A 56,673-nucleotide genomic window follows, 5' to 3' on the forward strand; every position below is an offset into this window, starting at 1 on the left:
GTCGACTCGTCGCGGATGGCGGTGATCTGCACGTCGGGATCCTACTCGCGGCGTCCATGCGGCGCCCCTCGGGCGCCGAGGGGCGCCGGTGGAGGCGGGAGCGGGGCGGGCGCGCCGCCGGGGATACGATCCGGGGAGCGGCCGACGCCGGCCGCGCCTCCCCAGCCCCCTCCCCGAGGAGCAGCATGCCCTGGCGCCGCCGCGACGCATCCGACCTCTCCGCCACCGACCTCGTCCTGCCCGAGGAGCGCCTCGGCTGGGGCCGCACGATCGGGCTCGGCATGCAGCACGTCGTCGCCATGTTCGGCGCCACGTTCCTCGTGCCGATCATCACGGGCTTCCCGCCCTCGACGACGCTGCTGTTCTCAGGGCTCGGCACGATCCTGTTCCTGCTCGTCACCGGCAACCGGCTGCCCAGCTACCTCGGCTCGTCGTTCGCGTTCCTGGCGCCCGTCGGCGCCGCCACCGCGATGGGCGGCCAGGGCTTCGCGCTCGCGGGCATCGTGCTCGTGGGCGCGCTGCTCGCGATCGTCGGCCTCGTCGTGCACCTCGCCGGCACCCGCTGGATCACGGCGCTCATGCCGCCCGTGGTCTCCGGCACGATCGTCGCGCTCATCGGCTTCAACCTCGCGCCGGCCGCGAAGACGAACTTCGAGGCCGACCCGCTGCTCTCGGTCATCACGCTCGGCGCGATCGTCCTCACCGCCGTGCTCTTCCGCGGCCTCCTCGGCCGCCTCGCGATCCTCGTGGGCGTCGTCGTCGGCTACGTCGTCGCCGCCTTCCAGCAGAAGATCGACTGGGATGCGATCTGGTCGCAGCCGCTCGTGGGCCTGCCCGACTTCCAGACGCCCTCGTTCGACCCGGCGCTGCTGCCCTCGCTGCTGCTGTTCGTGCCGGTCGTGCTGCCGCTCATCGCCGAGAACCTCGGCCACGTGAAGGGCGTCGGCCAGCTCATCGACCGCGACCTCGACCCGCTCGCCGGCCGCGCGCTCATGGCCGACGGCGGCGCCACCGTGCTCGCCGGCCTCTTCGGCGGCTCCGCGACCACCACGTACGGCGAGAACATCGGCGTCATGAGCGCCACGCGCGTCTTCTCGACCGCCGCCTACTGGGTGGCCGCGATCACCGCGATCCTGCTGGGCCTCAGCCCCGTCGTCGGCGCGCTCATCTTCGCGGTGCCCGCGGGCGTGCTCGGCGGCGTCACGACCGCGCTCTACGGCCTCATCGGCATCATCGGCGTGCGCATCTGGATCGAGAACCGCGTCGACTTCTCGGTGCCGAAGCACCAGTTCGCGGCGGGCGTCGGCCTCATCGTCGCGATCGCGAACTACACGCTGACGGCGGGCGAGCTCGTCTTCGAGGGCATCGTGCTCGGCACCGTCGCGACGCTCGTGATCTACCACCTCATGGGCGCGCTCGAGCGGCTGCGCGGCGGCCGCGACGGCGCGGTGCGCGAGGACCACGCGCCGCCCGCGGCGGTCTAGGCAGGGTTCATCGGTCGAGGAGGCCGCGTCCGCCAGGGCGCTGCCGTCACGAGACCCCCTCGCCGACCGGGTCTCGTGACGCGAGCGGCTGCGCCGCGCGCTCCTCGACCAGCGAGGTGACGACGACGGAGGCCGACCCGGGATCCCGGGTCGGCCTCCGTCGTGCAGGGCGGGGCGCGGCTACCGCGCGCCCGCCGGCTCGCCGTCGCGGATGCGCTCGGCCTCGCGCACGACGTCGAGGTCGGCGAGCGGCATCGACGAGGTGTCGAGGAGCGGGTCGTCGTCCTGGCCCTCGACGAGCGCCACGGCCTCCTCGCGCGTCTCGACCGTCGGCACCGAGCCGACGAGCGGGCGCTTGGCCGACTCCGGCATCGTCAGCAGCGCGACGCCGCCCATCAGTGCGAAGAACATGATGTAGAACGCCGGCATGAAGGCGTTGCCCGTGAGGTCGATGAGCGCCTGGCTGAACAGCGGCGTCGTGCCGCCGAAGAGCGACACCGAGATGTTGAACGCGATGCCCATCGCGCCGAAGCGCGTCGCCGTCGGGAAGAGCGCGGGCAGCGCCGAGGCGGAGATGGCGATGTAGAGCGCCGACGGGATCGCCACGAGGACGAGCGCGAGCATGACCGCCCACAGCTCGCCGATCTGCATGATCGCGAACGCCGGCACCATCACCGCGAGGGTCAGCACCACGGCCGCGGCGTAGACGGGCTTGCGGCCCACCCGGTCGGAGAGACGGCCCACGAGCGGCAGCGCCGCAGACATCACGAGCAGCACCGGCACGGTCGCGATCGCGGCGGTGAGGCCCGAGAGGCCGACCGTGGTCTCGAGGTAGGCGGGCATGTAGCTCGTGAGGGCGTAGCCGATCGTGTTCGTCGCGGCGACGAGCGCGACCGTGATGAGCATCGCGCGCCAGTGGTGGCGGACCATGCCGGCGATGCCGTGGCGGCCGAGCGGGTCGTCGGCGTCGCGCTCCTCGGCCGCCGACAGCTGGTGGGTCTGCTCGTACGCGGGCGTCTCCGGGATCCGCAGGCGGAACCAGATCGCGACCGCGCCGAGCGGGATGGCGACGAGGAACGGGATGCGCCAGCCGAACTCGACCATCGCGCCCGGGCCGGCCACGGACTCCGTGACGATCGTCGTGAGGGCGACCACCGAGGCGCCGGCCGCGAAGCCGACGTACGAGCCGACGTCGAGCCACGAGGCCCAGAAGCCGCGCGAGCGGTCGGGGCTGAACTCGGTGACGTAGGTGGAGGCGCCGGCGTACTCGCCGCCGGTCGAGAAGCCCTGCACCATCTTCAGCAGGTAGAGCGGCAGGATCGCCCACGCGCCGATCTGCGCCGCCGTGGGCAGCAGGCCGATCGCCGCGGTCGCGAGCGCCATCATCGCCATCGTGATGAAGAGCACCTTCTGCCGGCCGATGCGGTCGCCGAGCGGGCCGAGCACGATGCCGCCGATGGGGCGCACGAGGAACGAGATCGCGAAGCCGAGGAGCACGACGAGCAGCCCGAGGCCGTCGTCCATGCCGGCGGTGAAGACCGCGGTCATCGTGACGGCGAGGTAGCCGTAGATGCCGAAGTCGAACCACTCCATGAAGTTGCCGACGACCGTGCCGGAGATGGCCCTGCGGACCTTCGAGCGCTGGACGACGATGACGTCGTCGACCTCGAGGCGGCGGACGGCGCCGGTGTCGGTGGTGGTCGCCGAGGCGCCGGGGCGCGCTGCGGCGGGGGGTGTGCTGCTGGGCATGGATGTCTCTCCGGTTGCGTATGGGGCCACGGCCGCCGCGGCGCGCAGAGGCGCTGCCGGGCGGCGACCGACGACTGTAGCGAGGTGGCGGAGGCACCGCTCTGAGGTGGGTTCGCTATCGCGTGCGCACGCGCTCGCGTGCGTGCGCACGCGCTCGCGCGGGTCGTGAGGCGTCGGCGCAGCCACGCGCCCGGAAGGTCACGGATCTGTCACGATGCATCCATGGCGACGATCGCGCTCCGATCCGGGCCGCGATGAGCGGCCTCCCGACGCCGCGGCGCGTGCAGGGCACCTACCTCGTGCTGGTGCTCGGCAACACGCTCGCGGCGTCGTTCATCTGGGGCATCAACACGCTCTTCCTGCTCGACGCGGGGCTCACGAACTTCGAGGCCTTCGCGGCGAACGCGTTCTACACGGTGGGCGTGCTCGTGTTCGAGATCCCCACGGGCGTCGTCGCCGACACCCTGGGCCGCCGGGCCTCGTACCTCCTCGGCTCCGCCGTGCTCGCCGCGACGACCGCCCTCTACTGGCTGCTGTGGCTGTGGGAGGCGCCGTTCGCGGCGTGGGCGGTGGTGTCGATGCTCCTCGGCCTCGGCTTCACGTTCTTCTCGGGCGCGATCGACGCGTGGCTCGTCGACGCGCTCGAGGCGACCGGCTTCACCGGCAGCCTCGAGCAGGTCTTCGGCCGAGCCCAGATCGTCACGGGGGCGGCGATGCTCTCGGGATCGGTGGCGGGCGGCGTGCTCGCGCAGCTCGTCGACCTCGGCGCGCCGATGCTCGCGCGCGCGGGCATCCTCGTGGCGATGGTGGTCGTGGCCGCGCTCGTCATGCGCGACCTCGGCTTCGCACCCGACCGCTCCGAGGGGCCGCTGCGCGCGACGCGCACCGTGCTGCGCGAGTCGTGGCGGCACGGCATGCGCAACGCGCCCGTGCGCTGGCTGCTGCTCGCGAGCCCCTTCACCGCGGGCGTCGGCTTCTACGCCTTCTACGCGCTGCAGCCGCACCTGCTGCAGCTGTGGGGCGACGAGGGCGCGTACTCGATCGCGGGGCTCGCGGCCGCGCTGCTCTCGGGCGCGTCGATGCTCGGCGGGGCGCTCGCGCCGCTCGTGCGACGCCGCTTCCCGCGCCGCACCTCCACGATCCTGCTCGCGGCGGTCACGAGCGCGCTCGTGCTCGTGCTGCTGGGCCTCGTGCAGTCGTTCTGGCTCGCGGTGGCGCTCGTGGCGCTGTGGGGCGTGATGGCCGCGATCGACGACCCGGTGCGGCGCGCCTACCTCAACGACCTCATCCCCTCCCGGCAGCGCGCGACGGTGCTCTCGTTCGACTCGCTGCTGGGCGGCGCGGGCTCGACCGCCTTCCAGCCCGCGCTCGGCCGCACCGCCGACCTCGGCGGCTACGGCGCCTCGCTCGTCGTGAGCGGCGCGCTGTCGGCGCTCGCGATCCCCTTCGTGCTGCTGAGCCGCGCGCAGCGCTCGCCGGCCGACACCGCGCGCGAGCTGCGGCCTCGCGAGGGCCGCGCGGACGACGGCGGGGCGCCCGACCTGGACGCCCCGCCGACCTCGCGGCCCTAGCCGCTCCGCCTAGTCGCGCGACCCGCCCGCGCCGAGCAGCGGCATCGAGGCCGTGTCGAGCAGCGGGTTGTCGTCCTGGCCCTCGACGAGCTCCTTGGCCTCCTCGCGCGTCTCGACCGTCGGCACCGAGCCGATGAGCGGCCGCTGCGCGCTCTCGCGCATCGTGAGCAGCGCCACGCCGCCGAGCGCGGCGAAGAACATGATGTAGAAGGCGGGCATGAAGGTGTTGCCGGTGGCCTGGATGAGCGCCTCGCTGAAGAACGGCGTCGTGCCGCCGAAGAGCGACACGGCCAGGTTGTAGGCGATCGCCATCGCACCGAAGCGGGAGGCGGTGGGGAAGAGCGCCGGCAGCGCCGAGGCCGAGATCGCCACGTAGAAGCCCACGGGGATCGCGACCATGCACAGCGCCACGACGACCGTCCACAGCTCGCCGATCTGCATGATCGCGAACGCCGGCACCATGAGCACGAGCGTCGACCCGACGGCGATCGCGTAGACGGGCTTGCGACCGATGCGGTCGGAGAGCCGGCCGATGAACGGCAGCGCCGCCGACATCGCGATGAGCACCGGCACGGTCACGATCGCGGCCGCGATGCTGTCGAGGCCCACGGTCTCCTCGAGGTAGGTGGGCATGTAGCTCGTGAGCGCGTAGCCGGCGCTGTTCGTGGCCGCGACGAGCGCGATGCCGATGAGGATGACGCGCCAGTGGTGGCGGAAGATGCCCACGATGCCCTGCCGCGCGAGCGGGTCGTCGGCGTCGCGCTCGTGCTGCTGCTCGGCGCCCTGCGCCTGCTCGTAGGCAGGGGTCTCCGGGATCCGCAGCCGGAAGTAGATCGCGACCGCGCCGAGCGGGATCGCGATGAGGAAGGGGATGCGCCAGCCGTACTCGGTCATGGCGTCGGGCCCCGAGATCGACTGCGTGATCGCGGTCGTCGCCGCCACGACCGAGGCGCCGGCGGCGAAGCCGACGTAGGAGCCGACGTCGAGCCAGGACGACCAGAAGCCGCGCGAGCGGTCGGGGCTGAACTCCGAGACGTAGGTGGTCGCACCGGCGTACTCGCCGCCGGTCGAGAAGCCCTGCACCATCTTCAGCAGGTAGAGCGGCACGATGGCCCACGCGCCGATCTGCGCGCTCGTGGGCAGGAGCCCGATGAGCGCGGTGGCGACCGCCATCATCGCCATGGTGAGGAAGAGCACCTTCTGGCGCCCGATGCGGTCGCCGAGGGGGCCGAGCACGAGGCCGCCGAGGGGGCGGACGAGGAACGAGACGGCGAAGCCGAAGAGCACGACGAGCAGGCCGACGCCCTCGTCGAGCCCTGCGGTGAAGACCGCGGTCATCGTGACCGTGAGGTAGCCGTAGATGCCGAAGTCGAACCACTCCATGAAGTTGCCGACGACGGTGCCGCTGATCGCGGTGCGCACCTTCTTCGTCTGGACGACGATGACGTCGTCGACCTCGAGGCGCCGGGCGCCCTCGGTCTCGCCCGGCGGTGTGGATCCTGCGGTGGTGCTCATCGGTCCGTCTCCTCCGTGTGGTGCCCGCGAGGCCCGCGGCGATCGGCGAGGCTACTCCCCGAGGCTCAAAGGCCGCCGGGATCCGGGCCCGGGTGCGGGCCGCTCGCCGCCGCGAACCGCCGCGGGTCGAGGAAGGCGACGTCGGTCGTCGGCGCCTCGCCGAGCGCGGCCTGCGCCGCGAGCTCGCCGAGCGCGGCGGCGTGCTTGCAGGAGTGACCCGAGCATCCGCCCGCGACGACGACGCGGCGGTCGTCGTCCATCGCGCCGACGACGAACTGGCCGTCGGGCGTGTGCGCCATGATGCAGGTCGTCCAGGCGGCGGGCTCGGGCTCGAGGTCCGGGAAGGTCGCCGCCACCTGGTCGCGCAGCTCGTCGGTCTCGCCGGGCGCGAGCGAGCGGTCGATCGCATCGGGGTCGTCGGCCGAGAACGGCCCGTCGAACTCGCCGCCCACCTTCACGAGGTCGCCCGGCAGCGCGCCGTGGCCCCAGATCCAGCGCGGCTCGCCGCCGAGGCCGGGCACCGAGCGGATGAAGACCGGCAGCCGGTCGATGCCGGCGTCACGGCCCTCCTTCGGCGCGAACCACGTCTGCACCACCCGGTGCGGCACGAGCGGCACCTCGGGCACGAGGCGGCCGATCCACGGGCCCGCAGCGACGACGACGCGGGCGACGCGCAGCTCGTCCGAGGCGAGGCGCACGGTCACGCCCGCGTCGTCGGGCTCGATCGCGAGCACGCGCTCGCCCGTACGGATGCGCGCGCCGGCCGCGCGGGCGGCCTCGGCCGCCGCGACGATCGCCGCCTCGGGGCGCAGCACGCCGGCCTCCGGGTCCCAGACCCCGACGTCGCCGGGGTCGAGCGCGGCGTGCGCGGGCAGGCGGCGCGCCACCTCCGCGGCGTCGAGGCGCTCGACCGGGAGGCCGTGCTCGCGGGCCGCGGCGAGCGTGCCCTCGACGATGCGGCTGCCGGGCTGGCCGATCATGATGCCACCGGTCTCGAGCAGCAGCTCCTGGCCGCTCGAGGCCTCGAGCTCGCGCCAGAGCTCACGTGCGCGGCGGGCGATGGGCGCGAGGCCGGGGTGCTCGAGGCACGCGACGCGGAAGAGCCGCGTGCGGCCGGTGGAGCCGCCATGCGCGTGGCCGGGCTCGTGCTGCTCGATGCCCACGACGTCGACCCCGCGGGCCGCGAGCTGCCAGGCGGCGCTCGAGCCGATCGCCCCGAGGCCGATCACGGCCACCTCCGCGTCGAGCCCGCGCCTCGCATCCGTCATGCTCGGCACGCTACCGACCCGCGCGCGGCATCGCCGAGCGGCGCCGTCACGGGGCGTCGCGGCCGGTGCGACGCCCCGCAGGGGGACGATGGGAATGCTGCGGGCGCAGGCGCGTTGCACTGATCGTTCGAATTTGAAAGAATCGACCCGCGGCCGAGGAGCCGCAGCAGGGAGCAGGGCGATGAGCAGCATGCAGTTCGGGATCTTCTCGGTGAGCGACCTCACCCAGGACCCCACGACCGGTCGCACGCCCACGGAGCACGAGCGCATCCGCGGCTGGATCGCGATGGCCGAGAAGGCCGAGGAGGTCGGGCTCGACGTCTTCGCCGCCGGCGAGCACCACAACCCGCCGTTCTTCTCCTCGAGCCCGACGACGACGCTCGGCTACATCGCCGCGCGCACCGAGCGCCTCATCCTCTCGACCGCGACGACGCTCATCACCACGAACGACCCGGTGAAGCTCGCCGAGGACTACGCGATGCTGCAGCACCTCTCGGGCGGCCGCGTCGACCTCACGCTCGGCCGCGGCAACACCGGCCCCGTCTACCCGTGGTTCGGCAAGGACATCCGCGACGGGATCGAGCTCGCGATCGAGCACTACTCGCTGCTGCACAAGCTCTGGCGCGAGCCGGTCGTCAACTGGTCGGGCAAGCACCGCACGCCGCTCACCGGCTACACCTCGACGCCCGCGCCGCTCGACGGCGTGCCCCCGTTCGTGTGGCACGGCTCGATCCGCTCGCCGCAGATCGCGGAGCAGGCCGCCTTCTACGGCGACGGCTTCTTCCACAACAACATCTTCTGGAACAAGGAGCACACGGAGCGCATGGTGCGCCTGTACCGCTCGCGCTTCGCGCACTACGGCCACGGCGCCCCCGAGGAGGCCATCGTGGGCCTCGGCGGCCAGGTGTTCATGAAGTCGACCGAGCGCGAGGCGAAGGCCCGCTTCCGGCCCTTCTTCGACGTGGCGCCCGTCTACGGCCACGGCCCGAGCCTCGAGGACTTCGAGCAGATGACGCCGCTCACCGTCGGCACGCCCGAGCAGGTGATCGAGAAGACCCTCGCGTTCCGCGACTACGCGGGCGACTACCAGCGCCAGATGTTCCTCGTCGACCACGCGGGCCTGCCGCTCGAGGAGGTGCTCGAGCAGATCGAGATCCTCGGCACGGAGGTCGTGCCGGTGCTGCGCCGCGAGTTCGACCGGGTGCGCGCCGACGGCGTGCCCGACGCGCCCACGCACGCCGCGCGCGTCGCCCAGGCGATCGCCGACGGCACGCAGGGCGGCGAGCAGGGCACGCCGCGCGCCGTGATCCAGGAGCCGTCGGCGCAGCAGCTGCGCTCCGACCTCGACACGGGCGCCGCCATCTCGCGGCAGGCGGGCGAGCGATGACGGCCGTGCGGATCGCGGTCGTCTCGGCCGGCCTCGGCGAGCCCTCGAGCACGAAGCTGCTCGCCGACCGGCTGCGCGACGCGACGCTCCGGGCGCTCGCCGACGGCGGCGGGCACGCGGAGGCCGTCGACGTCGTGCTGCGCCCGCTCGCGCAGGACATCGCGGCGCACATGGTCACGGGCGGCGCCTCCGAGGCGCTCTCGGCCGCGATCCGCGAGGTCGTCGAGGCCGACGCGATCATCGCGGTGACGCCGACCTTCACCATGTCGTACTCGGGCCTCTTCAAGTCGTTCTTCGACGGCATCGAGGAGGGGCAGCTCGCCTCGATCCCCACGGCGCTCGGCGCGACGGGCGGCACCGCCCGCCACTCGATGGTCATGGACACCGCGATGCGGCCGATGTTCGCCTACCTCAAGGCGCAGGTCGTGCCCACGGGGGTCTTCGCCGCGAGCGAGGACTGGGGCGCCGACGCGGGCCTCGACCGCCGCATCGCCCGCGAGGGCAAGGAGCTCGCCGACCTCATGACGGCGCTCCCCCGCCGCCGCGAGGCCGATCCCTTCGACGTCGACGGCGGTGCCTTCCAGTCGTTCGACCAGCTGCTGGGGCACGCGTGAGCGCGCCCTCGGAGCGCCTGGCGCCGCGCGCGTGGCGCGGGTACTTCGAGGGCTCGCGGCTGCTCGAGAACGAGCTCGAGCGACGCATGAAGGCCGCGACGGGGCTCGACCTCGGCGACTTCAACGTGCTGCTCGTGCTCTCGGAGGCCGAGGGCAGCCGCATGCGGATGGGCGACCTCGCGCGGCAGCTCGCCTTCGCGCCCGGTCGCCTCACCTACCGCATCGGCGCGCTCGAGCGCTCGGCGCTCGTGCGGCGCGAGGCGAGCGCGGCCGACCGGCGCGGCACCGATGCGGTGCTGACCGAGGAGGGCCGGCGCCGCCTCCGCGCCGCGCGGCCCGTGCACGCGCGGCACGTCGAGGAGCTCTTCCTCGGCGGCCTCGACGACGACGCGCTCGCGGTGCTCGACCGCGTCTTCGGGCCGCTGCGCGCGCGGCTGCTCGCCGACTGCGAGGACGCGCCGCTGCCCTGAGCGGAGCGGGCAGCGGGCCGGGCAGCGGGCCCGGGGCACGACCCTGTGGACTTCCCTGCGCGCGCCGCGGTCGCGGCTGTCACGATGGAGGCGTGCTGGAGACCTCGCTGCTCGAGCGGGCGATCGGTGAGCCGGGACGCCCGGTCGCCGTCGAGCCCTTCGGCGAGGGCAGCATCGTGCGCCTGACGGTCGACGCGGGGCCGAACGCGGGCGACTGGTTCGTCGACACCTCGCGCCAGGCGGTCGCGGTCGAGACCGGGTTCGTCGTGCGCGGCACGGAGGGGGTCGTCGCGCGCATCTGGCGGCATCCGCTCGATCCGCGGCTGCCGGCGCTCCGCACCGCCGTCGACCCCGAGCGGCTCGCCCGCATCGCCGCGGCCGCCGGCACCGAGGGCGAGATCGCCGCGCGGGTGCTGGCCTACCGCCCGGGACGCCGCGCGGTCGTGCGGCTCACGCAGCACGACGTGCACCTGTTCCTGAAGGTCGTGCGGCCCGGCGAGGCCGAGGGCCTCGCCGACGTGCACGACGCCTGCCGCGCGGCGGGCGTGCCCGCGCCCGCGGTCGTGCACTGGTCGCCCGCGGGCGTCGTCGTCGTGCGCGACGCCGACGGCACGCCGGGGCCGGTCGCCGCCGCGCGCCTCGCCCCCGAGGTGCTGCTCGACGCGGTCGACGCGCTCCGCGAGCGCCTGCTCGAGGTCGGCACGACCCGCATCGCCCGCGCCTCCGTGGGCACGCGCGCCGAGTGGCACCTCGAGCGCATGGCGTCGGCGCTGCCCGAGCGCGCGGCCGAGATCGACGCGCTCGCGCCCGCCGTGCTGGGCCGCGTGCGGCGGGAGGGGCCCGCGCGCGTCGTGCACGGCGACCTCCACATCGGGCAGCTGTTCTTCGAGGACGGCCGCGTCTCGAGCGTCATCGACGTCGACACGGCGGGGCTCGGAGACCCCGCCGACGACGCCGCCGCCTTCATCGGGCACGCGATCGCGAGCGCGGTGCGCAACGAGGCCGCCGACCGCCCGGGCGACGCCGCGATCCTGCGCGGGCTCGCCGACGCGGCGGCCGAGCGCTGGCTCCGGGATCCGCACGCGACCGCGCTCACGACCCTGCACCTGCTCGCGCACGGCATCCGGGCCGCCGAGCGCAGCCCGGAGTCCGCGCACCTGCTGCTCGACGCCGCGGGCGCGGTCGCCGGCACGCGCGCCGCGCGCTGAGCCCGGGGCGCGTCGCGCCCGCGTCACACCAGCCGGTAGCCCATGCCGCGCACGGTCTCGATGCGGTCGGCGCCGAGCTTCGTGCGCAGGTAGCGCACGTAGACGTCGACGACGTTGGAGCCCGGGTCGAAGTCGTAGCCCCAGACCCGCGAGAGCAGCTGCTCCCGCGAGAGCACCTGCCCCGCGTTCCGCACGAGCTCCTCGGCGAGCGCGAACTCCCGGCCCGAGAGGTCGACCTGCCTGCCGTCGACGCGCGCGCGACGGGTGCGCACGTCGAGCTCGAGGCCGCGGTGCGCGAGCTCGGCCGCCGCGCCGCCGGCCGCGTGCGACTGCATCCGCAGCCGGATCCGCGCGAGCAGCTCGTCGAAGCGGAAGGGCTTGGCCATGTAGTCGTCGGCGCCGCCCTCGAGCCCCGCGACCGTGTCGGCACCGCCGCCGCGCGCGGTGAGGATGATGACGGGCATCGTGGAGCCCGAGCCGCGCAGCTGCGCGAGCACCTCGAAGCCGTCGAGGCCGGGCAGGCCGATGTCGAGCACGCACAGGTCGAACTCGCCCGTGAGCGCGAGGTCGAGCGCCTCGGGGCCCGTCGGCGCGACGCGCGTGGCGTAGCCCGCCGCGGCGAGCCCCTTCTCGACGAACGCGGCGATGCGCGCCTCGTCCTCGGCGATCAGGACAGCGGCCATCGCGGCTCCTCGGTCTCGGTGCGGCCGCGCGCGGGCGCGGCGGCGGGCTCGGGCTCGGGCTCGGGCGCCGCGGCAGGCCCGGGCGCAGGGTGCGGCAGGCTCGGCGGTCTCGACGGCGCCGGGCAGCGCGACCACGAACTCGGCGCCCTCCCCCGCGTCGACGACGAAGGCCGTGCCTCCGTGCCGCTCGGCGATGAGGGCCACGATCGCGAGCCCGAGGCCGGAGCCGCCGTCACCGCGCCCCTCCGCCTCGCCGCGGCGGAAGCGGTCGAAGATGACGGCCTTCATGGCGTCCGGCACCCCGGGCCCGCGATCGCGCACGAAGAGCTCGAGGTCGGCGCCGCGCACGCGCGAGCCGATCGCGATCGGCCCGCGCGCGTGCCGGACGGCGTTGGCGATCAGCTGGAGCATGGCCTGGGTGATGCGGTCGGGGTCGAGCCGCGCGAGCACCGGTGTCGCGAGCACCCCCTCCGCGAGCTCGGCGCCATCGATCGCGCGCGCCTTCGACGCGATCTGCTCGGTGAGCAGCGCGACGTCGGTCTCGACGAGCGCGAACGCGTCCGGCTCGCGCAGCCGCGCGGCGGCCCGGATGTCCTCGACGAGCCGCGCCATCCGGTCGAGCTCGTCGATCGCGAGCGCCCGGGTCTCCTCCACGTCGCGCGGGTCGGCCGGGTCGACGAGCTCGAGGTGCCCTCGCACGATCGTGATGGGCGTCTTCAGCTCGTGGCCGACGTCCTGCAGCAGCTGCCGCTGGGCGTCGAGCGAGCCGCCGAGCCGGTCGAGCATGCGGTTGACCGTCTCGGCCAGCTGCGAGACGTCGTCGCGGCCCGTCACCGGCACCCGCTCGGTGAGCCGCTGCTCGGACGAGCGCTCGGCGACCTCGCGGATGCGGCGCACGGGGCTCAGGAGCCGCCCGGAGACGAGCAGGCCCACGAGGAAGACGATCGCGGCGACCACGAGGGCCGCGATCACGAACACGCGCGCCGCGGCGTCGATCTCCTCGAGCTCGGCGCGCACGTCGTAGGCGGTCACGAAGAGCGCGGCGGGCGCATCGGCGGGCGCGCCGTCGATCGTGATGGGCGCAGCGAGGTACTGCACGACGTCGCCGCCCTCGGCGTACGTGCCGATGACCGGCCCGCCGCCCGCGGCCTCCGCCACGACGCGGTCGACGAGGCCCGGCAGCCGCTCGAGCCGGAGGTCGGGGCTCACGAAGGGCACGAACGCGGGGCGGCCGTCGAGCACGCCGAGCACGCCCGTGTTGTCGTCGGGCGCGACGCGCTGCACCACGGCCTCCAGCGCGTCCTCCACGGCGGGCCAGGGCTCCTGCCCCACGGTGAAGCTCGCGGCCTCGAGCGCCGAGCGCAGGTTGGCGTCCACCTGCTCGAGCACCCGCTCGCGCTCGACGGCGTACGCGATCCCGCCCGCGACGAGCATGCCGAGCAGCGACAGCGTCGTGAGCAGGCCCACGATCCGCGAGCGCACCGTCCAGGTGCGCAGGCGCGGGCGCGGGGCGGCGGTCATGCGCCCATCACACCACGGCGGCGCCCGCCGCAGGACCCCGGATGAGAGAAGCCTCACCTGCACCCCGCCGCAGGCGTCCGTCTGCTGGGATCGGAGGGTGGAGACGACGACCCGACCGGACGCCGCGGCGAGCGCCGAGGAGCGGCTGCTGCAGGAGGCGCTCGGCGACGAGCTCGCGGGACCGCTGCGCGTCATCAGCCGCGAGCCGCTCGGCGCGGGCTCGCTCACGGGCATCGAGGAGCTCGCGCCGCAGCCGCGCCACTGGTACGTCGACACCTCCCGCCGAGCCGTCCCCGAGGAGACCGGGCTCGTGCTCGGCGATCCGGCGGCGCCCGAGGCGCGGATCTGGCTGCACCCCGCCGATCCGCGCCTCCCGGCGCTCGCGCCCGTGCTGTTCCCCGAGCCCGCCGCGGCCCTCATGGCGCGCCTGGGCGTCGCGATCGACCGCGCCCCGGAGCTGCTCGTCTACCGCGCCGGCAAGCGCGCGATGCTGCGGATGCGCGCCGAGGGCCGCGAGACGTACCTCAAGGTCGTGCGTCCCTCGCGCGCCGCGGCGATCGTCGGCCTCCACGAGTCGCTGCGCGCGGGCGGCGTGCCCGTGCCCGTCGTGACGGGCTGGTCGCCGCTCGGCATCGTGCTCACGGAGGCCGCCGCGGGCGAGCCGCTGCCGGCGCGCGTGCAGGACGCCGACCCCGCGGCCCTGCTCGACGCCGTCGAGCGCCTCCGCACCGCGATCGCGTCGGTCGGCACGGACCGGCGAGCCCGTGCCTCGCTCGCCGACCGGCACGAGTGGTACCGCGAGCGGCTCGCGCAGGCGCTCGAGCGCGCCAGGGCGGCCGGCGTGGCGTCGGTCGCCGTCGATGCCGTCGCAGCGCCGCTCGCCGCGCTCGAGCGGGCGATCGACGCGGCGCCCGCAGCCGCCGTGATGGTGCCTGCCGAGGCGCTCCGCACGGTGCACGGCGACCTCCACATCGGCCAGCTCTTCGTCGAGGCGGACGACCCGAGCGCGCTCTCGGGCGTGATCGACGTCGACACGGCGGGCCTCGGCGACCCCGTCGACGACGCTGCCGCCCTCCTCGGGCACCTCGCCGCCTCCATCGCCCTCGCCGACGGCGATGCGGCGCGCGCCGCGGGCCTCCGCCGGCTGCTCGACGCGGGCGTCGAGCGCTGGCTCGCGCCCGATGCGCCGGACGCGCCGCGGCTCGCGCACCGGCTCGCGGTGCACGTCATCGCGCACGCGCTCGGGCCGCTCGAGCGCGGCGACGCCCGCGCCGCGGCGGCGACGCTCGAGGCGGGCGCCGAGGCGCTGAGGCTGCCGCGCTGAGCCTGCCGCGCTGAGCCTGCACCGCTGCACGCTGCACGCCTGCCGTGGCCGCAGTCACGCCTCGGCAGATGAGAGTCCTCTCATCCGGCCCTCCTCGAGCCCTCACCGGGAGGGGCGAGGATCGCACCATGGAGCGGAAGTGGATCCTCGGCGCGGCCGGCGCCCTCAGCATCGGCGCGATCGCGCTCGGCGCCATGGGCGCCGCGAGCGCCATGACGGTGCGCGACGTCGGCGGCGCGCCCGTGCGCGGCGTGGAGCCTGCGCGGCACGGCCGAGCCGACCATCTCGGCGCCGGCGCCCACGAGCTCGGCGACCGAGTCGCCCGCCCCCACGTCGCCGACGGGCTCCGACGCCCCCGAGCCCTCGTCGGCCCCGGCGGCCTCCGGCGGCCCCCAGCCGGTCCAGCCGCCCGCGCCCGTCGCGCCCGTCGAGGTCGACACCCCGGAGACGCCCGACGACGACGACGATGACGACGACAGCTCCGGCCACGGCTCGGGCGGCGACGACTCCGACGACGACTGAGCGGGGCGCGGCCGTGAGAGCCCTCTCACCGCCGCCTCCTCGCCGCCTCACCCGGGCCTGCGAGCGTGAGCGCAGGTCGACCCCGACCCCCATCACGAGGAGGACACCATGAACCGCACCTGGATCGCCATCGGCACCGCGAGCGCCCTCAGCCTCGGCGCGATCGCCGCCGGCGCCGCCACCGTCGCCGGCGCCACCGAGCTCCGCGACGCGAAGGGCCGGGTGATCGACGACGCGTCGATCCGCGGCAGCCTGCTCGACCGCGGCGCGGTCGTGCTCTCCGCGACCGGCAGCGACGACGGCCAGGTCATCACGGCGCCGACGCCCTCGACGGCCCCGACCGCGCCCTCGGCCAGCGCCGCGCCCTCGCCCTCGGCCTCCCCCGCGACTCCCGCGCCGACGCAGCAGGCCGACTCGAGCCCCTCGGCGCAGACGCCCCCGACGGCCACGACGGCGCCCACCGCCCCGACGCCCGCCTCGGTGCCGACGCCCGCGAGCCCGGTGTCGGCCCAGACGCCGCCGTCGCCCGTGTCGGCGCAGACGCCGCCGTCGCCGGTCTCGGCGCAGACGCCGCCGACGCCCGCGTCGCCCGTCTCGCCGGTCTCGCCCGTCAGCCCGGTCTCGAACGACTGATCGCTCGCGCCCGACCCGACCGACCCGCAGCGCCCCGCCTCGTGACGGCGGGGCGCTGCGCTGCGTCGCGCCGTGGTCGGCGGACCAGATCGTTTGGTAGACTAACGACATGCCCACGATCGCCCTCGCCGACAGCCTCCGCGTCGCGACCGCGCGCCTCTCGCGCCGGATGCGCCGCGAGCGCGTCGACGAGAACCTCGCGATCCACCACCTCTCGGCGCTCGGCGCCATGCAGCAGCTCGAGGAGCCCACGCTCGCGCGCATAGCCGCGCTCGAGGGCGTCAAGCCGCCGAGCATGGTGAAGACGCTGCAGCACCTCGAGTCGCTCGGCTACGTCGAGCGCAGCGACCACCCGAGCGACGGCCGCATGGTCGTGCTCCGCATCAGCGAGAAGGGCGAGGCGATGATCGCCGAGGCCCGCGAGCGCCGCAACCTCGCCCTCGCCGCCGCGATCGACGCGCTCGACCCGCACGACCGGGCCACCCTCGAGCGGGCCGTCCCCATCCTGGCGAGGCTCGCCGAGGCATGATGTTCCGCAGCCTCCGGCTCTTCAACTACCGCACCTGGTTCGTCGGCGCCCTCATCTCGAACGTCGGCGCCTGGATGCAGGGCACCGCGCTGTCGTGGACCGTGCTCACGATCCTCACGATGAACGACGCGACGGCCGTCGGCATCAACATGGCGCTGCAGTTCGGCCCGCAGCTGCTGCTCGTGCCCATCACGGGCTACCTGGCCGACAAGTACGACCGGCGGAAGATCCTGCTGTGGACGCAGAGCCTCCTCGGCGTCCTCGCCCTCGCGCTCGGCATCATCGTCGTCACGGGGCTCGTGGAGCTGTGGATGGTGCAGGTCTTCGCGCTCGCCTTCGGCACCGTGCAGGCGTTCGACACCCCCGCCCGCCAGGCCTTCGTCTCGGAGATGGTCGGCAAGGAGGACATCGCGAACGCCGTCGCGCTGAACTCCGCCTCGTTCCACGGCGCGCGGCTCATCGGCCCGGCCGTCGCGGGCCTCCTCATCGCCTTCCTCGCGCCCGGCCCCGTCTTCCTCATCAACGCGGCCACGTTCCTCGCGATGATCGTCGCGCTGCTGCGGATGCGGGTGTCCGAGCTGCAGCCGAGCCCGCGCGGGGCGAAGGGCCTCGGCGACATCGTGCAGGGCTTCCGCTACGTGCGCCGCCGCGACGACCTGCTCGTCGTGTTCGTCATGGCGTTCATCCTCGGCACCTTCGGCCTCAACTTCCCCATCTACATCTCGACGATGACGAGCGTGGAGTACCTGGCCGACGCCGACGTCTTCGGCATCCTCTCCTCCGCGATGGCGATCGGCTCGGTCTCGGGCGCGCTGCTCGCGGCGCGCGCCGAGCGGCCGCGGTGGACGCTCGTGATCGGCGGCCTCGGCGCGTTCTCGGTGGTGTGCGCGCTCGCCGCCTGGAGCCCGCACATCATCGTCTTCGGCGTCGCGCTCGCGCTCGCGGGCTTCACGGCGCAGCTCTTCATGACGAACGCGAACGCGACGGTCCAGCTCACCTCCGCGCCGGAGGTCCGCGGCCGCGTCATGGCGCTGTACGGCGCCGTGTTCATGGGCGGCACGCCCATCGGCGCCCCCATCGTCGGCTGGGTGGCCGACGAGTTCGGTCCGCGCTGGGGCATCATGGTCGCCTCGATCACGTGCCTCCTCGCCTTCGTGATCGGCGCCATCTGGTGGGCGCGCGCCCGGCGCGCCGACCGCATGAGCCGCACGGGCACGCTGACCCTCGGCTCGCCCACCGAGTCCGTCGACATCGTGCGCTGAGCCGCGTCGCATCCGCTTCGCACCGCCGCCACAGGCGGCGCCGCTACCGTGGGCGCCGCGCTGGGGAGGTGCATGGATGACGCAGCACGATGTCGAGTCCGTCTGGGACTACCCGAGGCCGCCGCGCGTGGAGCCGACCGACGAGCACGTGCGGGTCGTGCTCGGCGGCACGGTCATCGCCGAGACGCGCAGCGCCCTCAGGGTGCTCGAGACGAGCCATCCGCCCACCTACTACCTGCCGCGCGAGGCCTTCGTGCCCGGCTCGCTCGAGCCCGCGCCCGGCGCGAGCATGTGCGAGTTCAAGGGGCGCGCCTCCTACCTGACGGTGCGCGGCGGCGAGCGCGCCGAGCAGGGCGCGGCATGGACGTACCCGCTGCCGCAGCCCGGCTTCGGGGCGCTCGCCGGCCACATCGCGCTCTACCCCGGGCGCATGGACCGGGTGGAGGTCGACGGCGAGGTCGTGCGACCTCAGGAGGGCGACTTCTACGGCGGCTGGATCACCTCGCGCGTGCAGGGGCCCTTCAAGGGCGCTCCCGGCACGCGCGGCTGGTGAGCGCCTAGGCGCGGTCGGCCTCGGGCGACGCCTGGCTCGCCCGCTCGGCCTTCGCCGTGCGGCCGGCCTGCACGGCCTCGACGACGAGCCGCACGATGAGCACCACGAGGAACGCGGCGAACACGATCGAGGCCGTCTGCGGGTCGAGCGCGGCCGCGAGCGCCGCGCCGAGCGCGGTCGTGACGCAGGCAGACACGCCCACGAGGCCCGCGCCGACGAGGTCGACGTTCTTGCGCCGCAGGTTGCCGATCGTGCCCGAGAGCGCGGTGGGGATCATCATCGCGAGCGAGGTGCCCTTGGCCACGAGATCGCTCTGCCCGAACAGCAGGATGAGCATCGGCACCACGACGATGCCGCCGCCGACGCCGAGGATGCCCGAGAGCACGCCGGTGACGAAGCCGAGCGCGACGAGGCCCACGACGGGCCAGGCCGTGAGCGCGAGCTCGGCCTCCCGCGAGGGCACGGCGAGGAAGAGGTTGACGGCCACGACCGCGAGGAAGGCGATGAACGCCCAGCGGATCACGCCCACCGGCAGCCGGTGCAGCAGCCACGCGCCCACCTGCGCGCCCACGACGGAGCCCACGACGAGGATGAGCGCGATGAGCCAGTCGACGTGCCCGCCCACGGCGTAGGAGGCGACGCCGACGAGCGCCGAGGGCACGATCGCCGCGAGCGAGGTGCCGGAGGCGCGCTTGCGCTCGACGTGCGCGAGCAGCACGAGCAGCGGCACGATGACGATCCCGCCGCCGATGCCGAACAGCCCCGACAGGAAGCCCGCCAGCAGGCCGATGGTCACGTAGGCCCAGATCGGCCGCCGCTGGGGGGTCTCGTGCTGGGGGGTCTCGAGGTCGTCGCTCACCCACCCATCCTGCCGTGCTCGTGCGCCTCCACGGGCGCGCGCACCACGAGCACCGCCACGACGAGCGCGAGGATGATCGCCGTGACGGCCACGGGGAACGGCAGCACCGGGTCGAGCAGCACGAGCAGCGCGCCCGTCGGCACGGCGACGTTCACGACGCGGTCGCCCTGGTGGCGCAGCGCGATCCACCAGACGCCGAGCACGAAGACCGCGATCGGCACCGTGACGGTGAAGGAGGCGGCGAGCGGGTCGAGCGCCGACTCGCCCGTGAGCACGTCGATCTCGACCTCGATGCCGGCCGAGAGCGCGCCGGCCGCGGCGAAGACGAGGAAGTGCGTGTAGCCGTAGACGAGCGAGGCGGCGAAGCCGTCGATGGCGCGGTGGTGCGGCGGCCAGAAGTAGATCCACCACAGCGCGCACGTGACCGCGAGCGCGAGCACCGCGATCCAGAGCAGCGGCCCGAGCTCCTGCACGGTCTCGAGCGCCTCGACCACCGCGTTCGCGGAGGCGAGCAGGCTCTCGCCGAGCAGGATGAGGCTGAAGAGGCCGAAGCGCTCGGTGATGTGGTGCGGATGCCACGGCGTGCGCCCGCGCCGCTCGGCGACGAGCGGCACGGCCAGCTCGACGCCGATGAGCACGACGAACGCGACCGGCGTGAGGCCGTCGGGCAGCAGCAGCGAGAGCAGCCACAGCACCTGGGCGGCGCCGATGCCGCCCGCGTACAGGCGCGCGGCCCGGCCCTCCTCGCCGCCTGCACGGGAGGCCCGCAGCCACTGGGCGATCATCGCGACGCGCATGACGACGTAGGCGAGGATGAGGATCGTCGCGTCGCCCTCCTCGAACATCGGCTTGATGCCGGCCGCGAGCACGAGCACGCCCGCCATCTGCACGAAGGTCAGCACGCGGTAGAGCCAGTCGTCGGTGCCGAACGACGTGGCGAACCACGTGAAGTTCATCCACGCCCACCAGATGCCGAAGAAGATGGCGCCGTAGGCCAGGAGGCCCTCGACGACGTGGCCGTCGCTGAGGGCGTGGTGCAGGTTCACGGCCGCGATGCTCACGGCGACCACGAAGACGAGGTCGAAGAACAGCTCGAGCGGCGTGGCGGTGCGGCCCAGCTCCTCGGGGTCGCGCGGCCGCATGCGCAGCAGCCGCAGGCGCCCGTGCTCGCCCGCCCGCTCGACCCTCGGGGCGCCGTCGGCGCTGTCGCCGACGTGGTTCGACTGGCTCATGGCGCGAGCGTAGCCCCGCGCCGTGGGATCAGGCCCTCGGCGAGAGGATGCGGGCGGCGAGGCGCCAGGTGAGGATGCCGGCGGCGGTGCATGCGACGGCGAGGATCGCGACGCCGCTGACGACGCCGCCGAGCATCTGGGGGAGGATCTGCAGCGCGACCTGCGCCGCCTGCGCCGCGTCAGCGCCTCCGTACCCACCGAACCCGACGTGCCAGCCGATAGGGGCGATCGCCGTCACGATCGCTGCCGCGGCCGTGCCGAGCAGCGCGGCGAGCACTGAGCCCAGCATCGTCGTGGCGGTCGGACGCGGCACCCCCGCTCCGGCGAGCATGCGTGCGCTGGCGAAGACGCCCGCGACGGCCAGCACGAGGCCGAGCAGCGCGATGGCCGCGAGTGAGGCACCCGGGCCCGTGGCGAGCCAGGCGCCGAGCAGCGCGACCTGGGTCGGGCCGACCGCGCCGGGCTCGGGAGCGCCGATCGATGCTGCCATCGACAGCGACGCGATCGACAGGCTGGAGGCCGCGTACGTCGCTGCGACGCCCGTCCACAGCATCCCGCCGCCGAGCGCGCCGGCGCGGTGCGCGGCACGGACGACGGCGGGGTCGAGGCGTCGGGCGGCGGGCTCGGGCACGCCGTCGGCGCTCGCGGAGGTCATGGCGCGAGCATAGGGTGCCGCGCCGAACGCGGCCTCCGGGGGATCCCCGACCGGGTCAGGCGGCGAGCGCGCGCTCGATGCTGGGGCGCAGCTCGTCGGGGGTGGCCGTGGGGGCGAAGCGCTCGAGCACGGTGCCGTCGCGGCCGATGAGGAACTTCGTGAAGTTCCACTTGATCGCGCCGCCGAGGAGGCCCTTCTGCTCCTGCTTCAGCCACGCGAAGACGGGGTGGGTGTCGCCGCCGTTGACGGCGACCTTCTCCATCATCGGGAAGGTGACGCCGTAGTTGCGCTGGCAGACCTCCGCGATCTCGTCGCTCGAGCCGTGCTCCTGCGCGAACGAGTCGGAGGGGAAGCCGAGCACGACCAAGCCCTGGTCGGCCAGCTCGCGGTGCAGCTGCTCCAGGCCCTCGAACTGCGGCGTGAGGCCGCACTTGCTCGCGGTGTTCACCACGAGCACGACCTTGCCGTCGTACTGGGCGAGGTCGGCGTCGCCGCCCTCGAGGGTCTGCACCTGGAAGTCGCTGAGCGTCGTCATGCCCCCATCTTGCCGCGTCTGCCTCTGCGCATCCGATGGATGCGGGTCGCGATCACGACAGCGGCAGAACGTCGAAGCCCCAGGCGGCGGTACGGCCCACGGTCCGCAGCAGGTCGTCGATCTCGGCGCGCACTGCCGGGTCGTCGCCGATCTCGATCCGCTGGCAGCGGTAGGAGCCGTCGTGGACGAGGTCGACGCCGGCGGCGCCGCCGGGGCGCGCGATGCGGAGTCGGCGCCGCGTGCGCCGCACCTCCAGGTCGAGGCCGCGGAGCGCCACGAGGCGGGCGAGCTCGCCCGCGACCGCGTCGAAGGTCCACGAGCCGAGCCCGGGCGGGCGGCCCTCGCGGGGCGGGACGAGCGCGAGCCTCGCGTCGTCGCCCATGCGGCGGCGGAGGCGCGCCGCCTGGCCGCGCTCGACCATCGTCGTCGCGCCGAGGTCGAAGAATCCCAGCAGGAGGGACGCCAGCAGGACGAAGGGGCTCGCTTCGAGGATCGCGGGGATCCATCCGGCGGGGGTCTCGGGCCCTCCGCCTCGAAGCACCAGCGCGGCGGCACCCACGAGCACGATGAGCACCGCCAGGACGACGACCCATCCGCGGCGCATGGAGCGAGCATCCCACAGGGCCCGGAGGAATCGGCGCTGAGCGAGCACCTGAATGGATAGTGCAGCCAGGTGCCCGCTCACGGCTGATTCCTCCGGGCTCGGTGCGGGCTGGGGGCGCGGAGCGACTCAGCCAGCGGGTGGGATGGCTGCGGCAGGCGCGGAGGCGCCCGGCGCCCGGCGCAGGCCGACAGCCACCGAGGCGGCCGCGCCCAGCACGCCCACCGCCGAGACCGCGAGCAGCCAGCGGTAGTCGACGGCCCCCAGCAGCGCGGCCCCGAGCGCCAGCAGCAGCATCTGCGGCACGCTGATGGCCATGGTGAGCGCCGCCGAGGTGCGGCCCTGCAGCCGTGCCGGCGTCAGCCGCATCCGCAGCGTCACGACGCCCACGATCACCCACGGCACGCCGAAGCCGATCAGCGTCTGCACGACGCCGATGCCCGCCCAGCGCATCCACGGCTCCGGCAGCCCGAGCGTCACGAGCGGCAGCGAGGCCGCGATGCCGAGGCCCAGCAGCACGAGACCCCAGAAGACCAGCCGCCGCTCGCCGATCCGCCGCAGCACCGCCGCGGCGCACAGGCCTCCGACGAGCGCGCCGACGCCCTGGATGGTCTGCGCGGGCCCCAGCGCGGCAGGGCCGGCCCGCAGGCCGTCCTCGATGAGCGGGAAGATCGTGGCGTTCAGGAGGCCCGTGATGCCGAACGCGACGGCCGTCGCGATCGTGAGCAGCCGCAGCACGGGGTCGGCGAGCAGCGCGCGGAAGCCCGCGGTGATCTCGTGCCACGCAGTCTCGCCCTCGAGGCGCGGCTCGGGCGCCGACTCCTCGACCCGCAGCGTCAGCAGCAGGACGCCCATCACGAGGAAGCCCGCGGCGGCGACCGCGACGACCGCCCAGGGCCCCGCGAGCACGAAGAGGCCGGCACCGAGGGCCGGCGAGACGATCCGGCAGACGCTGTCGATCGAGGTGAAGATGCCGTTCGCGCTGCCGAGCTCCTCGTCGGGCACCAGATCGCGCAGCAGGCCCGACTGGGCTGCGGCGGTGAGGTAGGCGGCGAGGCCGTAGAGGAAGGTGACCGCGTAGATGAGCCACGCGCGCTCCGGGCCGTCGACGAGCAGCAGCACGAGCACGACGGCCGCGGTGCCGAGGTTCGTGCCCACGAGCAGGCGGCGGCGGCTCATCCGGTCGGCCAGCTGCCCCGCGAAGGGCGCGAACAGGGCCGGGAGGCCGAGGAAGAGGAAGACGAGCGCGGCCGCCGTGTCGGAGCCGGTGAGCTCGCGCATCCAGATCGCCAGCACGAGGTACAGGGCGGAGTCGCCGAGGTTGGTGGCGAACCAGCCGACCATGAGGCGTCGGTACTCGGGGCGCCGCATGGGGGATGCGGCGCGGGCGGCGGGCATGGTCTCGGCGGCGGCGGTCATCGGATGCCTCTCGGGCGGCGCCGCGACGATGCGGGGGGCTGATGGGGTGGCGTGCGGGCGCGACGGAGCAGCCCGTCGCCGGTCAGGGAGGCCGCGCCGGGGGCGCTGCCGCCACGAGGCCCGGTTCGCTCGGTGGGTCTCGAGACGCGTGCGCCTGCGGCACGCGCTCCTCGATCAGCGGGGAGGTCGGCGCGGCGCGAGATCGGGTGGGCGGCGGCCGAGGGCCGGCCGGGCTACGCCTCCGGGCTACGCCTCCGGCGTCGCCGGCAGCTCGAAGTCGGGGTTCACGGTGGCGAGCAGGTAGGCCTTGCGGCTGCCCGGCGGGCGCTTCGCGGGGTCGTCGCTGCGGCCCGCGAAGCGCTCGGAGAGCCGCCGGATCTGCTCGGTGACCTCGGCGAGCTCCTCGGGCGTCGCCCAGAACGTGCCCGTGGTCACGCTCGTGCCGCCAGCCCACTCCCCCATGAGCTCGGCGCCCTGGGTGGTGAGGAAGCGCACGACGCGGTCGGCCTCGTGCTGCACGTAGAGCGCGCCGATCGTGCCCGAGCTGCGCAGCGACTCCGGGTCGTTCGGGTCGGGCCGCAGGTCGCGCTCGCGGTGCACGGCGCGCCACGGCTTCGACGTGCCCTGCGCCTCGGCCCGCTCGATGAAGCCGGCGCGGGCGAGGGTGCGGAGGTGGAACGAGCAGTTCGACGGGGTGTCGCCGATGCGCTCCGCGACCTGGGTCGCGGTCGCCTCGCCGAGGTCGTCGATGGCGGCGAGGATCTCGACGCGCAGGGGGTGGGCGAGCGCCCGCAGGACCGCCGGGTCGCTGGTGCGCAGCGCCGGCCGTCCGTGGTCCCCCTGCTCGTGGAGCTCCTCAGCCATGCTCAGATCCAACCACGCTGGATCATGGCCTCGGCTCGGATGCGGTCGATGTGCCGCTCCTGCCGATCGGCCTCGCGACGCATGCGGTGGCGCTCCTCGCGCGCGGTCGCGATGCGGGCGGGGATGCTGCGAGTGCGTCCCATGGCTGCCTCCTCGGTCGGTGTCGGCGAGCCGGTCGATGATCACCTGTGCCGACATCCGAAAGGATACTTTCAGAAGAGACGCTTCGCAAGAGTTCTTTCACAAGAGATGCTTCGGCGTGTCGCGGCTCGTCGGTCGAGGAGGCCGCGCCACGGGCGCGGCCGTCACGAGGCCCGCCTCGCCATGCGGGTCTCGTGACGCGTGCGGCTGCGCCGCGCGCTCCTCGACCGACGAAGGGGGCGAGGGCTGCGGCCATGCGCTCCTCGACCGACGGAGGAGGGGTCAGCGGCCGAAGGCGGCCTTCGCCTCGGCGACGACCGCGGGGTCGCGGAACGCCGCGAGCGCCGTCGCGGCGAGCAGCGCCGCCCCGTCGGCGATCACCGGCTCGGCCGCCGGGCCGCCCGCCGCCTCGGCGAACTCGCGCGTGTGCGGCGAGCAGTCGGGCACGAGCGTGAGCATCGGGTGGATCGAGGGCACCACGTGCGAGACGTTGCCCATGTCGGTCGAGCCGCCCATCTGCGGCGCGACCGCGGGCGTGCGGCCGAGCGCGACGAGCGCGCGCTCCGCGATGCCGGCCAGCGTCGGGTTCGGCCGCAGCGAGAAGTAGGGCGGCGTGTTCTCGGCGATCGCCACCTGGCAGCCCGTCGCGATCGCGGCGCCCTCGAAGCACGCCCGAACGCGCGGCACCACCGTCTCGAGCAGCGCATCGCGGTCCTCCGCCCGCACGAAGACGCGCAGCGCCGTGCGCTCGGGGATGATGTTGGGCGCCTGGCCGCCGTCGGTGACGATCGCGTGGACGCGCACGTCGTCCGCCAGCTGCTGCCGCAGCAGGCCGATGGCGGTGAGCGCGAGCGTCGAGGCGTCGAGCGCGTTGATGCCGCGCTCGGGGTGCGCGGCCGCGTGGCTCGCGCGGCCCGTGAAGTCGACGTCGAGCGCGACGCGCGACAGCGACGACGAGGCCGCCACGTCCTCCCCCGCCGGGTGGATCATCATCGCCAGGTCGATGCCGTCGAGCACGCCGCCCTCGATCATCGGCACCTTGCCCGCCGCGCCCTCCTCGCCCGGGCTGCCGATCGCCACCAGGTGCGCGGGCGCGCCCCCGGCCGCGAGCGCATCCTTCGTCGCGAGCGCCGCCCCGAGGCCTGCCGCGGCGATGATGTTGTGGCCGCAGGCGTGGCCGATGCCCTCGAGCGCGTCGTACTCGAGGAAGATCGCGATCGTCGGGGCCTCCTCGCCCGCCTCCGGCGTCGACCAGCGCCCGACGAAGGCGGTCTCCAGGCCCGCGAAGCCGCGCTCCACGGCGAAGCCGGCGGCCTCGAGCTCGGCGGTGAGACGCGCGGCGGCGTGCACCTCGGTGAAGCGGATCTCGGGATGCGCGTGGAGGTCGGCGGCGACGTCGACGAGCGTGGGCAGGTGGGCGGCGAGCGCCGCGCGGGCCTCGGCGACGAGCGCGTCGACATCGGGCGCGACGGCCGCGGCGGCATCGGGAGCGGGGGTGGTGGTGGTCATGCGATTCCTTCCTTGGGGCGGGGAGTCGGGGTCAGAGCATCAGGCCGTGGCCGGGGCCGAACGGCAGGCCGGCGAGGCCCCACACGAGCAGCTGCAGCAGCCAGACGACGAGGATGACGATCGTGAAGGGCAGCACGAGGCTGAAGAGCGTGCCGAGGCCGCCCTTCGGCGCCCAGCGCTGCATGAGGCCGAGGATCACGGGCAGCATCGGGTTCATCGGCACGAGCGGGTTCGTGGCCGAGTCGGCGATGCGGAACGCGGCCTGCACGGCGGCGGGGTCGATGCCGTTCAGCATGAACATCGGCACGAAGATCGGGCCGAGCAGCGTCCACAGCGCTGAGCCGCTCGCGAGCAGCAGCGCCGGGAGGATCACGAAGAGGCTGAAGAGCAGCAGGCCGCCGACGCCGTCGAGGCCCGCGGCGCCGAGCGCCTCCGCGCCGCTCGTCGCGACGAGCAGGCCCAGCTTCGACCACGAGAACCAGGCGATCGCCTGCGCCGCCGTGAAGATGACGACGATGAAGGGCACGAGCTCCTTCACCGACTCCACCATCATCTCCGGCACCTGCGACCAGCGTGTAAGGGTGCCGGCCGCGAGGCCGTAGGTGACGCCGACGACGAGGAAGAACAGCAGCAGGAGGATCGGCAGGCCGTCCATGAACGGCGAGCGCAGCAGCTGGCCGCCCTCGCCCTGCAGGGGCGAGCCGGGCACGAGCGCGGCGGTGGCGACGAGGCCGAGGAAGACGACGACGGCGATGCCGGCGGCGATGAGGCCGCGGCGCTCGGCGCGCTCGAGCGGCTTCGTGTCGTCGGCCTCCGCCTCACCCCTCCAGGGGCCGAGGCGCGGCTCGAGGAAGCGCTGGCAGGTGACGGTGATCGCGATCGCGAGGATCACGAGCGACACCGACATGAAGTACCAGTTCGCGAGCGGCGTCACCTGCGCGTCGGGGTCGACGATCTGCGCGGAGGAGGTCGTGATGCCCGAGAGCAGCACGTCGGTGCCGGCGATGATGACGTTGGCGCTGAAGCCCGCGACGACGGCCGCGTAGCTCGTGATGAAGCCCGCGAGCGGGTGGCGGCCGGCGGCGAGGAACGCGGCGGCCGCGAGCGGCGGGATGATCACCATCGCCGAGTCGGAGGCGAGGTTGCCCATGAGGCTCACCACCACGACCACGACCGTGACGAGCGAGCGGGGCGCCGCGAGCACCGCGCCGCGCATGAAGGCGCTGAGGAGCCCCAGGCGCTCGGCGACCCCGATGCCGAGCATGACGGTGACGATGAGGCCGAACGGCGGGAACGCGACGAAGTTGTCGATCGCGCTCGTGAGCGCGTAGACGGCCCCCTCGGGCGAGAGCAGGCTCTGCACCGGCACGACCTCGTCGGTCGCGGGGTCGAGCGTCGTCGCCCCCGCCGCGGCGGCGATCGCCGAGGCGACGGCGACGAGCCCGGCGAGGATGAGGAAGAGGTAGAAGGGGTGCGGCAGGCGGTTGCCGACGCGCTCGATGCCGCGCAGCATGCGGCCGGTGAGCCCCGGCGCCTCGGCGAGCGCGAGCCCGGCGTCGCGGGTGGCGCGGCCGTCCTCGGTGGTGGTCATGGTGCCCCTCTCCGGTGGTCACGGGCAGGGAGGGCCCGGATGTGCGTTGCCGTCAAGGATGCGGTTCCGGTGTTGCGCGCATGTGACATCGGATGATCCCGGCTCGGATCCGCGGCAGGATGTCCGATGTGGACCTCACCGCCCCTGATCCCGCGCACGCGCTGTCGCATTCGGACCTCGCCCTCATCGAGGCGCTGCAGCGCGACCCCCGTGCGCCCTGGGCGCAGGTGGCGGCGGCGATCGGCGTCTCGGCGCCGACCGCGCGGCGGCGCTGGGAGCGGCTGGTCGAGGCGGGCACCGCGTGGATCACGACCTACCCGGGCATCGGCGCGGGCCTCGTCTCGGGGCTCGTCGAGGTGCGGTGCCGGCCGGGCACCTCGGACGCGGTCGCGGCCGCGCTCTCGGCGCATCCGCGCATCGTGACCGTCTCGGCGCAGACGGGCGAGCGCGACCTCGGCCTCATCGTCTTCGCGGAGGACCTCGAGGAGCTGCGCCGGATCGTGCAGCGCGACCTCGGCGCGCACGCGGACGTCGTGGGCGTGCGCTCGTCGATCATGACCCGCGTCTTCCGCGAAGGCTCCCACTGGCGCGCCGGCGTGCTCGACGGGCCCGACCGCGGCGTCGGCGCCGGCCCCGCCTCCGGCGCCACCCCGCCGCTCTCGGCGCCGGGCACGCTCGCCGTGCTCGGCGCGCTCGAGCGCGACGGCCGCGCCCCCACCGCGCGCATCGCGGCGGCGCTCGGCACGGGCGAGGCGCACGCCCGCCGCACCGCGCACCGGCTGCTGGCCTCGCGCCGCATCGTGCAGCGCGTCGACGTCACGCTCGACCAGCCGCACTGGCCGCACTCGCTCGCGCTGTGGATGGTGGTGCCGGCCGCGCAGCTCGACGAGGCCGCGCGCCGCATCGGCGACCTGCCCACGACCCGACTGTGCGCCGCGCTCGCCGGCGGGCCCTCGAACCTCTACGCGATCGTCTGGCTGCGCTCGCTCGAGGAGGCGGCCGAGATCGAGGCGCAGATCACCCGCGGCCTCACCGTGCGCGTGCTCGATCGCAGCCTGCTCCTGCACTACTACAAGCGCCTCGGGCACACCTTCGACGACGCGCGCCGGCGCTCGGGCCAGGTCCCCTGGGCCGTCGCCGGCTGAGCGGCGAGCCCGGCGGCCCGCGCAGCGCGTCGCCGGGCGAGCACGGCGGAGGCCCCGGGATCGCTCCCGGGGCCTCGCGTCGTCGTGCGGGTCAGACCTCCCGGCGTCGACGGCCGAGCAGCAGCGCACCCGCCGCCGTCAGCGCCATGCCGAGCGCCAGCACCAGGAGCGGCACGTCGCCGCCCGTGCGGGGCAGGTCGTCGTCATCGCCGCCGGGCTGGCCCGGCTGGCCCGGCTGGCCGGGCTCGCCCGGCTCCTCCGGCTGGCCGCCGACCGCGGCGTAGGTGACCGTCACCGTCGCCGAGGTGCGGTTGCCCGCGCGGTCGGCCACCCGGTACTCGATCGGCGTCGGGTCGCCCTCGAAGTCGGCCTCGGGCGTGAAGGTGATCGCGCCCGTCGCCGGGTCGACCGTCCACGTGCCCTCGCCGTCGACGACGACCGTGGTGCCCCACTCGCCCGTGGCCGGGTCGAGCAGCTCGACCGTGGTCGGGTCGAGGTCGCCGAGGTCGTTCGCGAGCGGGTCGACCGTCACCGACGTGCCCTGCGCGTTGTCGAGCGACGCGTCGTCGTTCGCCTGCGGCAGGTAGGTGATGGTCACCGTGGCTCGGGCCGTGTCGCCCGTGGCGTCGGTCGCCTGGTAGGCGATCGGCGTCGGGTCGCCCTCGAAGCCGGCCTCCGGCGTGAACGTGATCGCGCCCGTCGCCGGGTCGACCGTCCACGTGCCCTCGCCCGGCACGACGAGCTCGGTCACGAGCTCCTCGCCGTCGACGATGCGCACGCTCGCCGGGTCGAAGTCGCCGAGGTCGTTCGCGAGCACCGGGACGGTCACGGCCGTGCCGCGCTCGTTGCCGAGCGAGGCGTCGTCGACCGCGGTCGCGCCGTACGTGATCGTCACCGTGGCCTGCGCCGTCTCGCCGTCGGCGTCCGTCGCCTGGTAGGCGATCGGCGTCGGGTCGCCCTCGAAGCCGGCCTCCGGCGTGAACGTGATCGCGCCCGTCGCCGGGTCGACCGTCCACGTGCCCTCGCCCGGCACGACGAGCTCGGTCACGAGCTCCTCGCCGTCGACGATGCGCACGCTCGCCGGGTCGAAGGCTCCGGTGTCGTTCGCGAGCACGTCGACCGTCACCGCGGTGCCCTGCTCGTTCGCGAGCGACTCGTCGTCGTTCGCCACCGGCGTGTAGTCGACGGTCACGGTCGCGGCGACGACGTCGCCCGAGCGGTCTGCCACCTGGTAGCCGATCGGCGTCGGGTCGCCCTCGAAGCCCTCCTCCGGCGTGAAGGTGATCGCGCCCGTCGCCGGGTCGATCGTCCACACGCCCTCGCCCGCCACGGCCAGCGGCTGACCCGCGGGCAGCGCAGCGCCCGTCGCCGGGTCGACGATCGCGACCGTGGCCGGGTCGAGGTCGCCGGTGTCGTTCGCCAGGACGTCGACCGTCACGGCCTCGCCGATGGTGTTGCCGAGCGACTCGTCGTCGGCGGCGGCCTGCGGGTAGTCGATCGACACCTCGGCGCGGGTCGGGTCGCCGGAGCGGTCCTCGACCTCGTAGCCGATCGGCGTCGGGTCGCCCTCGAAGCCGGCCTCCGGCGTGAAGGTGATCGCGCCCGTCGCCGGGTCGACCGTCCAGGTGCCCTGGCCGGGGACCACGAGCTCCTGGCCCGCCGGCAGCCGCTCGCCCGTGGCCGGGTCGATGATCGCCACCGTCGCCGGGTCGAGGTCGCCGCGGTCGTTCGCGAGGACGTCGACCGTGACCGGCTGGCCGATCGTCTCGGCGGTCGCCGCGTCGTCGGCGGCGACGGGCAGGTAGCCCACCGTCACCGTGGCGCGGTCGGTGTCGCCCGACCCGTCGGAGACCTGGTACTCGATGGGCGTGGGGTCGCCCTCGAAGCCGGCCTCCGGCGTGAAGGTGATCGCGCCCGTCGCCGGGTCCACCGTCCACGTGCCCTCGCCGGGCACGACCAGCTCCTGGCCCGCGGCCAGCGGCTCGCCCGTCGCCGGGTCGATGATCGCCACCGACGCCGGGTCGAGGTCGCCGCCGTCGTTCGCCAGGACGTCGACCGTCACGGCCTCGCCGATGGCGTTGCCGAGCGACTCGTCGTCGATCGCGGTCGCGAGGTAGCCGACCGTCACCGTCGCCTGCGCGACGTCGCCGGAGCGGTCCTCGACCTGGTAGCCGATCGGGGTGGGGTCGCCCTCGTATCCGGCCTCGGGTGTGAACGTGATCGCGCCCGTCGCCGGGTCGATCGTCCACGTGCCCTCGCCGGGGACCACGAGCTCCTGGCCCGCGGGCAGCGGCTCGCCCGTCGCCGGGTCGATGATCGCCACCGTCGCCGGGTCGAGGTCGCCGCGGTCGTTCGCGAGGACGTCGACCGTCACGGCATCGCCGAGGGCGTTGCCGAGCGACTCGTCGTCGACCGCGATCGGCAGGTAGCCGATCGTGACCGTCGCCTGCAGCACCTCGCCGGATGCCTCGGTGACCTGGTAGTCGACCGGGGTCGGGTCGCCCTCGAAGCCGTCGGCGGGGGTGAACGTGATCGCGCCCGTCGCCGGCTCGATCGTCCACGTGCCCTCGCCGTCGACGACGAGCGCCTCGCCGGCGGGCAGCGCCTCGCCCGTCGCGGGGTCGACGAGCGCCACGGTCGCCGGGTCGAGCTCGCCCACGTCGTTCGCGAGCGCGTCGACCGTCACCGCGGTGCCGATCGCGTTGCCGAACGACTCGTCGTCGAGCGCCGCAGCGGCGTAGTCGACGGTCACGGTGGCACCGGTCCGGTCGCCCGAGGCGTCCTCGACCACGTAGCCGATCGGCGTCGGGTCGACCTGGAAGCCCTCGGCGGGCGTGAAGGTGATCGCGCCCGTCGCCGGGTCGATCGTCCACGTGCCCTGGCCGGGGACCTCGAGCGGCGCGCCCGGTGCGAGGGGCTCGCCCGTCGCGGGGTCGACGATCGCGACCGTCGCGGGGTCGAGGACGCCCGCGTCGTTCGCGAGCACGTCGACCGTGGTCGGCTCGCCCGCGGCGTTGCCCCGCGACTCGTCGTCGACCGCGACCGGCAGGTAGGTCACGGTGACGGTGGCCTGCGCCGTCTCGCCCGAGGCGTCGGCGGCCTGGTAGCCCACGGGGCTGGGGTCGCCCTCGTAGCCGGCGATGGGCGTGAAGGTGATCGCACCCGTGGCCGGGTCGATCGTCCACGTGCCCTGGCCGAGCACCGTGAGCGGCGCACCGGGCTCCTGCGGCTCGCCCGTCACGGGGTCGATGAGCGCCACGGTGCCGGGCAGCAGGCCGCCCTGGTCGTTCGCGAGCACGTCGACCACGGCGGGGGCGCCGATGGTGTTGCCGTCGAGGCGGTCGTCGGCCGCGACCGGCACGTAGCCGACCGTGACCGTCGCGGTGGCGGTGTCGCCGGAGGCGTCGGCCGCCTGGTACTCGATGGGCGTCGGGTCGGCGGTGAAGCCGTCCTCGGGCGTGAACGTGATCGCGCCCGTCGCCGGGTCGACCGTCCACGTGCCCTCGCCGGGCACCTCGAGCGGCGCACCCACGGCGAGCGGCTCGCCCGCGGCCGGGTCGATGATCGCGACCGTCCCCGGAAGCAGCGAGCTCGCGTCGTTCTCGAGCACGTCGATCGTGACGGGCTCGCCGATCGTGTTGCCCGTCGACGCGTCGTCGGCCGCGACCGGGACGTAGTTCGCGACGACCTCGGCGCCCGTCACGTCGCCGCTGGCGTCCTCCACGACGTAGCGGATCGGCGTCGGGTCGGCCTCGAAGCCGTCCTCGGGCGTGAACGTGATCGCGCCCGTCGCCGGGTCGACCGTCCACGTGCCCTCGCCGGGCACCTCGAGCGGCGTACCCGGGGCGAGGGGCTCGCCCGTGGTCGGGTCGACGATCGCGACCGTGCCGGGGACGAGGCCGCCGGCGTCGTTCGCGAGCACGTCGATCGTCACCGGCTGGCCGATGGGCGTGTCCGCGGAGCGGTCGTCCTGGGCCTCCGGCAGGTAGTTGGCGACGACCTCGGCCGACACGACGTCGCCCGCCGCGTCCTCCACCTGGTAGCGGATGGGCGTGGGGTCGCCCTCGAAGCCGTCCTCGGGCGTGAACGTGATCGCGCCCGTCGCCGGGTCGACCGTCCAGGTGCCCTCGCCGGGCACCTCGAGCGGTGCGCCCGGTGCGAGCGGCTCGCCCGTGGCCGGGTCGATGATCGCGACCGTGCCGGGGACGAGGTCGCCCGTGTCGTTCGCGAGCACGTCGATCGTCACCGGCTGGCCGATGGCCGTGTCGGCGGAGCGGTCGTCGGCCGCGGCCTGGGCGTAGTCGATCTCGACGGTGGCGCGGCCGGGCGTGCCGGACTCGTCGCGCACCTCGTAGTCGATCGGGGTCGGGTCGGACTCGAAGCCCTCCTCGGGCGTGAACGTGATGTCGCCCGTGGACGGCTCCACCGTCCACGTGCCCTCGCCGGGCACCTCGAGCGGTGCGCCGGGAGCGAGCGGCTCGCCCGTCGTCGGGTCGATGATCGCGACGCTGCCGGGCACGAGGGCGCCGGCGTCGTTGGCGAGCACGGGCACCGTCACCGTCGTGCCGGGCACGATCGGCTGACCGTCGACCTCGGTGACGAGGTCGTCCTGCGCGGTCGGCGCGTAGTCGACCGTGACCCGGCCGCCCGTGACGTCGCCCGAGCGGTCCTCGACGACGTAGTCGATCGGGGTCGGGTCGCCCTCGAAGCCGTCCTCCGGCGTGAAGGTGATCGCGCCCGTCGCCGGGTCGATCGTCCAGACGCCCTCGCCGGGCACGACGAGCTGCGCGCCGGGGGCGAGCGGCTCGCCCGAGGCGGGGTCGACGATGGCGACGGTCGCGGGGTCGAGGTCGCCCGCATCGTTCGCGAGCACGTCGATCACGACCGGCTGCCCGATGGTGCCGGGCGTCGCGTTCGCGTCGTCGGCGCCGAGCGGCCGGTAGTTCGCCGAGATCGTGGCCGTCACGGTGTCGCCCGTGACGTCGGTGATCGAGTAGACGACAGGGGTCGGGTCGCCCTCGAAGCCGTCGGCGGGCGCGAAGGTCGCGCTGTCGGTCTCCGCGTCGTAGCTCCACGTGCCCTCGCCCTCGACCACCAGCTGCTCGACGAGCGCGCCGGAGCCGGGGGTGACGAAGCGGAAGGTCGTGGCGTCGAACTCGCCCGTGTCGTTGCCGAGCACGCCTGCGGCCACGGCGATGCCGCCGACGAGCGCGTCCTCGCCGGTCACGGGGTCGACCGCGACGTCGTCGGTCGTGGAGGGCACGTAGGTCACGGTGACCGTCACCGGGCTCGTGAGCGAGCCGGAGCGATCGCGGACCACGTACTCGATGATCGTGGGGTCGACGAGGAAGCCGGCCTCCGGCGTGAACGTGATCGCGCCCGTGGCCGGGTCGATCGTCCACTCGCCCTCGCCGGGCACGACGAGCGGCGCGCCGTCGGCGAGCGGCTCACCCGTGGCGGGGTCGACGATCGCGACCGTCGTGGGGTCGAGGACGCCCACGTCGTTGCCGAGCACGTCGACCTCGACCGCCTCGCCGATCGTGTTGCCGAGGTCCTCGTCGGCGACGGCCGCGGGGGCGTAGTCGACGGTGAGGCTCGTGCGCACCTGGTCGCCCGAGAGGTCCGAGACCACGTACTCGATGGTCGTCGGGTCGCCCTCGAAGCCGTCCTCGGGCGTGAAGGTGATGGCACCGGTGGACGGGTCGATCGTCCAGACGCCCTCGCCGGGCACGACGAGCTGCGCGCCGGGGGCGAGCGGCTCGCCCGTGGTCGGGTCGACGATCGCGACCGATGCGGGGTCGAGCACGCCGCGGTCGGCGCCTCGGTCGTCGCCCAGGATGTCGACGACGACCGGCTCGCCGATCGCGCCGTCGACGATGGTCTTCGGGAAGACCTCGGGCACGACGTTGACGCGCACCTCGGCCGTGGTGGTGTCGCCCGAGAGGTCGGCCACCTGGTAGCGGATGGGGCTCGGGTCGCCCTCGTAGCGCTCGATGGGCGTGAAGACGACCTGGCCGCCGACGACGCTCCACTCGCCCTGGCCGAGCACGACGACGGTCTCGCCGGCGGCGAGCGGGTCGCCCGAGACGGGGTCGATGAGCACGAGGCTGGCCTCGTCGAGCTCGCCGCCGTCGTTCCCGAGCACGTCGACCGTCACCGTCTCGCCGATCGCGTTGGGCGACGAGAGGTCGTCCTGCGCGAGCGGCACGTAGTTGGCGCTGATCGTGCCGCGCACGACGTCGCCGGTCACGTCGGTGACCTCGTACTCCACCGGGCTCGGGTCGCCCTCGTAGCCCTCGGCGGGCGAGAACGTCGCAGCGTCCGCCGCCGCGTCGTACGTCCAGGTGCCCTGGCCGTCGACGACCAGCACCTCGACGAGCGCGCCGGTGCCGGGCGTGACGAAGCGGAAGGAGTCGGCGTCGAAGACGCCCGTGTCGTTCGCGAGCACGCCGGGCGCGACCGCGTCGACGCCGATCACGGCGTCCTCGCCGGTGGCGGGGTCGACGGCGACGTCATCGGTCGTCGTCGGCACGTAGCGCACGTCGATCGACGCCTCGGCGGTGGCGCCGTCCTCGTCGGTCGCGCGGTACTGCACGATCGTGGGGTCGACGAGGAAGCCGTCCTCGGGCTGGAAGGTGACCGTGCCGGCCGCCTGGTCGATGACCCACTGGCCCTCGCCGGGCACCACGAGCGTCTCGCCGGCGGCGAGCCAGGTGCTCGTCGCCGGGTCGAAGAGCTCGATCGAGGTCGGCAGGAAGGGGCCGCGGTCGTTCTCGAGGACGGGCACGACGACGTCGTCGCCGATCGTGTTGCCGTAGTCGGCGTCGTCGACGGCGATCGAGACGTAGTCGATCTCGATCGTGCTGCCGGTCTCGCCGCCAGGGCCGCTCACGACGTAGTCGACGGGCGTCGGGTCGTCGAGGAAGCCCTCCTCGGGCACGAACACCACGCCGGTGCCGGGCACCCAGGTCCACTGGCCCTCGCCGGGCACCGTGAGGGGCGCGCCGGGCGCGAGGGGATCGCCCGTGGCCGGGTCGACGAAGGCGAAGGTGTCCGGGTCGACGGTGCCGCGGTCGTTCGCGAGCGGGTCGACCGTGGCGCTCTCGCCGGGGACCTGCGCGCCGAGCGAGTCGGGCTGCGCCTCGGGGGCGTAGACGACGGTGACGGTGCCGGTGGCCTGGTTGCCCTGGGCGTCCTCGACCACGTAGTCGACCGGCGTCGGGTCGCCCTCGAAGCCCTCGGCGGGCGTGAAGGTGACGTCGCCCGTGGCCGGGTCGATCGTCCAGGTGCCCTCGCCGTCGACGACGAGCGGGGCGCCCGGCGCGAGCGGGTCGCCCGTCGTCGGGTCGACGAGCGCGACGGTGCCGGGCACCGCGCCGCCCTGGTCGTTGTCGAGGATCGGCACGGTGACGGGCTGGCCGAGCGTGCCGGGGACCTCGTTCTGGTCGTCCTGCGCGCCGGGCGCGTAGTCGACCGTCACGGTCGCCGAGGCGCGCACGCCGTTGAGGCCGGCGACGTCGTACTCGATGGGCGTGGGGTCGCCCGAGAAGCCGTCCTCGGGCGTGAAGGTGATGGCGCCCGTCTCGGGGTCGACCGTCCACGTGCCCTCACCGGGCACGCCGTAGGTCGTGGTGGGCGCGCCGCCGCCGGGCGGCAGGATGCGGACGGTCGTCGGGTCGACGGTGCCGTCGTTGCCGACGACGTCGACGACGGCCGGGCTGCCGATCGCGACGGGGCCCTCGGTGTCGTCGACGGGAGCCGGGGCGCTGCGGTCGGGCGTGACCTCCTCGGTCGCGGTGTCGTCGAAGTCGCCCTGCTGCGTCGTGTAGTCGAGCGTGGCGGTGTTCGAGATGGTGCCCGTGCCCTCGAAGTCGGCGGCGGTCGCCGGACGGGTCGCGGTGCAGCTCATGCTCGCGCCGGGGTTCAGCGTCGACGGCTGCGCGGGCGTGCAGGAGAGGGCCGAGAGGCCGGGCATCGGGTCGGCGATCGTGACGCCCGTAGCAGGCACGTTGCCGGTGTTCGACGCGGTGAGCGTGTAGGTGATGGTCTGGCCGATGGCCGTGACGACGTCGGGCGAGGCCGACTTCGAGAGCTCGACCTGGCTGATCGCCTCGACCGTCGTGAACTGGCAGGTCACGTTCTCGCCGATGCCGTCGGTGCGCTCGGGCACCGTGAAGCTCGCGGTGTCGCCGAAGCCGCTCGAGACGACGGTGCCGTCGCGGGTGGTGCAGGTCCACGCCTTGGCGTAGTCGGAGTCGGGCGTCACGTTGTCGGGGGCGGGCGTCTGCACGACCTCGATGTCGTCGCCGGGCAGCACGATGACGGGTCCGGCGGTGCCGTTCTCGGTGCCGCCCGTGGTGCCGGGGCCGCCGTCGGGGATCTGGCCGCCGCCGATGGTGACGACGTGCTCGTCGGGCAGCGGGGTGCCGGGCGGGTCCTCGATGGGCGTCTGGTCGATGACGGCCGAGACCGAGTAGGGCGTGGCCGAGGAGGCGAAGTCGGAGACGCCGAGCGTCGTGGCGCCCGCGCGCACCGCGGTCGGGCTCGCCGAGCCGCCGGAGAGCGGCAGGCGGTCGCCGCTCGAGGGGTGCACGCGGGAGATGCCCTGGTTGCTGCCGAGGTAGAGGTAGCCGTCGGTGCCGAAGGCGATCGAGTTGACGGCCTGCTGCGGGATGGCGTCGCCGAGCGGGGAGACCTGCAGGTTGCCGCTCGTGATGCCGCCGGTGACGCGGTAGAGCTGCGCGCCCGGGCTCTCGGTCGCCGCGCCGGCGACGACGTAGAGCGTGCCGCCGTTGCCGAAGGCGAGGTCGCCGTTCGCCCCCGGTGCGCCCTCGAGGGTGACCGAGATCGTCGTGGGGCTCAGCGTGTTGGTGCCCGCGTCGTACGTGCGCAGGTTGAGCGTCGTGCCGTTCATCGAGCCGAAGACGTACGAGTTCGTCGCGGGGTCGAAGCCGCCCATCGTCTGGCCGCCGATCCCGTCGTTCGGCACCGTCGTCGTGTTCGTCCGGGTCTCGGTGGCGAGGTCGTACTCGACGAGCTGGAACTCGGTCTGCCCCGTGCGCACCTGGCGCTCGATCCAGAACGCGGTCGCGCCGCGGGCCGCGGGCGACGTCGGGCTCGTCGAGATCGCGAGCTGGTTGATCGTGGTGACCTGCGCGGGCGAGGGCGCGATCGTCGTGCCGCCCGCCGTCGTCACGAGCGTGGCGGCGCCGGAGGCGGTGTTGATCCGGTAGACGTCCTTTCCGGCGGTGGCGTACACGAAGCCGGCCGCGTTGAGCGGCGGCGCCGCGTTCGCCGCGGTCGGCGCCGTCACCGAGACGGCGACGAGGCCGCCGGCGACGAGGAGCGTCGACAGCGCCCCTGCCAGCAGTCGCTTGGCACCCGTGAGGGCGCGACGGGACGAGGATCGGTCTGCTGCGTGTCGCACTTGTGACTCCGTGCTCAGGGACTCGTAGGGCTCGAACCGAAGCGAGGGTCAGGGCACGCGACGATCAACAAGCATCAGAGTAGACAAACTTTCCGATTGCGCACCAGGGTGTGTCGCCCAGTGACGGGGTGTACCGTTCGCTCGCGAAGCGGAGCCGGAACCCGGATCCATCACAGCTGAGCGGAGGCCGGCCGCGCGACGCGGCCGGGCCTCCGCCTCCGGTCCGTCAGCCCTCGGACGGCGCCGGCATCGCCGCGACGGCCGACTCCTCGGCCCCGGCACCGGCGGCCCTCCCCGGCCGTCGGAGGCGCGCGCGACGGCGGCGCCCGCGGCGCTCCCCTGGGCGTTGGCGTTGATCACCTGCTGCAGGTCGATGCCCGTGGCGTCCTTCATCATCTGGGTCATCGATGCCATGTTGCCCACCATGTCGCTCGTGAGGCGATTGGTGCCGTCCGTCGACACCACCGTGATGCTCGAGGAGGCGTAGGCCTTCGCGAACGCCTCGGCCACCTGCGGGAGCACCTTCATGAGCTCCTGCGCGAGCACGACCTGGCCGTTCTCGTCGAGCGCCTTCGCGCGCGCGGCGATCGCGTCGCCCTCCGCGATGCCTCGCGCGCCGATCGACGCCGCCTCGGCGCGACCGCGCGCCTCGGTGGCCACGGCCTCCGCCTCGCCCTCCGCCTTCGCGGCCTCTGCCGCTGCGATGCGCGCGGTGCGCTGCGCGTTGCCTCGGGCCTCGGTGACCGAGGCCTCCGCGGCGCCCTCGGCCTTCGAGGCCTCGGCGCGCGCCTCACGCGCCGTGCGGTCGGCGTTCGCCTCCGTCGCCCGCGCCTTCGCGTTCGCCTCCGCGGTGACCTGGATGCGGTACGACTCGGCGTCGGCGACCTTGCGGACCTCGGCGTTCAGGCGCTGCTCCTTGAGCTCCGTCTCGCGCTGCGCGGTGATCTCCTCCTGCTGCACGATCGCCTGTCGCTGCACGGCGTCCTCGAGCGGCTTCGCCGCCGAGGCCTGCGCGAGCGCCTTGTCGGTCTCGGCCTGCACGGCCGCCTCCTGCAGCTTCAGCACGCGGTTCGCCTCGAGGATCTGCTTCTTCGCCTCGATGGACGCCTGCTCGGACGCCTTCTGGGCCTCCGTGTTCGCGATCGCCGCCGCGCGCTGCACGGCCGCCGACTCGGGCACGCCGAGGTTGGCGATGTAGTTCTGGTTGTCGTTGATCTCCTGGATCTGCAGGGTGTCGACGACGAGCCCCTGCTTCGTCAGCGCATCCTCCGCCGCCTGGAGCACCGCATCCGCGAGCGCCTTGCGGTCGTGGATGATGTCGAGCACGGTGAGCTGCCCGATGATGCCGCGCAGCGAGCCCGAGAGCACCTCCTGCGTCGACGACTCGATCTCCTCCTGCTGCGACAGGAAGCGCTGCGCGGCGTTGCGGATCATCTCCTCGCTGCCGCCGACCTTGATCACGGCGACCGCCTGCGCGTGGATCGTGATGCCGTTCTTCGTCTGCGCCGTGGTGTTGAAGAGCAGGCGCCGCGACCGCAGCTCCATGACGAAGGCCTTCTGCACGAACGGCAGCACGAAGACGCCGCCGCCCGTCACGACCTTCTGGCCCGACAGGTCGGCGATGTCCTGGCCCGCGGCGTCCTTGATGTACCGGCCGCGGCGGCCGGTGACGATGATCGCCTCGTCGGGCTCGGCGATCCGGTAGCGGCGGATGACGATCGAGACGAGCACGATGACGACGAGCGCGCCCGCCGCGATGAGGCCGACGGTGGGCAGGAGGGCGAAGGGGTCCATGGGGGGCTCCTCTGGTGCGGGGTGCGGGCGGCGCGGTGCGCGCCTGCGGTGGGGACGAAGCCGAACCTAGGTCCGGATGCTGAGGGAAGCCCGCCGCGGCGTGTCGGCCGCGCACGCGGCGTGCGCGCACGCACGGAAGCCGCGCGCCGCCGCCGCTACATTCGGCGTCGTGAGCGCCGTCGCACCCGAATCCGTCATCCTCGTCCGCGCCCTGCGGTTCCGCCCCAATCCCGCGACCGCGGCCGACAACGCCTTCCAGGCCGAGCCGGATGCGGGCGAGACCGCAGCAGCCGTCGCCGCGGGCGCGCTCGCCGAGATGGACGCCGTCGCCGACGCGCTCCGCGCGGCGGGCGTCACCGTCCACGTCTTCGAGGACGAGGACCACACGCGCCCCGACAGCGTCTTCCCCAACAACTGGCTCTCGACCCACGCGGGCGGCATGGTCGCCGTCTACCCGATGTACGCCTCCAACCGCCGCCACGAGCGCCGCGCCGACGTGCTCGAGATGCTGAAGAGCACGTACCGGGTGCAGGTGGTCGTCGACTACTCCGGCCTCGAGCCCGACGGCATCTTCCTCGAGGGCACGGGCGCCATGGTGCTCGACCACGTCTCGCGCGTGGCCTACATGGCGCGCAGCCACCGCGCCGACACCCACGTGCTCGAGCGCTTCTGCACCGACTTCGGCTACGAGCCGATGGTCTTCGACGCCGTCGACTCGGACGGCGTGCCGGTCTACCACACGAACGTCATCGCCTGCGTGGGCACCGACGTCGCGCTCTTCGCGCTGGGGATGATCCCGGACGCGCGGCGCCGCGAGGAGGTGCGCGAGCGGCTGGCGGTGCACGGCCGCCGCGTCGTCGAGCTGACGGAGGCGCAGGTGCGGGAGTTCGCCGGCAACGCCGTGGAGCTCGTGGGCCGCTGGCCGGACGGCCGGCGTCGCACGATCATGGCGATGTCGGGGCGCGCGCGGCGCTCGCTGACCCCCGAGCAGGTGGCGATCATCGAGGAGTCGTGCGAGATCGTCGCGATCGACATCCCCACGATCGAGCTGGCGGGCGGCTCGGTGCGCTGCATGATCGCGGGCATCCACCTCGACGCGCGGCCGGCGCGCACCCCGGAGCTCACCGACGCGGTCGAGGCGATCGCCGAGGAGCCCGAGACGATGGACGGCGCGGAGGCCGCCGCGGAGCCCGTGCCCGGCGTGACCGTCGCGGGCTAGCGCCTCAGCGCATCCTCCCCTCGCGCCCGGCCCGGCCGCCGGCACCGGCCGCGCGGACGCCCGCCCACAGCCCGAGCACGAGCCCAGCCAGGTCTGCCACGGCATCCCACGGGTCGCCCGAGCGCTCCGGCAGCACCAGGTGCTGCAGCACCTCGGAGCCGAGCGCGTGCGCGCCCAGCACCAGCAGCACGAACCGGGGGCGGATGCCCGCGAGCACCGCCGCGAGCGCGGGCGCGGCGAACACGGCGGCGTGCACGAGCTTGTCGAGGTGCGGGACGCCCGCGCCGGTCGACGGCGGCGACGGCAGGTAGAGCACCACGAGCTGCACGGCGAGGGCGAGCACGAGCAGCGCCGCCCACGGCCGGCGGCGCCCGACGGACGGTGCGCGGCGGCTCACCGCCCGACCAGCCCCAGCTCGTAGGCGAGGATGACGAGCTGCACCCGGTCGCGCGCGTCGAGCTTGCGCAGCAGCCGACCGACGTGCGTCTTCACCGTCGACTCCGAGAGCGCGAAGCGGGCGGCGAGCTCGTCGTTCGTGAGCCCCTCCGCCACCGCCACCAGGAACTCCCGCTCGCGGGGCGTCAGGGCGCCGAGCGCCGCGTCGTCCCGCGCGGGAGGCGGCGCCGAGAAGCGCTCGAGCATGCGGCGGGTCACGGTGGGGGCGAGCGCGGCGTCGCCCGCGTGCACCGCGCGGATCGCGGCGACGAGCTCCGCGGGCCTCGCGTCCTTCAGCAGGAACCCGCTCGCGCCGGCCCGCAGCGCCGCGTAGGCGTGCTCGTCGAGGTCGAAGGTCGTGAGCACGAGCACCCGCGGCAGCGGGCCGGTCGCGGTGATCCGCTCGGTCGCGCCGATGCCGTCGAGGCCCGGCATCCGCACGTCCATGAGCAGCACGTCGATGCAGCCGCGGGCCGCGAGCTCGACGGCCGCGAGGCCGTCCGCGGCCTCGCCCACGACCTCCACGCCCTCCTCGGCGTCGAGCACCATGCGGAACCCGAGGCGCACGAGCGACTGGTCGTCGACGATGCCGATCCGGATGGTCACGGCCGCCCCTCCTCCTCGCGCGCGCCGCCGGGCGCGGGCAGCAGCGCCGCGAGGCGCCAGCCGCCGGACGGCCTGGGGCCGGTCTCGACCGACCCGGCGAACAGCGCGGCGCGCTCGCGCACGCCGACGATGCCCCGCCCCGCGCCCGTCGTCGCGCCGGCCGCGCCCGCGCCGTCGTCCAGCACCTCGACGCGCACCGCCTCCGGTCCGCGCTCGACGACGACCGATACGTGGCGCGCGTCGGAGGCGTGCCGCAGCACGTTGGTCAGCGCCTCCTGCACGATGCGGTGCACGGTGAGGGCGAGCGCCGGATCGTCGATCGCGGCGCCGGAGGTCGTGACCCGCACCGGCAGGCCGGCGTCGCGGAACGAGGCGACGAGCGCCTGGAGGTCGCCGGCCGCGGGCTGCGGCGCACGATCGCCGCCGCCGCCCGGCTCGCGCAGCACGCCCAGGAGCCTCCGCATCTCGGCGAGCGACTCGCGCCCCGTGTCGGCCACGCGCCGCATGGTCTCGGCGGCGCGGTCGGCGTCGCGCGCCGACTGCGCCGCGGAGCCCTCGGCGAGCGTCACCATGACGGTGAGCCCGTGGCTGACGACGTCGTGCATCTCGCGCGCGATCCGGGCGCGCTCGGCGGCCACCGCGAGCTGCGCCTGCTGGTCGCGGCCGCGCTCGATGTCATGGGCGCGGGCGATGAGGGCCTCGACGTACGCTCGCCGGGCGCGCACCGAGGTGCCGAGCAGCATCGCCACGACGAACGAGGCGATCGCGAGCAGGTTCACCGAGACGACCGGCCCGAGCATGCCGGGCTCCAGCACCTGCAGCACGACGGCGCCGACGACCGAGCCGGCGGCCGCGACGGCGACGCCGATCCAGCCCAGCAGGGCTCGGGCGTGGGCGCCGACCGAGTACAGGGCCACGTGAATCGCGAGGAAGGCGCCCGCGGCGACGCCCGACGGGATCGCCGAGAGCACCGCGCACGCGACGACGACCGCGAGCGGCCAGCGGCGGCGCTGGAGGAGCGCGACGCCCGCGAGCACCGAGCCGAGCACCATCCAGAGCCCGTCGAGCCGCATCCCGTCGTCGACGACCGCGACGATCGTCCCGATCGCGAGCGTCGGGAGCGCGGCCGCGACCGCGAGCATCCGATCGACGGCTGCCGGATGCGCGATGCCGAAGCGCCGGACGACGCCGGGCGGCCGAGGCAGCGGCAGGGACCCGCCGGCGTCGCCGGCGGGTCCCTGCGCGGTGCTCACGTCGGCCGAGCCTACGCGTCGCGTCGAGCCATCGCCGCGGCGGCGCCGAGCAGCGCGACGGCGGGCCACGCGGCCGTCGTCGCGAGGGCGCGCCAGAAGTCGCCCCCGGGCTCGAGCCCGGGCATGGCCACGGTCAGGCCCGCGTTCGGCAGCAGGTACGGCGCGGCCTCCTGCACCCACTCGAGCGGGATGAGGCCGACGACCGAGGGCAGCACGAGCAGCACGCCCAGGGCGATCGCGATCGCGCCGGCGCCCGAGCGGACGAGCGCGCCGACCGCGAGCGAGAAGACCGTGAGGAGCGCCAGGTAGACCGCGCCGCCCAGCACGGCGAAGGGCACGCTCGCGTCGAGCTGCATGGCGTCGAGCTCGACGCCCTGCAGCAGCGCGACGCCGACCGTGGCGGCCATGCCCGCCGCGAGCGCCAGGCCGCTCGCCACGAAGGCGATGAGGCCCAGCACGAGCGCCTTGCCGCCGAGCACCGGCAGCCGCCGCGGCACGGCCGTCAGGCTCGATCGGATCTGGCCGCTGCCGTACTCGCCCGTGATCGCGATGACGCCGAGCACGGCGAAGACGAGCTGCGAGACGAGCAGGCCGGACGCGCCGAAGCTCGCGACCGGCAGGTCCTGCACCGCGCCCGACTCGATCGCGCCCTCGGGCGCGTTGCCGAGCGTCGCGGCGGCGGCGAGCGCCCCGACCCCGGCGGTGATGACGACGGCGACGGCGATGGCCCAGCCGATCGAGCGCACGCTCGTGAGCTTGATCCACTCGGAGCGCAGGACGCCGCCGAAGCCGACCCGGTGCGCGGTCTCGCGGAAGGTGGTGCGCCGCGCGTCGTGCGCGGCAGGGGTCTGGATGGTCATCGGAGGGCCTCCGTCCGGTACTCGACAGCGTCGTCGGTGAGCGCCATGTAGCGCTCCTCGAGGGTGGCGCGGCGGGGCGAGAGCTCCTCGATGCCGATGCCGTGCCCCACGGCGACCTCGGCGATGCGCGGCGCGGGCACGCCCGCGACCTCGACGGCGTCGGGCGCGACCTGCGTGACCGCGACCTCCTCGGCGGCGAGCAGCTGCGCCAGGCGCTCGACGCCGGCACCGCGCACGAGGACGACGCGGCGGCCGCCCTGCTCCGAGAGCATCTCGTCGATCGACTGGTCGGCGAGCACGCGGCCGCGCCCCAGCACGACCACGCGGTCGGCGACCTGCGCCATCTCGCTCATGAGGTGCGACGACAGCAGCACGGCGCGTCCCTCGCCCGCGAGCTGGCGGAGGAGCCGCCGGACCCAGGCCACGCCCTCGGGGTCGAGGCCGTTGACGGGCTCGTCGAGCATGAGCGTGTGCGGGTCGCCGAGCAGCGCCGCGGCGATGCCGAGCCGCTGGCCCATGCCGAGCGAGAACCCGCCGACGCGCTTCCGCGCGACGCCCTCAAGGCCGGTGAGCTCGAGCACCTCGTGCACGCGCCGCGTGCCGATGCCGTGCGTGGCCGCCAGACCCAGGAGGTGCCGCTCGGCCGTGCGGCCCGGGTGCCAGGCCTTCGCGTCGAGGAGGGCGCCGACCTCGGACAGGGGCGAGCGGAGCTCGCGGTAGGGGACGCCGGAGACGGTGACGCGGCCTGCGTCGGGCCGATCGAGGCCGACGACCATGCGCATCGTGGTGGACTTGCCCGCGCCGTTCGGGCCGAGGAAGCCGGTGACGAGGCCCGGGCGGACCTCGAAGCCGACGTCGTCGACCGCGAGCTTCGCGCCGTAGCGCTTCGTGAGGTGCTCTGCAACGATCATGCATCCAGCGTGCCCGGCAGCGCCGCTGGCCGCGTCGGTCGCTCGGCGGATCCCCGCGGCCTCCGCGTGGTACCCGGGTACCACGCGGTGCGGGACCGCCGTGCCGCGCGGGCGCCGAGGTCGGCGCCTAGGCACCCTGGCGCGCGAGCCGCGGCCACATCGCGCGGCCGAGGAGCGCGCCGACGGCAGCACCCGCGATCGCGCCGACGCCGAGCGCGATGAGCTGCCGCAGCGTGCCGTCGTGGCCGAGCATGCCCTGCGCGACGACGACGCCGGCGAAGGCGCCGAGGAGCAGCGCCGCGACCGCGATCGTGCCCGCGGTCCAGAGCGCCGCGCGCACGCGACGGGCTGCGCCCGCGGTCGCTCGGAGGCCCAGCCACAGTGCGACCGCGAAGAGCGCGATGCCGACCCATGGCAGCGCGCCGACCCAGGCCATCGCCTCGCCCGGTCCCGGGCTGCAGATCGGGCCCGTCGGGCCGTCGTAGCCGGCCTCGTAGCCAGCCATCCAGCACCAGCGCGACCCCGGCCACAGCTGGGCCGCCGCGGTCGTCACCGCGAGCATCGCGCCCACGCCCAGGAGCGCGCCGATCCGCTGCCCGACCGCCGCGATCGCGCGCCGGTCGCTCGCGGCGGCGACCTCGGTCTCGGTGCTCATGCGCGAACGGTAGGCCCGGGAGCCGTGGATCTCCTGCGGGGCGCGAGGTGGGCCGAGCGGCGGACCGCGGCCCGTCGCCTAGGCTCGCCTCATGGCCCGCACCACCTACCTGCTCGTCGACGGCGAGAACATCGACGCGACGCTCGGCGTCTCGGTGCTGGGACGACGCCCGCTGCCCGAGGAGCGACCCCGCTGGAACACGGTGCTCTCGTTCGCCGAGCAGACGTGGCGCCAGCCGGTGCAGGGCCTCTTCTTCCTCGCCGTGAACGCCGAGCTGCCGCTCTCGTTCGTGCAGGCGCTCATCGCGATCGGCTACCGCCCGATCCCGCTGCAGGGCGAGGGCAAGGTCGTCGACATCGCCATCCAGCGCACGGCGGAGGCGCTCGTGGCCCGCGAGGCCGACGTCATGCTCGTGAGCCACGACGGCGACTTCGTGCCGCAGCTCGCGCGCCTCGCCGAGGGCGAGCGGCGCGTAGGCGTGCTCGGCTTCTCGGAGTTCGTGGCCGGAGGCCTGCGGAACGTCGACGGCGTCGAGCTCTTCGACCTCGAGTACGACGTGGCGGCGTTCAAGACGCACCTGCCGCGCGTGCGGATCATCCCGATCGACGAGTTCGACCCGCTCGAGTTCCTCTAGGGGCCGCCGGCCCTGCAGCCCCGCGCCCGATCGGGAGCGGCGCCCCGCCGCGCGCCCGGCGCCCGCGTCCGGCTCAGCCCTGGCGACCCTTCATGCGCGGGTTGCGCTTGTTGATGACGTAGATGCGCCCGCGGCGCTTGACGACCTGCGCGCCCGGCTGCTTCGCGAGCGACTTCAGCGATGCCCTGACCTTCACGGCGGCTCCTTCCTCGGCCGCGTCCGCGACCTGTGCCATAGTTGATAACCGTTCTCAGTAAAGCACGGAAGGTCGACATGGACTCGGTGGTCATGGTGCAGGGCATGCACGACGAGCTGCGGGCGCTGCACGCGGCGCGGCTCTCGGCCGCGAGCCGCACGACGCTCGTCACCTCCTCCGGCGTGCGCGCGGAGCCCGAGCGCGACATCGCCCGCGCGCTCGAGGCCGATCGCTCCCTCGTCATCGACGTGCCGAGCGCCGTCGACCCGCGCCACGTCGTGGCCCTCGCCGCCGACGCGCAGCACGAGCTCGGCGCCATCGAGACGGTGGTCGACGCGCGCATGCTGCTGCGGCTGCTCGGGCTCGACGGGCGGCGGGCGTGCGACTGCTGGCGCGCGCAGCGGCTCGTGGAGCAGCTCGAGCAGTCGACGATGGTGACGATCATGCGCTGGCACCCGCTCGCCACGGCCGACCTCAGCATCGTCATGACCCTCGTGAGCCACCTCGCGCCCCGCACGCGCCTGCGGCTCGACCGCGGCGTCGTCGAGGCGCCCGCGATGGGCGCGATCGAGCGCGAGCACGACCGCGCCGGCTGGACCGCCGTGCTCAACGACGACCACGACCCGCACATGACCGACCCCAGGGTCGCGGCGCTGCGCTTCGACGACCTCCGCCCGTTCCACCCCGAGCGGCTGCGCGCGGCGCTCGAGACGCTCGGCGCGGGGCGCCACGGCGCGCTCGTGCGCTCGGCAGGCTTCATGTGCCTGGCCTCGCGGCCAGGGCGCATGGCGCTGTGGGACCAGGCGGGCGGCGCGATCGATCTGCACCCGCTGCCCGAGCCCGAGCCCGGAGCGCTGCCCGTGGCGCTCGGGCAGGAGCTCGCGCTCATCGGCGTCGACCTCGACCGCGCCGCCGTCGCGTCGCTGCTCGACGTCGCCACGCTCCACGACGACGAGCTCGCCGCGGGGCCCGAGGCGTGGACCCGGCTCGCCGATCCGTTCCCCGAGTGGCACGCGCATGCGCACTGAGCGACGCGGGGGCGCGCGAGGCGACGTCGACAGCGGCGACCCGGGTGACGCGCGCGCGGATGCGCGGGACGACGGACTCGCGGGCGCGCGGGCGGACGACCTCGCGGATGCGGCGGCGCGCTCGCGCGCGATGACGGCGTGGACCCGGGCCGAGGATCCGGCGCTCGGGGCGATCCCCGCCCCGGTGCTCGACGAGCACGTGCGCGCCTCCTTCGCGTCGCCGGGCGGCCGCGCCCTCGGCGTCGCCCGCGTGGCGCACACGCCGCTCGACGACGCCCGCTCGCTCTGGAGCGCCTCGACCGCCGAGCTGCTGCAGCTGCGCCTCGCGGCAGACGCGACGGCGGACGACGTGGGCAACGTGCTCGACCGCTGGCTCGCGCTCGATCCCGTGCCCCTCGCCGGGCCCGAGGGCGAGCGCGCCTGGAGCCTCCGTCTGCCCGTGGTCGCGCGCGCCGCGACGCTCGCGCTCCTCGACCGCGGCTTCGCGCCCGCGACGACGACGATGGTGCGGCCGAGCCGCGCGATCGAGGCGATCGCACCGCCGCCTGCGGGCGTGCGCATCCGGCCTCCGCGCCCCGACGACGCGGCCGCGATGGCCGCGCTCGCCCGTGAGCCTCGTGGCCACGGAGGTCGCGTTCGGCGCCACGCGCGCGCGCCCGCCGCATCTGGCCGACGGCTATGCCGCCGAGGCGCTCGCCGCTCCGGAGGGCTGGACGCTCGTGGCCGAGGGCGACGACGGTGCGGTGCTCGGCTGGGCGTCGATCTCGCCCGCGGCGACCTCGGCCTGGGCAGCGCCCGCCACATCGCTCGCGCCCGCGGCCTACCTCGGGATCGCGACCGTCACGGCCTCCCGCCGCTCCGGCGGCGTCGGCCGCGCGCTCGTGGAGCGGCTGCACGAGCACGCGCGCGGCGAGGGCGTGGCGGCGACGCTGCTCGACGCCTCCGCGTGCAACCCGTGGTCGGTGCCGTTCTGGCATCGGCAGGGGCACCGGCCGCTGTGGACCACGTGGCAGCGGCGGGTGCGGCCGGGCGGCGCGGCCTAGTCGCGCACACGCGCGTGCTCCGCGATCACCACCCCCGAGGCGAAGGCGCGCACGCCGGTGCGCGCGAAGCGCCGCACGCCATGGGCGAGGCCGCCGAAGAGCGGGATGCCGGCGCCCATGACGAGCGGGTTGATCTTGAGGATCAGGTGGTCGATCTCGTCGATGAGCGCGCCCGCCAGCTCGCCGCCGCCGGCGAGCCAGATGCCGGATCCGGCCTCCTGCTTGAGCGCGCGGACCGCGGCGACCGGGTCGTCGGTGGTCTCGATCGCATCCGGGAGGTCGCCGCCGTGCCGGGTGGCCACCACCTGACGCAGGTGCGGGTAGGGGCTCGCGATGCCCGCCTCGAGCGCCGGCAGGTAGGTGCGGCGTCCCATGACGACGGTGTCGAAGCGCGAGCGGTCGGCCTCGACGCCGAGCGCGCCGGCGACGTGCGCGGGGATGGTGTCGGCGAAGTCGCGCAGCAGCACGGGCATGTGGTCGCCCTCGACAGGGAACATCCCGAAGTCGCCGTCGGGGGCTGCGATGCGGCCGTCGAGGCTCGTGGCGACGTAGTAGGTGAGGGTGCGCATGCTCGCTCCTGTTCACAACATCCGTAGTGGTCGACGATGAGACTACGACATCCGTCGTGGTCGCGCTAGGCTCGCGCCATGCCCAGGAACGACGAGCGGCGCCGCGCGCTGGCCGATGCGGGGCTGCGGGTGCTCGCTCGCGAGGGCGCGCGAGGGCTGACGCACCGGGCGGTGGATGCGGAGGCCGGCGTGCCGGTGGGCACGGCCTCCAACTACATGCGCAGCCGCGACGCGCTCGTGCGGGCGCTCGTCGACCGCATCGGCGAGCGCCTCGCGCCGGATCCGTCGGTGGTCGAGGCGCTCTCGGCGCGGGCGCCGTCGCGCGCGCTGTTCGCCGACTACCTCCGCGACGTCGTGCGGCGCCTCACGGCCTCCCCCGACCTCGCGCTCGCGCTCCTCGAGCTGCGGCTGGAGGCCGCGCGCAGGCCGGAGGTGCGGGAGGAGCTGGGCGCGTGGCGCCGCGAGGCCTTCGCGGCCGACGTCGCCTTCAACACCGCGGCCGGCCTGCCGGGCGGTGCGCGGGAGCTCGCGCTCTTCCACTACGCGATCGACGGGCTCGTGCTCGACCGGCTCACGACCTCGATCGATGCGGGGACGCCGACCGACGACGTGGTGGATGCGCTGGTGGCAGGGTTGCTGCCGGAGGGGTGAGGGCGGGCCCTACCCCTGGTCGCCCTCCGCGTACATCCGGAGGCGCACATCGCGCGCATCGGTCATGTGCTCCTCCGCGATGCGCCGCGCGGCCTCCGCGTCGTGAGCGTCGATCGCCGCGAGCAGGGCGTCGTGCTGCTCGAGCACCTGCTCCCAGCGGGAGCCGTGCGTGAGGGTGGTCGTCGGATAGCGGATCAGGTGCGCGTGGAGCCGCCGCAGGAGGTCGTCGAGCGTCGGCGAGTGGCTCGCCTGCCAGAGCGCCTCGTGGAAGGCGCGGTTCGCCCGCGCACGCTCCTGCGGCTCCTCGCCGACCCTGCGCATCGCCTCCTGCGCGGCACGGAGCCGCACGAGGTCGAGCTCGGTCGCCCGCTGCGCAGCACCGCGTGCCGCGGCGCCCTCGAGCGTGATCCGCACCTCGTAGATGTCGAGGATCTCCTCGGGCGAGGACGCGCGCACGCGCACGCCCCGCGCGGCCCGCTCGACGAGTCGCTCGATCTCGAGCCGGTGGAGCGCCTCGCGCACGGGCGTGCGGGAGGTGCCGAACTCACCGGCGAGCGCCACCTCGCCCAGCAGCTGGCCGGCGGGGAAGCGGCCGGTGAGGATCGCCTCGCGGATGCGCTCGTACACGCTCGTCGCCATGGCGCCTCCCTCCAGCCTGCCTCCCGAACCTACCGGGCGCGGAGCGCTCAGGCGGCCGCGCCCGCCCTGCGCCCGAACACCATCCCCGCCGCGAGCCCGGAGCCGCCCGGGTAGTTGCCCGAGAAGAGGCCGCCGAGCATCTCGCCGCAGGCGAAGAGCCCCGGGATCGCCGCGCCCGCCTCGTCGAGCACGCGCCCGTCGAGGTCGCCGCGGAGGCCGCCGAAGGTGAACGTGATGCCGCAGGTGACGGGGTAGGCGAAGAAGGGCCCGGTCTCGATGGGCGAGGCCCAGTGCGACTTGGGCGGCTCGACGTCGGCGCGGCGGCCGTCCTTCACCGTGGGGTCGAGCGGCACGGAGCGGTCGATCGAGGCGTTGAAGGCCTCGACGGTCGCGCCGAGCGCCGCCGCGTCGACGCCCATCCGCTCGGCCAGCTCGTCGAGCGTCGCCGCCTCGTGCACGCCGATGCCCGGCATGTCGTACTCCTCGGTGCGCAGCATCGGTCGCAGGGCGGCGTCGAAGACCTGCCAGGCGATCGAGCCCGGCTGCGCGAGGATCTCGCGGCCGTACTTCGCGTAGGTGTAGTTGCGGAAGTCGGCGCCCTCATCGAGGAACCGCTCGCCCTCGCGGTTCACGAGGATGCCGAGCGGGTAGCTCTGGCGGGTGAGGCGGTTGGTGAGCTCGCGGTTCGACTCGTTGTGCTCGGCCCCCGCATCCCACTGCACCGAGTGGCAGGTGGACCAGTCGCCGCCCTTCGCGGCGCCGATCGCGAGCGCCGCCTCCAGCATGTCGCCGACGTTGTAGGGCGTGCCGCGCACCTTCGCGTGCGCCCAGCCGCGGCCCAGGTGCTCCTCGCGCAGCGCCGGGCTCGACTCGAAGCCGCCGGCGGCGAGCACGACGCTCTCGGCGCGCAGCTCGAGCGCCTCGCCGGTCGTCTCGTCGGTGGCGCGCACGCCGATCACGCGGCCGTCCTCGACCAGCAGGTCCCGGGCGCGGATGCCGTAGCGGACCTCGACGCCGAGCCGCGCGGCGACCGCGGTGTGGTCGGCCATGAGCCCGACGCCGCCGTCGACGTTGCCCACGTGCAGGCCGCCCCAGAACAGGAACGTGCCGTCGGCGCGCTCGTACGCCTGGCGCTCGTACATCAGGCGGTAGCGCAGCCCCAGCTGCGCGAGCCAGCGCACGGCATCGCCCGCCTCGGCCACGAGCACCTCTGCCATCGCCCGGTCGGTGCGGCCCTCCGTGACCTTCTCGAGGTCGGCGAGGTACTCGGCCGAGGAGTACGGGGGCACCTCGGTGCGGTCGTGCCGGTCGTCGGGCACGACGATGTCGAGCAGCGAGCCGAGGCCGTCGTGCGGGATGCGCGTGGCGCCCGCGGTGTAGAAGGAGTTGCCGCCCGCCATCTCGGCGGTGCCGCGCTCGAGCAGCAGGACGCGGCGGCCGCGCTCGGCGGCCGCGTGCGCGGCGGAGAATCCGGCGTTGCCGCCGCCGACGACGATGACGTCCGCATCCTGCGGGGGTCGTGCGGTCATGGATGGTCCTCTCTGGGCGACGGGGTCGCCGGAGCGTTCGATGGGTGGGACGGGGCCAGGATGGGCGCCGCGCTCAGCGCTCGGCGCTCGCGACGGCGCGCTCGTCGGCGGCCGCGGCGAGGCGCAGGGCACGCCGGCGTCGGCGGCCGATGCCGAGCAGCGTCGGCACGACGAGCAGGGCTGCGACCAGGATCCAGAGCACGACGGTCAGCGGGCTCGAGACGAGGATCGCCGGATCGCCCTCCGAGAGCGTCATCGCCCGGCGCAGCTGCGACTCGAGCAGCGGGCCGAGGATGAGGCCGACGACCGCGGGGGCCACCGGGATGTCGGCCAGCCGCAGCAGCATGCCGAAGGCGCCGAGCACCGCGAGGATCACGACGTCCCACACCGAGCCTCCGGCCGCGAAGGCGCCGAGCGCCGCGAACACCGTCACGGCTGCGTAGATCGCCCAGGTGGGGATCGTGAGCAGCTTCGCCCAGACCTTCACGAGCGGCAGGTTGAGCACGAGCAGCATCACGTTGCCGATGTAGAGCGAGGCGATGAGAGCCCAGACGAGGTCGCCAGACTCGGCGAACAGCGTCGGTCCCGGCTGCAGCCCGTACGACTGGAAGGCGGTGAGGATGATCGCGGCGGTGGCGCTGGTGGGCAGGCCGATCGTGAGCAGCGGCACGAGCACGCCCGCGGCCGCCGCGTTGTTCGCGGCCTCCGGCCCTGCGACGCCCTCGATCGCGCCGTGACCGAACTCCGACCGGTGCTTCGAGAGCCGCTTCTCGGCCGCGTAGGAGAGGAACGTGGGGATCTCCGCCCCGCCCGCGGGCAGCGCGCCGATGGGGAAGCCGAGCGCGGTGCCGCGCAGCCAGGCTGGCCACGACCTCCGCAGCTCGCCGCGCGTGAGCACGGCGCGGCCGCGCACCGGCTCGATCGTGGAGCCGCCGCTGTTCGAGAGCACGTGCGAGAGCGTCTCGGCGACCGCGAACAGGCCGACCACGACGAGCACGACGTCGATACCGTCGAGCAGGCGGTCGCTGCCGAAGGTCAGGCGCGCCTGCCCGGACTGGAGGTCGATGCCGACGAGGCCGATGGTCAGGCCGATCAGCAGGCTCGCGGCGCCCTTCAGGAGGTTGGGGCCCAGCAGCGCGGCGACCGAGACGAAGGCGATGGCCATGAGCGCCACGTACTCGGGCGGCCCCAGCGTGATCGCGAACGCGGCCATGGCGGGCGCGACGAAGGTGATGCCGATCGTGGCGATGGTGCCGGCGACGAACGAGCCGAGGGCGGCGGTGGCGAGGGCGGCTGCCGCCCGGCCTGCGCGCGCCATCTTGTTGCCCTCGAGCGCCGAGACGATCGACGCGGACTCCCCTGGCGTGTTCAGCAGGATCGATGTGGTCGACCCGCCGTACATCCCGCCGTAGTAGATGCCCGCGAAGAGGATGAGCGCCGAGGAGGGCTCGAGGCGGAAGGTGATGGGCAGCAGCAGCGCGACCGTGAGGGCCGGCCCGATGCCGGGCAGCACGCCGACGGCGGTGCCGATGGTGACGCCGAGCAGGGCCCAGAGGAGGTTCTCGGGCGTGAGTGCGGCCTCGAAGCCCTGGAGCAGCAGTGCGATCGCATCCATGTCAGAACCCCCAGGGCCCGGCGGGCAGCGTCAGCCCGATCAGTCGGTCGAACAGGAGCACGATCGCGCCCGCGACGAGCACGCCCGCGATCGGCAGGTGCCAGCCGCGCGGGGCGCCGAGCAGCAGCGCGACGCCGACGTACAGCAGCACCGCGGAGAGGAAGAACCCCGCGAGCGGCAGGATCGCCGCGAAGACGAGCAGCGCTGCGACGACCGCGAGCGCGCGGACCCCGCGGCCGCGACGACGGAGGCCCGAGCGCCGCACGCGCAGCAGCACGAGGGCGTAGCGGTGGTAGCCGATCGCGAGCCCGAGGCCCGCGATGCCCAGCAGCACGCCGATCGCGACCGGGAACGCGGCGGGGCCGAGGGGGTCGGAGGTGGCGGGCAGCTGCGCGGCGTCGACGAGCACGAGCACCGCGGCGACGGCCATGATGACGCCGACCAGCGCGCTCGTGGCGCCGGAGAGCACCGCGGGGTAGGCGCCGGCGCCCACCGCCTCGGGCGGCGGCGGCACCGCATCCTCCGCCCGATGCATCGCCTGCAGCTCTGTGGTCTCGAGGCCCGGGCGCCGGCGGTCCCTGCGCGATTCGCGTGCCATCAGCCCACCAGTCCGATCTGCTCGAGCACCTCGGCCGTGGTGGCCTGCTCGTCGTCGACGAAGCGCTCGAGCTCGTCGCCCGTCAGGTACGCGTCGCCCCAGCCGCGGTCGGCGAGGATCTGCTGCCAGGCATCGGTCGCGCGCATCTCGTCGAGCATCGCCACGAGCGCGGCGTGCTCCTCGTCGGTGATGCCGAGCGGGGCGGCGATGCCGCGCCAGTTCTGCAGCTCGACGTCGATGCCGCTGTCGCGCAGCGTGGGCACGCCCTCGGGGATGTCGAGCGCCTCGGGGCTCGAGACCGCGAGGGCGCGGACCGAGCCGTCGGCGATGTACGGCGCGATCTCCGAGATGCCGGAGATGCCGGCGGTCGCGCGACCGGAGAGGATCGTGGTGAGCGCCTCACCGCCGCCGGAGTGGGCGACGTACGAGACCTCGCTCGGGTCGGCGCCGACGTCCTGCGCGATGAGGCCGGCGAGCACCTGCTCGACGCCGCCCGCGGAGCCGCCGGCTATCGAGACGGCGCCGACGTCCGCGGCCATCGCCTCGCCGAGCTGCTCCATGGTCTCGATCTCGGAGTCGGCGGGGACGACCACCGCGAGGTACTCGGTGGTGAGCCGGGCGAGCATGTCGACGTCCTCGAGGCTGCTCTCGGAGCCGTTCGTGAGGATCGCGCCGACCATGATCGAGCCGGTCACCATGAGCTCGTTGGGCTCGCCCGCGTGGCGCACGAACTGCGGCAGGCCGATCGTGCCGCCCGCGCCGCCGACGTTGTAGACCTCCGAGCGGCCGATCACGTCGCCGAGCGCGGTCTGCACAGCGCGGGAGGTCTGGTCCCAGCCACCGCCCGGGTTCGCCGGAGCCATGATCCGCAGCTGGCGCTCGCCCAGCACGGCCTGGTAGCCGGTGGCGGCGCTCGAGCGCTGCTCGATGCCGCTCACGACGAGACCGGCGAGCATCGCGAGCGCCGCCGCGACGCCGATGCCGAGGCGCACCGGGCGCGGGATGCGACCGCGGCCGGGTGGCGCCTGCTCGGCGCCTGATTCGTGCTGGGCGGTCTCCATCGACGGCTCCTCGGTCTCGACGTCATCGTCGTGCACGAATGTATACAGATGTGTGCGACCCGTCAAGGGAGTGGAGCTGACGGGGAGCTCAGAGAGCGGATCCGGACTTCGAGCGGCACGCGACAGCGGAGGACGTGAGGACCTCGAGCTGCGCCGGCGCCCTGGCGCGGCTCAGCCGAAGTGCGGCCGCAGCACCTCCCGCAGCTCCGGGTCCACCACGTGCACGTAGGTCCCGCGCATCCCTCGCGTCAGCAGCACCGCGTAGATGTTCAGCACGAAGGTTCGGATGTCCTCGTCGGAGTAGGCGACCCCGCGGATCTTGTTGTTGGCCTTGCCGCGGCGATCGAAGTAGTGCTCCCGCCGGAAGACGATGCGCTCGCGCTCGGCATCCCAGCCGAGGTCGCGACCGACGAGCACGCCCGCGTAGTTGAGGTCGTAGCCCTGCACGGTGTGGACCGAACCGACCTCCTCGCGCGAGGTCCTCGATCGGATCCACTCGGTGGCCGTGCGGTTCCACTGCAGCGCGAGACCGCCGACCTCGATGTCGGGCGCCTCACGATGCTTCTTGCTCCGCCACTCCCAGGCGTAGCCCGCGAGGAGCCGAGAGAGCCCGAACTCCTCGTCCCGGGCGAGGATCTCGTCGCGCATCTCGGCCGCATCGTCGTAGTAGCGGAGGTCGTACTCACCGAGGTCCTGCCGCCCAGTCGCAAGCGGATCCGCGAGCGCGTCCCGCACGTGCTGCACGTAGTCGGCCCCTGCGGCGACGCGCATCTGCGTCGCCAAGCGGTGCACGCGGTCGTCGGCGGCGACCCGGTCGACGAGCGGCCGGATGACGTCCGCCGGTAGGTCCGAGGGTCGGACGGCCTGCAGGGCATCGAGCATCAGGATCCGGTGCTTCGCCTGCCGCTCGATCCAGTCGAGCTGCGTGACGGCGAGGTCGTCCTCACCGAAGAGCCGCGCGGTGATGACGCCGAAGTCCCGGGTCTGCACGCCGACAGCCTGCGCGGCGCGCTGCGACAGCCGGTGCGCCTCATCGACCACCAGCACGTCGAAGCGCTCCGGGCTGAAGCCGACCTGGAAGGGCGAGAGCACCATCGACGGCTCGA

General features: G+C 74.5%; 49 protein-coding genes and 1 pseudogene (2 of these 50 only partly in view). 17 read left to right on the forward strand and 33 right to left on the reverse strand.

Features of this window, described 5'->3' with window-relative positions; genetic code table 11:
- Positions 1-32, reverse strand: the 5' portion of a protein-coding gene (locus OVA14_RS03250; protein WP_267504861.1) for an alpha/beta hydrolase. It extends 835 nt beyond the left edge of the window; the window shows 32 of its 867 coding nt (coding positions 1-32); its start codon is at positions 30-32; its stop codon lies beyond the left edge, outside the window.
- Between the two features lie 153 nt (positions 33-185).
- Here OVA14_RS03250 and OVA14_RS03255 point away from each other — a divergent pair, with 153 nt between their 5' ends.
- Positions 186-1,484, forward strand: coding sequence for a uracil-xanthine permease family protein (locus tag OVA14_RS03255; RefSeq protein WP_267504862.1), 1,299 nt, complete (start codon positions 186-188; stop codon positions 1,482-1,484).
- A 180-nt stretch (positions 1,485-1,664) separates the two neighbouring features.
- On the opposite strand, the gene OVA14_RS03260 is transcribed toward OVA14_RS03255, so the two are convergent.
- Entirely contained in the window at positions 1,665-3,233 is a 1,569-nt protein-coding gene (locus OVA14_RS03260) for an MFS transporter (protein WP_267504863.1), read from the reverse strand.
- A gap of 254 nt (positions 3,234-3,487) precedes the next feature.
- On the opposite strand from OVA14_RS03260, the gene OVA14_RS03265 reads away from it, so the two are divergent.
- Positions 3,488-4,804, forward strand: a complete 1,317-nt coding sequence (locus tag OVA14_RS03265; protein WP_267504864.1) for an MFS transporter — start codon at positions 3,488-3,490, stop codon at positions 4,802-4,804.
- A gap of 9 nt (positions 4,805-4,813) precedes the next feature.
- On the opposite strand, the gene OVA14_RS03270 is transcribed toward OVA14_RS03265, so the two are convergent.
- Positions 4,814-6,319, reverse strand: coding sequence for an MFS transporter (locus OVA14_RS03270; RefSeq protein WP_267504865.1), 1,506 nt, complete (start codon positions 6,317-6,319; stop codon positions 4,814-4,816).
- Between the two features lie 65 nt (positions 6,320-6,384).
- Positions 6,385-7,587, reverse strand: coding sequence for an N-methyl-L-tryptophan oxidase (gene solA / locus OVA14_RS03275; RefSeq protein ID WP_267504866.1), 1,203 nt, complete (start codon positions 7,585-7,587; stop codon positions 6,385-6,387).
- A gap of 190 nt (positions 7,588-7,777) precedes the next feature.
- Between solA and OVA14_RS03280 the strand changes: the two genes are divergently transcribed.
- The 4 genes from OVA14_RS03280 to OVA14_RS03295 all read left to right on the forward strand — a co-directional run bounded on the left by OVA14_RS03280 (position 7,778) and on the right by OVA14_RS03295 (position 11,266).
- Entirely contained in the window at positions 7,778-8,974 is a 1,197-nt protein-coding gene (locus OVA14_RS03280) for an LLM class flavin-dependent oxidoreductase (protein ID WP_267505477.1), read from the forward strand.
- Positions 8,971-9,588 (forward strand): CE1759 family FMN reductase, encoded by a 618-nt coding sequence (locus OVA14_RS03285; protein ID WP_267504867.1) that lies wholly within the window; start codon positions 8,971-8,973, stop codon positions 9,586-9,588. The genes OVA14_RS03280 and OVA14_RS03285 overlap by 4 nt, the downstream gene beginning before the upstream one ends.
- Positions 9,585-10,058, forward strand: coding sequence for a MarR family winged helix-turn-helix transcriptional regulator (locus tag OVA14_RS03290; protein WP_267504868.1), 474 nt, complete (start codon positions 9,585-9,587; stop codon positions 10,056-10,058). Before OVA14_RS03285 ends, OVA14_RS03290 begins: the two co-directional genes overlap by 4 nt.
- Positions 10,059-10,150: 92 nt before the next feature.
- Positions 10,151-11,266: a phosphotransferase family protein gene (locus OVA14_RS03295; RefSeq protein WP_267504869.1), complete on the forward strand. Its 1,116-nt coding sequence runs from the start codon at positions 10,151-10,153 to the stop codon at positions 11,264-11,266.
- A 23-nt stretch (positions 11,267-11,289) separates the two neighbouring features.
- On the opposite strand, the gene OVA14_RS03300 is transcribed toward OVA14_RS03295, so the two are convergent.
- Positions 11,290-11,949, reverse strand: coding sequence for a response regulator transcription factor (locus OVA14_RS03300; protein WP_267505478.1), 660 nt, complete (start codon positions 11,947-11,949; stop codon positions 11,290-11,292).
- A gap of 132 nt (positions 11,950-12,081) precedes the next feature.
- Positions 12,082-13,665 (reverse strand): annotated as a pseudogene (locus tag OVA14_RS03305) (sensor histidine kinase); the annotation flags it as partial.
- On the opposite strand from OVA14_RS03305, the gene OVA14_RS03310 reads away from it, so the two are divergent.
- On the forward strand, positions 13,568-14,794 hold the full coding sequence (locus OVA14_RS03310) for a phosphotransferase (protein WP_267504870.1): 1,227 nt from the start codon (positions 13,568-13,570) through the stop codon (positions 14,792-14,794). The pseudogene OVA14_RS03305 and the gene OVA14_RS03310 overlap by 98 nt on opposite strands.
- A gap of 80 nt (positions 14,795-14,874) precedes the next feature.
- On the opposite strand, the gene OVA14_RS03315 is transcribed toward OVA14_RS03310, so the two are convergent.
- Positions 14,875-15,234 carry a hypothetical protein gene (locus tag OVA14_RS03315; RefSeq protein WP_267504871.1) on the reverse strand — a complete coding sequence of 120 codons (360 nt, stop codon included), beginning with the start codon at positions 15,232-15,234 and terminating at the stop codon, positions 14,875-14,877.
- A 190-nt stretch (positions 15,235-15,424) separates the two neighbouring features.
- Here OVA14_RS03315 and OVA14_RS03320 point away from each other — a divergent pair, with 190 nt between their 5' ends.
- The 4 genes from OVA14_RS03320 (at position 15,425) to OVA14_RS03335 (ending at position 18,293) form a co-directional block, all read left to right on the forward strand.
- Positions 15,425-15,949, forward strand: a complete 525-nt coding sequence (locus OVA14_RS03320; RefSeq protein ID WP_267504872.1) for a hypothetical protein — start codon at positions 15,425-15,427, stop codon at positions 15,947-15,949.
- 109 nt (positions 15,950-16,058) lie between these two features.
- Complete coding sequence (locus tag OVA14_RS03325; protein WP_267504873.1) at positions 16,059-16,478, forward strand: MarR family winged helix-turn-helix transcriptional regulator; 420 nt, start codon at positions 16,059-16,061, stop codon at positions 16,476-16,478.
- The gene (locus tag OVA14_RS03330; RefSeq protein WP_267504874.1) at positions 16,475-17,740 is read left to right on the forward strand and encodes an MFS transporter; all 1,266 of its coding nucleotides are present in this window, start codon (positions 16,475-16,477) and stop codon (positions 17,738-17,740) included. The genes OVA14_RS03325 and OVA14_RS03330 overlap by 4 nt, the downstream gene beginning before the upstream one ends.
- Positions 17,741-17,816: 76 nt before the next feature.
- Positions 17,817-18,293 carry a DUF427 domain-containing protein gene (locus tag OVA14_RS03335; RefSeq protein ID WP_267504875.1) on the forward strand — a complete coding sequence of 159 codons (477 nt, stop codon included), beginning with the start codon at positions 17,817-17,819 and terminating at the stop codon, positions 18,291-18,293.
- A gap of 4 nt (positions 18,294-18,297) precedes the next feature.
- On the opposite strand, the gene OVA14_RS03340 is transcribed toward OVA14_RS03335, so the two are convergent.
- From OVA14_RS03340 to OVA14_RS03385, 10 genes are all read right to left on the reverse strand, one after another.
- Positions 18,298-19,152, reverse strand: a complete 855-nt coding sequence (locus tag OVA14_RS03340; RefSeq protein WP_267504876.1) for a sulfite exporter TauE/SafE family protein — start codon at positions 19,150-19,152, stop codon at positions 18,298-18,300.
- The gene (locus OVA14_RS03345) at positions 19,149-20,294 is read right to left on the reverse strand and encodes a low temperature requirement protein A (protein ID WP_267505479.1); all 1,146 of its coding nucleotides are present in this window, start codon (positions 20,292-20,294) and stop codon (positions 19,149-19,151) included. Before OVA14_RS03345 ends, OVA14_RS03340 begins: the two co-directional genes overlap by 4 nt.
- A gap of 118 nt (positions 20,295-20,412) precedes the next feature.
- Positions 20,413-21,039, reverse strand: a complete 627-nt coding sequence (locus tag OVA14_RS03350; protein ID WP_267504877.1) for a hypothetical protein — start codon at positions 21,037-21,039, stop codon at positions 20,413-20,415.
- Between the two features lie 55 nt (positions 21,040-21,094).
- The gene (locus tag OVA14_RS03355) at positions 21,095-21,574 is read right to left on the reverse strand and encodes a glutathione peroxidase (protein WP_267504878.1); all 480 of its coding nucleotides are present in this window, start codon (positions 21,572-21,574) and stop codon (positions 21,095-21,097) included.
- A gap of 52 nt (positions 21,575-21,626) precedes the next feature.
- Entirely contained in the window at positions 21,627-22,178 is a 552-nt protein-coding gene (locus OVA14_RS03360; RefSeq protein ID WP_267504879.1) for a hypothetical protein, read from the reverse strand.
- 126 nt (positions 22,179-22,304) lie between these two features.
- Positions 22,305-23,594: an MFS transporter gene (locus tag OVA14_RS03365; RefSeq protein ID WP_267504880.1), complete on the reverse strand. Its 1,290-nt coding sequence runs from the start codon at positions 23,592-23,594 to the stop codon at positions 22,305-22,307.
- A gap of 246 nt (positions 23,595-23,840) precedes the next feature.
- Positions 23,841-24,458 carry a winged helix-turn-helix domain-containing protein gene (locus OVA14_RS03370; RefSeq protein ID WP_267504881.1) on the reverse strand — a complete coding sequence of 206 codons (618 nt, stop codon included), beginning with the start codon at positions 24,456-24,458 and terminating at the stop codon, positions 23,841-23,843.
- A gap of 2 nt (positions 24,459-24,460) precedes the next feature.
- Complete coding sequence (locus OVA14_RS03375) at positions 24,461-24,601, reverse strand: hypothetical protein (protein ID WP_267504882.1); 141 nt, start codon at positions 24,599-24,601, stop codon at positions 24,461-24,463.
- 280 nt (positions 24,602-24,881) lie between these two features.
- Positions 24,882-26,108 carry a M20 family metallopeptidase gene (locus tag OVA14_RS03380; protein WP_267504883.1) on the reverse strand — a complete coding sequence of 409 codons (1,227 nt, stop codon included), beginning with the start codon at positions 26,106-26,108 and terminating at the stop codon, positions 24,882-24,884.
- A gap of 31 nt (positions 26,109-26,139) precedes the next feature.
- Positions 26,140-27,699, reverse strand: coding sequence for an AbgT family transporter (locus OVA14_RS03385; protein ID WP_267504884.1), 1,560 nt, complete (start codon positions 27,697-27,699; stop codon positions 26,140-26,142).
- Between the two features lie 128 nt (positions 27,700-27,827).
- Between OVA14_RS03385 and OVA14_RS03390 the strand changes: the two genes are divergently transcribed.
- Positions 27,828-28,844 carry an Lrp/AsnC family transcriptional regulator gene (locus OVA14_RS03390; protein ID WP_267504885.1) on the forward strand — a complete coding sequence of 339 codons (1,017 nt, stop codon included), beginning with the start codon at positions 27,828-27,830 and terminating at the stop codon, positions 28,842-28,844.
- A 91-nt stretch (positions 28,845-28,935) separates the two neighbouring features.
- On the opposite strand, the gene OVA14_RS03395 is transcribed toward OVA14_RS03390, so the two are convergent.
- Together OVA14_RS03395 and OVA14_RS03400 are read right to left on the reverse strand one after the other, a co-directional pair.
- Positions 28,936-38,271 (reverse strand): Ig-like domain-containing protein, encoded by a 9,336-nt coding sequence (locus OVA14_RS03395; RefSeq protein WP_267504886.1) that lies wholly within the window; start codon positions 38,269-38,271, stop codon positions 28,936-28,938.
- A gap of 48 nt (positions 38,272-38,319) precedes the next feature.
- Complete coding sequence (locus OVA14_RS03400) at positions 38,320-40,065, reverse strand: flotillin family protein (protein ID WP_267504887.1); 1,746 nt, start codon at positions 40,063-40,065, stop codon at positions 38,320-38,322.
- 169 nt (positions 40,066-40,234) lie between these two features.
- Here OVA14_RS03400 and ctlX point away from each other — a divergent pair, with 169 nt between their 5' ends.
- Entirely contained in the window at positions 40,235-41,284 is a 1,050-nt protein-coding gene (gene ctlX, locus OVA14_RS03405; protein ID WP_267504888.1) for a citrulline utilization hydrolase CtlX, read from the forward strand.
- A gap of 4 nt (positions 41,285-41,288) precedes the next feature.
- On the opposite strand, the gene OVA14_RS03410 is transcribed toward ctlX, so the two are convergent.
- The 6 genes from OVA14_RS03410 to OVA14_RS03435 all read right to left on the reverse strand — a co-directional run bounded on the left by OVA14_RS03410 (position 41,289) and on the right by OVA14_RS03435 (position 46,004).
- Positions 41,289-41,681, reverse strand: a complete 393-nt coding sequence (locus tag OVA14_RS03410; RefSeq protein ID WP_267504889.1) for a VanZ family protein — start codon at positions 41,679-41,681, stop codon at positions 41,289-41,291.
- Entirely contained in the window at positions 41,678-42,268 is a 591-nt protein-coding gene (locus OVA14_RS03415) for a response regulator (protein WP_420710639.1), read from the reverse strand. The genes OVA14_RS03410 and OVA14_RS03415 overlap by 4 nt, the downstream gene beginning before the upstream one ends.
- A gap of 53 nt (positions 42,269-42,321) precedes the next feature.
- Positions 42,322-43,578, reverse strand: a complete 1,257-nt coding sequence (locus OVA14_RS03420) for a sensor histidine kinase (RefSeq protein ID WP_267504891.1) — start codon at positions 43,576-43,578, stop codon at positions 42,322-42,324.
- A gap of 11 nt (positions 43,579-43,589) precedes the next feature.
- A complete protein-coding gene (locus OVA14_RS03425; protein ID WP_267504892.1) occupies positions 43,590-44,438 on the reverse strand; it encodes an ABC transporter permease in 849 nt (282 codons plus the stop codon).
- Entirely contained in the window at positions 44,435-45,349 is a 915-nt protein-coding gene (locus OVA14_RS03430) for an ATP-binding cassette domain-containing protein (protein ID WP_267504893.1), read from the reverse strand. Before OVA14_RS03430 ends, OVA14_RS03425 begins: the two co-directional genes overlap by 4 nt.
- A gap of 127 nt (positions 45,350-45,476) precedes the next feature.
- The gene (locus tag OVA14_RS03435) at positions 45,477-46,004 is read right to left on the reverse strand and encodes a hypothetical protein (protein ID WP_267504894.1); all 528 of its coding nucleotides are present in this window, start codon (positions 46,002-46,004) and stop codon (positions 45,477-45,479) included.
- Between the two features lie 91 nt (positions 46,005-46,095).
- On the opposite strand from OVA14_RS03435, the gene OVA14_RS03440 reads away from it, so the two are divergent.
- On the forward strand, positions 46,096-46,638 hold the full coding sequence (locus OVA14_RS03440; RefSeq protein WP_267504895.1) for an NYN domain-containing protein: 543 nt from the start codon (positions 46,096-46,098) through the stop codon (positions 46,636-46,638).
- A gap of 73 nt (positions 46,639-46,711) precedes the next feature.
- Here OVA14_RS03440 and ykgO read toward each other — a convergent pair whose 3' ends face one another.
- Complete coding sequence (gene ykgO, locus OVA14_RS03445; protein WP_267504896.1) at positions 46,712-46,834, reverse strand: type B 50S ribosomal protein L36; 123 nt, start codon at positions 46,832-46,834, stop codon at positions 46,712-46,714.
- A gap of 77 nt (positions 46,835-46,911) precedes the next feature.
- Between ykgO and OVA14_RS03450 the strand changes: the two genes are divergently transcribed.
- Complete coding sequence (locus OVA14_RS03450) at positions 46,912-47,862, forward strand: GTP-binding protein (RefSeq protein WP_267504897.1); 951 nt, start codon at positions 46,912-46,914, stop codon at positions 47,860-47,862.
- Positions 47,863-48,470: 608 nt separating this feature from the next.
- A complete protein-coding gene (locus OVA14_RS03455) occupies positions 48,471-48,905 on the forward strand; it encodes a GNAT family N-acetyltransferase (protein WP_267504898.1) in 435 nt (144 codons plus the stop codon).
- Here OVA14_RS03455 and OVA14_RS03460 read toward each other — a convergent pair.
- On the reverse strand, positions 48,902-49,474 hold the full coding sequence (locus OVA14_RS03460; protein WP_267504899.1) for a dihydrofolate reductase family protein: 573 nt from the start codon (positions 49,472-49,474) through the stop codon (positions 48,902-48,904). The genes OVA14_RS03455 and OVA14_RS03460 overlap by 4 nt on opposite strands.
- A gap of 78 nt (positions 49,475-49,552) precedes the next feature.
- On the opposite strand from OVA14_RS03460, the gene OVA14_RS03465 reads away from it, so the two are divergent.
- Complete coding sequence (locus OVA14_RS03465) at positions 49,553-50,125, forward strand: TetR/AcrR family transcriptional regulator (RefSeq protein ID WP_267504900.1); 573 nt, start codon at positions 49,553-49,555, stop codon at positions 50,123-50,125.
- 9 nt (positions 50,126-50,134) lie between these two features.
- On the opposite strand, the gene OVA14_RS03470 is transcribed toward OVA14_RS03465, so the two are convergent.
- From OVA14_RS03470 to OVA14_RS03495, 6 genes are all read right to left on the reverse strand, one after another.
- Entirely contained in the window at positions 50,135-50,764 is a 630-nt protein-coding gene (locus OVA14_RS03470; protein WP_267504901.1) for a GntR family transcriptional regulator, read from the reverse strand.
- A 47-nt stretch (positions 50,765-50,811) separates the two neighbouring features.
- Positions 50,812-52,293, reverse strand: coding sequence for an FAD-dependent tricarballylate dehydrogenase TcuA (gene tcuA, locus OVA14_RS03475; protein WP_267504902.1), 1,482 nt, complete (start codon positions 52,291-52,293; stop codon positions 50,812-50,814).
- 73 nt (positions 52,294-52,366) lie between these two features.
- Positions 52,367-53,908 carry a tripartite tricarboxylate transporter permease gene (locus tag OVA14_RS03480; RefSeq protein WP_267504903.1) on the reverse strand — a complete coding sequence of 514 codons (1,542 nt, stop codon included), beginning with the start codon at positions 53,906-53,908 and terminating at the stop codon, positions 52,367-52,369.
- A 1-nt stretch (position 53,909) separates the two neighbouring features.
- The gene (locus tag OVA14_RS03485; protein ID WP_267504904.1) at positions 53,910-54,422 is read right to left on the reverse strand and encodes a tripartite tricarboxylate transporter TctB family protein; all 513 of its coding nucleotides are present in this window, start codon (positions 54,420-54,422) and stop codon (positions 53,910-53,912) included.
- Between the two features lie 83 nt (positions 54,423-54,505).
- Positions 54,506-55,567 carry a Bug family tripartite tricarboxylate transporter substrate binding protein gene (locus OVA14_RS03490; protein ID WP_267504905.1) on the reverse strand — a complete coding sequence of 354 codons (1,062 nt, stop codon included), beginning with the start codon at positions 55,565-55,567 and terminating at the stop codon, positions 54,506-54,508.
- A 171-nt stretch (positions 55,568-55,738) separates the two neighbouring features.
- Positions 55,739-56,673 carry the 3' portion of a DNA/RNA helicase domain-containing protein gene (locus OVA14_RS03495; protein ID WP_267504906.1) on the reverse strand. It continues 778 nt past the right edge of the window, so the window shows 935 of its 1,713 coding nt (coding positions 779-1,713); the start codon falls outside the window, past its right edge; it ends in the stop codon at positions 55,739-55,741.

This window comes from Agrococcus sp. SL85, assembly GCF_026625845.1.
Lineage (GTDB): Bacteria > Actinomycetota > Actinomycetes > Actinomycetales > Microbacteriaceae > Agrococcus.

Coding starts and splice junctions, on each gene's coding strand:
- OVA14_RS03255 (WP_267504862.1), top strand. CDS start 186: ATGCCCTGGCGCCGCCGCGACGCATCCGACCTCTCCGCCACCGACCTC.
- OVA14_RS03260 (WP_267504863.1), bottom strand. CDS start 3,233: ATGCCCAGCAGCACACCCCCCGCCGCAGCGCGCCCCGGCGCCTCGGCG.
- OVA14_RS03265 (WP_267504864.1), top strand. CDS start 3,488: ATGAGCGGCCTCCCGACGCCGCGGCGCGTGCAGGGCACCTACCTCGTG.
- OVA14_RS03270 (WP_267504865.1), bottom strand. CDS start 6,319: ATGAGCACCACCGCAGGATCCACACCGCCGGGCGAGACCGAGGGCGCC.
- solA (WP_267504866.1), bottom strand. CDS start 7,587: ATGACGGATGCGAGGCGCGGGCTCGACGCGGAGGTGGCCGTGATCGGC.
- OVA14_RS03280 (WP_267505477.1), top strand. CDS start 7,778: ATGCAGTTCGGGATCTTCTCGGTGAGCGACCTCACCCAGGACCCCACG.
- OVA14_RS03285 (WP_267504867.1), top strand. CDS start 8,971: ATGACGGCCGTGCGGATCGCGGTCGTCTCGGCCGGCCTCGGCGAGCCC.
- OVA14_RS03300 (WP_267505478.1), bottom strand. CDS start 11,949: ATGGCCGCTGTCCTGATCGCCGAGGACGAGGCGCGCATCGCCGCGTTC.
- OVA14_RS03320 (WP_267504872.1), top strand. CDS start 15,425: ATGAACCGCACCTGGATCGCCATCGGCACCGCGAGCGCCCTCAGCCTC.
- OVA14_RS03325 (WP_267504873.1), top strand. CDS start 16,059: ATGCCCACGATCGCCCTCGCCGACAGCCTCCGCGTCGCGACCGCGCGC.
- OVA14_RS03330 (WP_267504874.1), top strand. CDS start 16,475: ATGATGTTCCGCAGCCTCCGGCTCTTCAACTACCGCACCTGGTTCGTC.
- OVA14_RS03335 (WP_267504875.1), top strand. CDS start 17,817: ATGACGCAGCACGATGTCGAGTCCGTCTGGGACTACCCGAGGCCGCCG.
- OVA14_RS03345 (WP_267505479.1), bottom strand. CDS start 20,294: ATGCGGCCGCGCGACCCCGAGGAGCTGGGCCGCACCGCCACGCCGCTC.
- OVA14_RS03350 (WP_267504877.1), bottom strand. CDS start 21,039: ATGACCTCCGCGAGCGCCGACGGCGTGCCCGAGCCCGCCGCCCGACGC.
- OVA14_RS03355 (WP_267504878.1), bottom strand. CDS start 21,574: ATGACGACGCTCAGCGACTTCCAGGTGCAGACCCTCGAGGGCGGCGAC.
- OVA14_RS03360 (WP_267504879.1), bottom strand. CDS start 22,178: ATGCGCCGCGGATGGGTCGTCGTCCTGGCGGTGCTCATCGTGCTCGTG.
- OVA14_RS03365 (WP_267504880.1), bottom strand. CDS start 23,594: ATGACCGCCGCCGCCGAGACCATGCCCGCCGCCCGCGCCGCATCCCCC.
- OVA14_RS03370 (WP_267504881.1), bottom strand. CDS start 24,458: ATGGCTGAGGAGCTCCACGAGCAGGGGGACCACGGACGGCCGGCGCTG.
- OVA14_RS03375 (WP_267504882.1), bottom strand. CDS start 24,601: ATGGGACGCACTCGCAGCATCCCCGCCCGCATCGCGACCGCGCGCGAG.
- OVA14_RS03380 (WP_267504883.1), bottom strand. CDS start 26,108: ATGACCACCACCACCCCCGCTCCCGATGCCGCCGCGGCCGTCGCGCCC.
- OVA14_RS03385 (WP_267504884.1), bottom strand. CDS start 27,699: ATGACCACCACCGAGGACGGCCGCGCCACCCGCGACGCCGGGCTCGCG.
- OVA14_RS03400 (WP_267504887.1), bottom strand. CDS start 40,065: ATGGACCCCTTCGCCCTCCTGCCCACCGTCGGCCTCATCGCGGCGGGC.
- OVA14_RS03415 (WP_420710639.1), bottom strand. CDS start 42,268: ATGGTGCTCGACGCCGAGGAGGGCGTGGAGGTCGTGGGCGAGGCCGCG.
- OVA14_RS03425 (WP_267504892.1), bottom strand. CDS start 44,438: ATGACCATCCAGACCCCTGCCGCGCACGACGCGCGGCGCACCACCTTC.
- OVA14_RS03430 (WP_267504893.1), bottom strand. CDS start 45,349: ATGATCGTTGCAGAGCACCTCACGAAGCGCTACGGCGCGAAGCTCGCG.
- OVA14_RS03435 (WP_267504894.1), bottom strand. CDS start 46,004: ATGAGCACCGAGACCGAGGTCGCCGCCGCGAGCGACCGGCGCGCGATC.
- OVA14_RS03440 (WP_267504895.1), top strand. CDS start 46,096: ATGGCCCGCACCACCTACCTGCTCGTCGACGGCGAGAACATCGACGCG.
- OVA14_RS03450 (WP_267504897.1), top strand. CDS start 46,912: ATGGACTCGGTGGTCATGGTGCAGGGCATGCACGACGAGCTGCGGGCG.
- OVA14_RS03460 (WP_267504899.1), bottom strand. CDS start 49,474: ATGCGCACCCTCACCTACTACGTCGCCACGAGCCTCGACGGCCGCATC.
- OVA14_RS03465 (WP_267504900.1), top strand. CDS start 49,553: ATGCCCAGGAACGACGAGCGGCGCCGCGCGCTGGCCGATGCGGGGCTG.
- OVA14_RS03470 (WP_267504901.1), bottom strand. CDS start 50,764: ATGGCGACGAGCGTGTACGAGCGCATCCGCGAGGCGATCCTCACCGGC.
- tcuA (WP_267504902.1), bottom strand. CDS start 52,293: ATGACCGCACGACCCCCGCAGGATGCGGACGTCATCGTCGTCGGCGGC.
- OVA14_RS03480 (WP_267504903.1), bottom strand. CDS start 53,908: ATGGATGCGATCGCACTGCTGCTCCAGGGCTTCGAGGCCGCACTCACG.
- OVA14_RS03490 (WP_267504905.1), bottom strand. CDS start 55,567: ATGGAGACCGCCCAGCACGAATCAGGCGCCGAGCAGGCGCCACCCGGC.